This is a genomic window from Vibrio ouci (genome assembly GCF_004551525.1).
Taxonomy (GTDB): domain Bacteria; phylum Pseudomonadota; class Gammaproteobacteria; order Enterobacterales; family Vibrionaceae; genus Vibrio; species Vibrio ouci.
This window is the reverse complement of the sequence record NZ_SATR01000011.1, coordinates 1-57671: the sequence shown is the minus strand read 5'-3', so window position 1 is coordinate 57671 and position 57671 is coordinate 1. Positions and strand designations below refer to the sequence as shown.

Here is a 57671-nt window from a genome sequence, read left to right as displayed (position 1 = left end):
ATAAACACAGTTCGTAGCTTAGCTCAGACATGCGTCTTACATGGTTACCTGCTTCTTGTGAGCGCGATTCAACCACATCGCCTAATCGATATATTAGCTCTCCTTGGGTATCGATGATCTCTTGGCTCAAAGATAGATTTTCGAACGCTAAACTTACGCTGTAGGAAAAAATGGTCAGTAATTGGCTTTCTAGATCGGTGATTTTCCGCGCCCCTTTCAAGTAGAGCAAACTGACTGCACCTGAGCTGGTGGCGAAGTAGCCGACAAAGATATCACCGTCGATAATGCTCTCTTTTTTCTCAATGGCTTTATCTAAATAGTCGCGTACCACGGGGTCGATATTGCCTTCTTGGTTGTGACCGATTTGAGCCAATACTTGGTAGCCACTCTCTGGTTGCTGAATCGTGGTTAGCCCGCGAACGCTGACCAACATGCTTTGATCGTTCATGCGCAGTAGCGACAGTACTTGCTGCAAGATTCCGTTCGAGAAGGTGTTTAAGGTATGTTGTTGAAAGATCACCGCTGTTGACTGAATGACCCGCTCTAAGCCAAGACGATAGTTGGTTTCAAGCTGCTTAGCATGGTCGATTTGGATAATATCGCGGTAGGATCTCAGTGCAGAAAGCACTGCGGTAAACAGCTTTTGGCTGGTCAGTTCGGTTTTTTCTTTGTAGTCATTGATATCGTAATCAGCAACAACGCTTTGCTCAGGAGCTTGGCCAGGTTGGCCAGTACGTAAAATAATGCGAGTTTTATGATTACCAAGATCTTGTCGTATCCAGCGAGCCACTTCAAGGCCAGCATCATCTGACTCCATCACCACGTCTAAGAAGACTAGCGCGATGTCATCATGAGTAGAAAGCTTCTCTTTGGCTTCCACACCTGAATAGGCATGAATAAACTCTAATGGGCGATCATCAAGGGTAAAGCGACGCAGAACAAGCTTAGTGACTTGGTGGATATCGGCATCGTCATCAACGAGGAGTACTTTCCAAGGAGGGAGGCTTGGCGCATCCATTTCTCGTAATAATTTTAATGGCATAACTGCCTCCCATCGGTTGTCTCAATTCTGTCCGTATATTTTGTGTTCATAACTAGGGTATAGGCAAAGTTGTGATTATTTACAAGCTTCTCAATAGCTGGCTCTTTGCTACCACTTTTGGCATTTGAATCTGATATTCTAGGCCTTCTCCAGGCGCGGTTTTTATTTCAATCTTGCCTTGCAGTTTGCGGGTGACTAAATTGTGAATCAGGTGAGTACCTAACCCACTTCCACCTTGATTCCTCTTGGTGGTAAAGAAAGGATCAAATAGTCGTTTTGCTTCTTCCTCCTCAAGCCCTCTTCCATCATCTTTATAGTGAATCAAGAAGGATTCTTCTTGTTCTTCAATGCGTATTTTTATCTGACCTTTCTGCTCTGGCACAAAAGCATGTATCAAGCTATTCATGATTAAATTGGTGAAGATTTGCGAAAGGGTTCCGGCATATGAGAAGCATTGAATGCCTTCCGGACACTCGACCTCGACTTGGTGCGGCACTTTTTTAAGCTGCGGTCTTAATGAAAGCATGATCTCATCGATGTAATGTTTTAGTTCAAAATCACGTAACTCATCAGAAGATTGGTCTACGGCAATTTGCTTAAAACTACGAATCAGTTCAGAGGCTCTTTCATTGTTTTTGTGGATGATCAGTGCTGATTCGTCACACAGCTCTAAAAACTCTAGCAGGTGCTTCTCATCTAATTGCTCACTCGCATAAGCTTTCTTCAACAGGTTGACTTCTTCGCTCAGGTTGGACGAGGCGGTGACACAAATACCTATTGGGGTATTAATCTCATGCGCGACACCGGCGACCAGCATACCTAGCGACGCTTGTTTTTCTTTTTCTACTAACTGACTTTGCGTTTGTTTTAGCTGTGACATTGCCTCTTGCAGCTCGTTGGTGCGCTGCTCTACTTGGACTTCGAGCTGAGAGTTGTACTCTTCAACCAGTTTCTCTTTTTCTTTGGCGTAGTTGAGCTGTTGTCTTAATTGCATCGGGCTGATTTTTAATTGCGAGAGCAGGTGACTGTAGGTTTGCTCCAGCGCTTGCATTTCGTGTGGGGTAAATAGCCCTGAATCTTGAATAAGAATATGTGCCATTGCTGAACCAGTGGCACCACTGAGGTAACGCTCAGCCGATTTTTCCAAGTTGGCCAACTCCATTGTGGTGAGGTATTCACTATCACCTAAATTGGCCTCGTTGATACTTTGTTGCAGTTTCTGCTGCGCTTCTTCATCAGGAAAGTAATGCTGAAATAAGTGTTGGAGGATGGCCTTTTTAGGCCCGATGGCGATATCGCGTGGTAGCTCTAAGCCTGAGAGGTCATCTTCCGATTGAGTCTGGGTCATGTTGTCAATAAATTCAGCGTTGTAGCGGCTCTCAGCCTCGCTCTCTTTAAACATTAAGCTGCCTAACACCACGCCAGAAAAGTTTGCCAACATCGACCAAAAAGCGCCATGGCTCACTCGATTCATGGTTGAGCCGAACAGATGTTCGGGATGGAGCCATTCGATTCCCCAAGGGCCAGCCACAAGTAGGCTGTCATCTATCCAGCCACTTTTCATCAAAGAAGGGATAAACAGGCAATAGGCCCAGATGATAAAACCAGCAGATAAGCCGATGATGGCACCGCGTGTATTGACGTTACTCCAGTAAAGCCCGGTTAGCACAAGAGGGAGCAGTTGCAGGACGGCGCAAAACGAAATCATCCCCATGTTAACCAGCAGGTAGGACTCACTGAGGAACAGGTAGAAGCTTTGCCCAGCGATAAGGACTAAAACCACAGCGAACCAGCGTATTTGCAACAGAAATCGGCCGAACTTTCTACCTGGGAAAAACTTACGCAGTAGCGGTAGGGCGAGATGGTTACTAAACATGGTCGACAGAGTCATCCCAGAAATCATCAACATGGCCATCGCGGCAGAAAAGCCACCAATAAAGACCAGTAGGGTTAGTGCAAACTGCTGCTGAGACATTGGCAATGCCAACATATAAGTATCAGGAGGTGTAGAGCCTAACAGTAAGATACCAGCGGCAGAAATAGGCATGACAAACATGGTCATTAAGAACAAGTAAATGGGCACTTTCCACTGAGCTTGCTTGATGTACTGAATCTTGGGGTTTTCTATTACCATCACGTGAAACTGCCTAGGGAGGAGAAAGAAGGCAGAGCCCGCCAAAATTAAGTAGCTTACCCAGGTTATAAAGTTGGGTGTTTGAGCCATCTGTCTGGCAGCGTTTGGATGCTCACGCTGTAGTTGTTCGAAGATCTGGCTCGGTGAATCAAACAGGAAAAAGCAAACAAAAATACCCACCGCCAGCATGGCGACGAGCTTGACGACACCTTCTACCGCGAGAGCCATCATCATGCCTGGGTGACGTTCTGTCGGATCTATGTGCCGCACACCGAAAATAATCGTAAACAATACGACGCCAAGCCAAATAACCCAAGTAATAGCATTACCAGAAACACTCTGATCCATAATGACAGAGACGGTGTTATTGATGGATTTTAGCTGTAGGGCAAGATAGGGAATGATACCAACCATAGCCACAATCGAGGTTAACCCTGCAAGGTAGAGGCTGCGATTGAAACGGGCTGAAAGGAAATCGGCAATACTGTTGACGTGATAGGTCTGTTTGACCAATAAAATGCGGCGTATTAATGGCCAAAGGATCAGCATTAACAGTGTTGGTCCCAAGTAAATGGTATAGACAATAATCCCGCTGCGTGATGCTAAGCCTACGCTACCGTAAAACGTCCAACTGGTGCAATAAACGGCAATCGATAAGATGTAGACCATTGCACTCGAAGACCAGCGCTTGGCTCTTGGGCTCGATGACTCAGCCCAATTTGCAATCGCATAAAGAGTACCAATGTACCCAATGAGTACCGACACAAGCATGGTGGTACTTAGCATGACGAATTACCTAGCTAGCCCAAATAAAATTAGGATTAGAACCACCCAGATACAGAGGATGGAAATCGTAATGGAGGTGATGGTAAATGGCGAGGTGAGTATCACAGGCCATGTGATTAGCGTCAGTGCAAGAACCAATAGCAATAGTCGCAGTGCTAACTGGTTTTGAATGGGTTGCATTCGGGACCCCTTCTACGAGTACGTTAGTACAATCATAGAACATGGTAAAAAAGTTGATAAATGCAGTTGGGCAATTACTGCTTAAGCGTTAGGAGGTAGGGTAAAAGCGAGAGATAAAAAAACACCGCCATATAGGCGGTGCTAAAAAATTTGACAGACAGGTCAAAATAAATACAGGAAGTATATGTTTCGTTTCACGGAGAAACAAAACTGGTAGAAACCTACCGAACTCGAAATACGAGTTTGCAAACACAACATCGCAACAAGAAGTCAATTGATTCAAAAGGGAATCAAGCCGTTCTGACTCCTCGCTGCGGTGTGAAATATAGAATTTCTCTGGTCGTCAGGCAACGGACATTTTATAATGTTTCAGATAAAAAAAACTAATCTATTTACGGAAGGCTATTATGTCCAGAAGATTGCCTCCTTTGAACTCTTTAAAAGTGTTTGAAGCTGCCGCCCGACATTTGAGTTTTACGCGTGCTGCAGAGGAGCTGTTTGTTACCCAAGCAGCCGTCAGTCACCAGATCAAAGCACTAGAAGAATTCCTTGGCTTAAAACTATTTCGTCGTCGAAATCGCTCACTTCTGCTTACTGAAGAGGGGCAGAGTTATTTTCTCGATATCAAAGATATTTTTACTTCACTAGCAGAAGCGACTGATAAAGTCCTAGAACGCAGTGAAAAAGGTGCGTTAACAATCAGTTTGCCGCCAAGCTTTGCTATTCAATGGCTTGTACCTCGCTTAGCGGATTTTAACCAACAAGAACCGGATATCGATGTTCGTATTAAAGCGGTTGATATGGATGAAGGCTCATTAACTGATGATGTCGATGTCGCCATCTACTATGGCCGCGGTAATTGGCCCGGTTTACGTGCCGATAAGCTTTATCAAGAGTTCTTGATCCCGCTTTGTTCACCTTCATTACTTTTAGGTAACAAACCATTAGAAACTCTAAGTGATTTGAAACAGCATACGTTACTGCATGACACCTCTCGTAAAGACTGGAAACAGTTTGCCAAGTTGAATGGCATCGAAGGAGTGAACGTGAATCACGGTCCGATCTTCAGTCACTCGACCATGGTTCTGCAAGCGGCAGCGCATGGGCAAGGGGTTGCACTTGGAAATAACGTTCTGGCTCAACCTGAGCTCGAAGCGGGTCGACTGATCGCACCATTTGATGAAGTGCTGCTTTCGAAGAATGCGTTTTACGTGGTTTGCCATGATAAACAGGCCGATATGGGGCGTATTGCGACCTTCCGTGATTGGATGCTAGCCAAAGCGCAAAGTGAGCAAGAGGAGCTGCTGGATGAGTAATTACCTGATAGACGGTGAAAAGGGCAATCCTCTCTTTATTTTTGCGCATGGCGCAGGGGCGGGGATGGACCATGCCTTTATGGAGTCCGTGGCGAAAGGGTTGGCGAAGAGAGGCATTCAAGTGGTGCGCTTTAATTTCCCTTATATGGTCAAACGCGCTGAAGATGGTAAGAAGCGTCCGCCAGATAGAGCGCCTAAATTACTTGAAGCCTATCAAGCAGTGATCGCAGAGTTTGCTGATAATGGACCGATTGTTATTGGCGGTAAATCAATGGGTGGACGTATGTCGAGCTTACTTGCAGAAGAAGCGAACGTGGCGGGTGTTGCTTGTCTTGGTTTTCCATTCCATCCGCCGGGCAAACCAGAAAAGTTCAAAGGCGAGCACTTAGCGACATTGGAAAAGCCGACCCTTATCCTGCAAGGGGAGCGTGATACCTTCGGTAAAAAAGAAGAGTTTGCTGAATTCGAGCTTTCCTCCTCGGTTCAGGTGAGCTTTATTCCTGATGGTGATCATAGCTTTAAACCGCGTAAGAGCTCTGGACATACCGAGTTGGGCAATATTCAACTCGCGGTAAAACATCTGGCTGAGTTTATTTTTGAGGTGTACGGTGAAAAGTAAACATCTGCTGGCTGCCGGTGGGCTTCTCAGCGGAGTCGGGGTGGCCTTAGGTGCCTTTGCTGCGCATGGTTTGAAGAAGTCATTATCGCCTTACTTACTCGATGTATTCCAAACGGGCGTGCAGTACCAATTTATTCACGCGATAGCGATTTTGCTCTGCGCTGTCCTGCTACAGCTAAAATTGCCTACTAAGTCACAAAAATATTTCGCCCTAGCCGCAATTTGCTTTATCATCGGCATCTTTTGTTTTAGCGGCAGTCTTTACGCACTCGCATTAACGGGCATTAAATGGTTCGGACCGATTACCCCATTTGGTGGTATGACGTTTATGCTTGGCTGGGGCTTGTTCGTCTATGCAGCGCTACAGATTACAGAGGTGAAACAGTGAAACAATTAATGCTCTACTGCCGCAGTGGCTTTGAGAAAGAGTGTGCCGGTGAAATTCAAGATCGTGCGACTCAGCTAGAAGTGTTCGGTTTCCCTCGTGTGAAAAAGAACAGCGGTTACGTAATTTTTGAATGTTACCAAGATGGTGATGCGCAAAAGTTAGTGAAAGAGCTTGATTTCAAATCGCTTATTTTCGCTCGTCAAATTTTCGCTGTAGCGGCTGAAATTCAAGAACTGCCACGTGAAGACCGTATCTCGCCAATTCTTCATGACTTGAGCTTTGTAGAAACCATGCCTCGCTGTGGTGATATTCGTATCGAAACGCCAGATACCAATGAAGCCAAAGAGCTATTGAAGTTCTGCCGTAAGTTTACGGTTCCAATGCGCCAAGCACTGCGTGGTAAAGGCATCCTTTTCCCGAAAGATAGCCCGAAGAAACCAGTACTGCATGTTTGCTTTGTTGGTCCGACGCACTGTTTCATTGGTTACTCGCTGCCAGACAACAACTCGCAGTTCTTTATGGGTATCCCACGTCTTAAGTTCCCAGCAGATGCGCCAAGTCGTTCGACACTAAAACTTGAAGAAGCTTTCCATGTATTTATTCCACGTGATGAGTGGGATGAGCGTTTAGCTGCAGGTATGTGGGGCGTTGATTTAGGTGCGTGTCCAGGTGGTTGGACTTACCAACTTGTTAAGCGTTCGATGTTCGTTCACTCAGTGGATAACGGCATGATGGCAGATAGCTTGATGGATACAGGTCAGGTGAAACACCACCAAGAAGATGGCTTTAAGTTTGAGCCAGCACGTAAGAACGTGACTTGGTTAGTGTGTGACATGATTGAGAAGCCATCTCGCGTAGCGCAGTTAATGGGTGAGTGGATCATCAGTGGTTGGGCAAAAGAAGCAATTTTCAACCTTAAGCTGCCAATGAAAGGCCGCTATGATGAGGTTCTTGAAGATATTGAAAACTTGAAGCTGTTCCTGATTGAAAATAAGGTCAAGTTTAAGCTGCAAGCGAAACACCTATACCATGACCGTGAAGAGATCACGGTGCATGTTCAGTGTTTATCAAACATCTCACCGCACTAAGAAATAACTGAGCGGGTTTCGCCCTTCGAGCGGCGGACGCGGTATTGCTCAAATAGACTCCGTCATTCCCTAGACTGACGGAGGAGGGAGTAGGGAACCTCTAAAGGTTTTCGACTTGCTTTGAGAGATCCTCAACTCATTCGTTCCTCATTCTCGAGGATGACTTAAATAAAAAGAAAAGGGTTGGCATTAGTGCCAACCCTTTTGTTTATCTGATTACTCATTTGGCCCATTAAAGCGCAAATCTTGCAGATTAAACCCGAGCTCAATATCCGTTTTAAGCGCCGCGATCAGTTTGCACTTACGCGCTGATTCGATGTGTTCATCGAGTTTTTTGCGATACTTGGCTGGTAGCTCTTCACTGGCAAAGGCTTGTTCAATATCGGCAAATTGGGTCAGGATCTCTTTGGCCGCTTTTGGTCCGACTCCCGGTACTCCCGGCACTTGGCTTGAGCTAATCCCCGTTAACCCCCAGTAGTCCGAAAGCTGTTTTGGCTTAACCCCGAACTCTTTCTCGATGAAGGGTTCATCTAACCAGCGGTGCTGGAAGTAGTCTCGGATCTGCAGGGTAGGTGACAGCAACTGACAGTACCCTTTATCAGTCGAGATAATCGTGACCTTCTCATTATGGCTCGCCACTTTCATCGCCAGCGTTGCTACGAGATCGTCGGCTTCATCGCCGTCAGACAGCAGTGAGTCTATGCCCAGTTTCCACCAAGCATCTTGGATAGCTTCCAAGCCATTCATTAATGGTTCTGGCATTGGTTTACGATTCTGTTTGTACTCTGGCCAGATTTCCGCACGCCAACCACGCTCTTGAAGGTGGTGATCAAACACCGCAATGATATGGGTCGGTTGAGACTCAGATAAGATTCGATTCAGAGTACGAGAGGTGGTCGTAATGGTTCTTGCTATATCGGTGGGATCTGGCTGGGCAGAGTGAACTCGGCGAATAAGGTTTAACGCATCGATGATAACAAGATGAATAGACATACAAATCAAAAAAAATAAGGGCATGAAGCCCTTATTGTATCGGATGGTGTTGAGATTACCAGTCAGTCACTAGCTGATGGTCTTGATTTGGTAACAAGGCTCGTAAGCCGTGCCGCCTGGCAGCTTCATGCGATCTTGCTCAACAAAGTCTTTCAGTAGTTTGTCCATCTTCTTCATCAGATCAACGTCGCCATCGAGAATAAATGGACCGTGGCGTTCGATTTCACGAATACCCTCTGCTTTAACGTTACCAGCTACAATGCCAGAGAAGGCTTGGCGTAGCGCTGCTGCGAGGTTTTCAGGGCGTTGGTTTAGATGTAAGTCTAAGCTCGCCATGTTGTCATGGGTTGGGTCAAACGGCAGTTGGAACTCAGGTTCAATTTTCAGTGACCAGTTGAAGCTGTAGGCATCACCGGTGTCTTTACGGTGTTGGCGTACATCAGCCATGCTTTGCTTCATGATTTGCGCCACTTTAGCTGGGTCATCAACCACAATCTGATAATGCTTCTGAGCCGCTTCGCCTAAGGTGTCACCAATAAAACGGTCGATAGAGCGGAAGTATTGCTCGCTCTCTTTAGGACCGGTTAGCACGATTGGTAGAGGTTGATCGGCATTATCAGGGTGCATCATGATGCCAAGGATATAAAGCAGCTCTTCTGCGGTACCAGCACCACCTGGGAAGATAACAATACCATGGCCCATACGAACAAACGCTTCAAGACGTTTTTCGATATCTGGCATGATGACCAGCTCATTGACGATAGGGTTTGGTGGCTCAGCGGCAATGATTGAGGGCTCAGTCAGGCCAAGGTAACGCTGCTCGTAGTAACGCTGTTTAGCGTGACCAATCGCGGTGCCTTTCATTGGGCCTTCCATTGCGCCAGGACCACAGCCAGTACAGATGTTCATTTCACGTAGGCCAAGCTCGTTTCCGACTTCACGCGTGTATTGATACTCGATAGCGTTGATTGAGTGACCACCCCAACAGACCACAAGGTTAGGCTCGATACCCGGAGTAAGCGCGCCAGCATTACGCAAAATACCAAACACAAGGTTGGTGATATGCGAGGCGTTAGTGAGGTTGAGACGTTGGTTATCCGCAAGGTGCATGTTGACATAGACAATGTCGCGCAGCACAGAAAACAGGTGTTCCTGAATCCCTTTGATTATTTCACCATCAACAAATGCGTGTTCTGGGGCGTTGCTTAATTCAAGCTTAATCCCACGTTCGCGGCGTACTACGTTGACGTCGAAAGATTTGTATTTGTCCAACAGCTCTTTGGAGTTGTCGGTATGACTACCTGAATTGAGAACCGCGAGCGTACAGTTGCGGTATAGCTGGTATAGATCACTAGCAGCGGTCTTCTTAAGGCGCTCAACTTCAAGTTGAGAGAGTAGGTCCATACTACCTGCTGGACTAATATGCGTGATCATAGTGACCTCCTTGACTAGCAACTCACAAGTCGTGAGTAAAGTGTCGTTGTTATTATTGTCCTTATACGTCGCAGTTTTATCTGAGTTTTCGCGACGGGTTTCTTAAGCTTAGCAGGTTTTTGCTGATAGTGAAGCTAACTAACTGATATATAAAGATGAGTCACAAAATGAGGCGGAGGGAATTAGAGTTCTGGCCTGTGATGGTGAGTCAGTTTAGCGCCATACAAGTTGGTTTTTACCGAGAGATTTGGCTTCATTGAGGCATAAATTGAGGCGTTCGAGGATCTCTTCCGGCGTGTCTGAGTCTTTAAACGCGGTACTGGCTGCTGAAAGCGTAATCATCAAATTGCGGTCGCGGAACTTAAATGGCAGTTTCGACACTTGGCTCTGGATGGTCTGGATCAAGCTAAATGCGTCGCTATCGCTGACTTCTGGAAGTAGGAGAATAAACTCTTCGCCAGAGAAACGTGCAACAGTATCAGTATCTTGCAGTTCTTTTTTGATCGTGCGAGCAATGATTTTCAGTGCTTTATCACCCGCGCTGTAGCCGAAGCTATCATTGATCGCTTTAAAGCCATCAATATCAAGAATGACCACACGTAGCGTATGTTGCGCGCGAATCCAGCGGCGGTATTCCAGTTCAAGTCGATCGCCAAAAGCGGCGCGGTTGTACACTTTGGTCAATGGATCGAGAAGCATGCGCTGGGCTTGGTCTTCTAAACGGCGGCGGTAATCTTGGGTCACTTCAAACAGTGCTTCCAGTTGATTCTTGCCGTAATCCATTCTTTCTAATAGTGCTTGCTCGCGTTGCTCTGCATGTTTCAAACGCTCGGTCAGTGAATTGAGCTGTTCAAGCAGTGGATTGACTTGTGTCTTTAATCCTGCCAAGTCTTCTGCATTGGCGACTTTGGTTTGGGTGACGCTGATTAAATCTCCCAGCTCTGAACTCATCTCTTGGCGGGTATCAAAATAGCTGTGAGATTGCTGAACGTTTTGCGCAGAGCTCTTTAGTGAAGAGGCGAGGGATGCATTCACCTGCTCTAGGAATTGTTCTGACGTTTTGCGCTCGTAGTGGGTGCCTTCAATGACCAACTTTAATGTTTGCAGAGTGAGCTCAAGCAGCGTGTGGCTACTGACTCCCATTAGCAATTTAGCACGAATATCTGCCAGTAGGTCGCCTGATTCACCTTCAAAATCAAGTTCAGTAATCAGGTGCTGTAGTTCTTCTGATAGGCGCAACTGCAGTTCACGATCGGCGCTATTAGAAACTTGGTTGATGCTGTAATCAGGGTTAGAAGTTATGATCTTTACAGAGCGCTCATAAAGGCTTAGCAGTCGCAGTGCTTGCTCTGATTTAGGATGAGACAGTCCGTTGGAGTAGCTGAGTAAATCGCGCAGATCGCGTTTAATCTTAGCGGGTAGGCCCGTTAAGCGTAGCAGCGTTTCTCCGCTGTTTTTGATCTGCGTATCTAGGTGTTCACTCTGCGTGTCCATAGCCAAGCCTTGTTGTTTTAGCAAACGCTCTAATACCGCGAGTTTCGGGATAAGAGTACTGACGTCTTGCTGTTGTTCGATAGCTTGAGTGAGTTCCATTAGACCCGCTTGAAGGCGCGGGTTCTCACTTTTATAGGCGTTACTTAGCGACGCGATGATGCGCTGAAGTACCTTCTGTTCTCTTTTAAATTTGAACGAAGTGTCCCTTTGTGTCAATCGAACTTGTTCCAATTGAGATTTCAGGTTGTGCAGCTGTGACTGAAGATCTTGTTCGAGAACGCCCATGAAATATAAACTTAAAGATATAATCTACTTCTATTTATTAATCTGTAGATAATATCAAATAAATCACGGGCGTCACGAGTTACTACGTTTGTTTGATGAGCTTTTATTCATCTTTTAATAGTTTTTTGATGCTGTCCTCATTCTTGAACGAAGAGTGTACTTTTATTAACCCTTGGTTTATCGAATGCTTGCAGGCCTTGCGAATATTACCAGTTGCTAAACTTGCTGCTGGAGCGTTGTCGATCGCTTTTAAGTAGACCCACTGGCTGCAGTGTTCCTTCATACTCAGCGTACGCGCGGTACTGGTAGACATCAGTAGCACATCAATTAGTTCCTTATCATTAACAGCGGTGTAAGCCCTAGGTAGGAACGGATAATCAGCCATACCAATACGAATGATGCGATTTAAAATACGCTCTGGCTCGAACTCCATGATCCACTGCTGAATTTTTTCAAATAGCTGTTCTGGGTCGGTATTACGTTCGCTATTGGGCTCGATATAAAGCAAGTTGGCGTCTGAAAAGTGATAAATACGTGCAGGATGCTCAACGCGTTGTTGCAGGAATTCGCCAAAAGCTCGCTCCAATTTGAGACCTTCTTGGTAACCATGTTGCAGATACATATTACGTAGGAAAGGCACGTCAATCATTACAAAGCGCAGTCGGTCATTGAGCGGCTCATGGATTAACTCACCCACATGCCACTTTTCAAATTTATGGCTACTCTCTTCCAAAGAAGCAGGCAACTTAGCATTGAGCATACGCAGATTCTTCAGCCCAGAGCGAGAGTGGGTATAGAGATCTTCGTTTAGCGTATCAAGCTCGTCTTTTTGCACATTGATGACGTGACCACGGCGCAACAAGAACATGAACAGCAGTGCTGAAAGTACAAACAGCGTTAAGGTAATCTTTTGGAACTTACGATATTCCGCGTGGGTTTGTTCAAGCTCTTCTTTTTGACCGCTTAAGTGCAAGCTTTGCTCGACAAAGTCTTTCTGTTGGCGGAAAGCATCTTCACTGATCATGTCCAGCTCTTGCTGCTCGATGGTGGCTAACGAGTTGTAGAACAGGAGGTATTCAAGCGCCAGCTTATATTGGCCACTTTGTTCATAGCCCAAGTAAAGCAATTGATAGGCGGCTTTTTGAGTACTAATGTCCTGCTCTTTTTGCGCAATTTCTAGCGCTTTCTGTGCGTTTTCTAAGACTTTATCCGACTCACGCTTATGTCGAGCTAGCCCTGCCTCAAGTAAGTACGCATAGGCCTCTAAGCGAGGGATGCTAGCATATTCTAGTAGCTCTTCTGCTCGGTTTAGATATTGCTCGGCTAAGGTGTAGTCAACCAGTTGCAAGTAAGTAGCAGCCAAAGAGATACGGATTTCAATCACGCTCTCAATGTTGTTTTGCATGCGCTCATGATCCATGGCATTGAAGTAGTGGACCAGCGCGAGGTTGTATTTGTTTTGGTGGTAATAGATATCGCCCATGCGCTTTAAGATTGGCGCAAGCATAGGCGAGCTCTGGTAGTTGTCGTAAAAGTCTGCGGCTTGAGAAAAGTGGTTGTTGGCTTTATCTAATACGCGACGTTCGTAAAATAGCTGACCCAAAATGCGGTTTACTTGAGCCAACTGCAGGGCAGAGTCTGTTTCAATCGCTTTCCAGTAACTGATCAACAGCTCTGATAAGGCGCGGTTGTATTTTTTGTTCTGCAGTAAATGCTTACCGACCGTGGTGTGATACTCAATTAGAGTGTGGGTAGACTTCGCGTTATCAACGTAAGGTTTCGCTTCGAGATAGAGCTTATTTGCCACATCGACTTCACCTTCCGCAGAGGCAATATCCGCTTTTAACATGGTCATTTTGTATCTCAGACCACGGGCGACAAGCTGAGTATTATTAATTTGTGAGTAGCTCTGCTCAAGTTTTTCGATTTTCTTACGCGCCGCAATCGCATCTTTATCAATGCTCCAAGCTAGGCGAGTTTCCAGCAAGTCGATGTCGATTTGTAGGTATGGCAGTTTGTAGTTGGTGGCAATTTCTTTGGCTTCAGCTAAATGCCTTAACGCGCTTTCTTGACTACCAAGATTAAACTCAGCACGTGCTAGAATGCGCAAGGCATCAATGGTGCCACCTGGGGTGCGTGTTCGGCTATCGGTTTCATCGCGAGAGATAGCCGACGGGCTTTTTTCAGTTTTGTCAGAAAGCGTACGCTGAGCTAGGTAGTTTGCTGCTAGCTTCTTTGCTTGCTTTGGCACCACTTCTACTAAGCTATTCGCCTCGTTCAGTACTGCTGATGAGTAGATTGTACTGGCCAATAATGGTGATGACACAATCAGCAACAGTATGCCGATAATGCGTTCCCAGCGTACGTTTAACATCCTGAATTAATCCCTATTGACGCGTCATGCGTTGGTTGTGGTTTGGTTGAGTGTGAACGTTAGAGCGGTATGGGTTAATGTCTAAACCACCGCGACGAGTATAGCGTGCATAGACGGTTAATTCGCTCGGCTGACAAAATTCCATAATGTCAGTAAAGATGCGCTCAACACATTGCTCGTGGAACTCGTTGTGCTCACGGAAAGAGACAAGATAGCGAAGTAGCGCTTCTCGGTCGATCTGTTTACCCGTGTAGCTGATCTCAACGCTGCCCCAGTCTGGCTGGTTGGTGATCAGACAGTTTGATTTAAGCAAGTGACTGTGGAGACTTTCTTTAACGTCGTCACCTGTTGCTGCACCTTTTAACAAAGTACGGTCAAAGTCATAGCTAGTGATCTCGATATCTTGCTCATCAATGCACTCTCCGTCCATGGTGACAATCACAGAGTCTGTGTAATCAACCACAGAGCGAACCGTCACACTCACTTCTTCACCGGCGCAATGAGACAAATCTTTGATTAGCGTTTTTTCAACATCATCCCAATTAGAGAAACGCGTCTGATTAAAACTGTTGAGGTAGAGCTTGAATGACTTCGACTCGATAAGGTTTGCGCTGGTGGCAGGAATAGACACTTCACCGACCGCAACTTGAGGCAAACCTTTATCATTAAGCCATGACAGCTCGTACAGCGTCCAAATATCGCAACCTTGGAACGGTAGAGTATCGCCGAGATTAAGGTCATCACGGTTCAAACTACGAGGTACAGGTTGGAGTAGGCTTGGGTCATATTGGTTCGCGTATTCAGTCTTTTGACCCAAGGTTAGGCCAGCAAGCTCTTTCGCATCAGAATATTTGCTCATACTTTTGTTCATTTTCTATTAGAATGACGAGAATTTTACGCAATCCCGCTGTTAAAAGCGAATATTCATGTTGGAGAATCTAATGGCTGATAATGCCTTGCAAGCGTTGCTCTCATTCAGTGAAAAATACCGTCAGGCGCACCTTGATGCTTCGGGTCATTTACCAAAAAGCGAAGAGTTGGTTGACCTAGTGTCACCTTGTGTCGAAAGTAAAACTGAGCAGGCGGTCGAGTGGCAAGCTTGTCAGCGCGATGAACCAGCTGATTTTACCAATGTAGAAAATGGTATTGAGCTTACCCTGCATGACGACATTAAGACCTTCTATGGCTCTCAATACAGCGCCGATATGGAGGCAACGTGGCAGGGCAATGAGTTAACGCTACTGCAAGTGTGGAGCGATGAAGACTTTGTCCGCTTACAAGAAAATATTCTTGGCCATCTTGTTACTCAGCGCCGCTTAAAGCTTAAACCAACGGTCTTTATTGCTGCGACCGACGCAGAGTTAGATGTGATTTCTATCTGTAATATCACGGGTAACGTTATCTTGGAGCGTTTAGGTACCGACAAGCGGGATGTACTAGCGCAGGATATCGCGGAGTTCTTAGCAAACCTTGAAGCTGTGGTGCTGTAATCATGTATGTTGTAGAGCTTCAGTTTGAGTGTTTTGATAACACTACCGTATCGGCCGTTGATAAAGCGATTAATGGCTTGATGGATGCGCTTAGATACAACGGTCAAGTGCTTGGCCGTGAATTTCCAATCGTGATGGGCGATGGTGAGTTTTTTGTTCGTGTGGTTTGCCCGGAGCAAGATAGCTTACACCCTAAATACCATTCTGATTTCGTTAAAGTGTGTCTTAATCGCTTATCAGAGGCGAGTCTATTAGCGCCAAAGATGCGCATGTTAGGCCGAGATCTAAACTCTGAAGAAGCCGCTGAAGATGAGCCGCCAAGCTGGCAAGTGTTGTACACAACGTATGTCCATACGTGCTCTCCTTTGCGTTCCGGTGAAACCTTACTGCCAATCCCACTTTACCGAAATGGTGCCACGCTAAACGGCGATCATAAGGCTGTCGTCAAATGGCAGACCGAGTGGCAGGCTTGTGACGAGATCCAAATGGCGGGAGGCTGCCGCGCGGAACATGCGGCGCTGCATGAGATCTGTGATGCCGACAGTGTGCTATTCAAGCGCGGTTGGGACTTGCGTGGTCGTATTGAATACATCACTAAAATTCCGACCTACTACTACCAGTATCGTGTCGGTGGCAAGAGTCTTGAAGATGAAAAAGCACGCAAATGCCCGAAATGTGGCGGTGAGTGGTTGCTAGATGAGCCACTGCACGACATCTTCTACTTCAAGTGCGATGACTGCAGAATTGTATCGAATATGTCTTGGGATCATATTAAGTAGTGATGTCAGATGCGACGCAATAAAAAAAGACGCCCTATGGAGCGTCTTTTTTTGATTCTTCAGACTCGTCGTTATGGTCATCTGAGTCACTTTGCGGTTTTTTCTCGCCTTGGCCAAACTTCATATTGGCGGTGTACTTAAGCGCCGCAATATTACCGATCACAACGCTCAATACGATAACAATGATAACCCAGGGGTTAGTTAGTAAATCCATCTCGCTACCTATTGATGTATGTTGCTAATAAACTGATTGTAGATCGTTTCCAGTTGGCCTAACACCACTTGTTTACCCAAAATGGGAGCAGACGCGAGTTGCTCAGCAAGAAGGGTAGGTGTTAGCTGTTGTAAGCACTGCTCGGTAGTGGCTCTATGGCTAATATGCCAAGGCTCAGGAGCGACACCGCCTTTATCTTGTGCATAGGGAAAGAAGAAGCCATGTTGCTCAATATTTTCCTTCAGCCACACATAGAAAGTTTGCTGGTGGCCCGTCAGGTATTCCCAAGGCTCTAGCTGAAGCTGAGTATCTTTGGGCAGACTGTCACGATCGAAGATATCGAAATCGGTTCCCCAATGATGACGACTACCACCTGGCAGAGCCGACCAACGTAAAATCGCCATCACCTTCTGCTGCTCCGTTAAGCTGTCAGCGTTCAGTGGTTGGCTGTCACTATCTAAAATGGCCGTTTTGCCTGCCATTTTATTATTCCAAATCGTCATCTGACGCTCGAAGTCGCGAAAGCCGCTGGCGATATTGAGGTTAAATCCCGCCCGAGTCGCTGACTGTTTCAGTGCGAGTATATCTTGGCTCACTTTAGCGTGAACCAAGAAGGCTTTTTGTCCGACAACAGTTTCAACTAAGTGAGTTTGCGTCTGACCAGTCAGTTGTTCGGGCGTCATCATTAGGCTAACAAGTTCTCTAGTGTTTTCTGATACATGTCGGTTAGCTTCTCTAGATCGTCAACCTTCACGCATTCGTTCACTTTATGAATAGTGGCGTTAACAGGACCAAGCTCTACAACCTGACCACCCATACGGGCAATGAAGCGGCCATCCGATGTACCACCTGTTGTCAGCAATGCTGGCTTCGTCTGGTTCACCGCATCAACGGCATCGACGACAGCATCCAGCAGTGCGCCTGTATCGGTTAGGAACGGGTCGCCGTTGAATGTCCACTTCAAGTCGTAATCTAGGTCATGTTTATCTAGCGTTTCAGTCACACGCGAGACAATGGCATCGTTATTTAACTCAGTGCTAAAGCGCAGGTTGAATTGAACGTTGAATTCGCCAGGAATCACGTTCGATGCACCCGTACCAGCATGAACGTTTGGAATTTGGAAACTTGTTGGTGGGAAGTAAGCATTACCTTGGTCCCACTCCGTCGTCGCCAGTTCATGAATCGCCATTAAAGATTGGTGAACTGGGTTTCTTGCTAAATGCGGGTAGGCAACGTGCCCTTGAATCCCTTTAACGGTTAAATCACCGGTAATGGAGCCACGGCGGCCGTTTTTAACCACATCGCCAACAATCTCAGTACTTGAAGGTTCGCCGACAATACACATGTCGATGTTTTCACCGCGCGCCATTAGTGCTTCTACCACGCGAACTGTACCATTGATGAAAGGGCCTTCTTCATCTGATGTGATTAAGAAACCAATCGAGCCTTTATGATTTGGGTTGTCGGCAATGAACTGCTCAACGGCAACAATCATACTGGCTAGCGAGCCTTTCATATCCGCTGCGCCGCGACCGTGTAAGAAACCATCTTTAATCGTTGGCTCAAAAGGAGGGGTATCCCATAGCTCTAGTTTACCGGCTGGCACAACATCCGTATGACCAGCGAAAGCAAACAGTGGCGCTTCACTGCCACGGCGAGCCCAGAAGTTCGTCGTATCTTCAAACACCATTACTTCAATTTCAAAACCAAGCGCCTTTAAACGCTCAATCATTACATCTTGGCAGCCTGCATCTTCTGGTGTGACTGATTGGCGGCTAATTAAATCTTTTGCGAGAGCCAGAGTTGGGCTGTCTGTCATCCTTGAAATCCTTTCAAAAAAATTATGAGAATATTGCTGTGTACTGGTCAGCTTTAAAGCCTAAGTGGTAGCTATCACCAGTGACAAGAATAGGGCGCTTAATCATCGCAGGTTGCTCGACAAGAAGCTCAATTGCATTGGCTTCATTTAGCGAGTCTTTTTGCTCTTGGGTCAGCTGACGGTAAGTTGTACCGCGCTTGTTGAGGACATTTTCCCAGCCTAGTTGCTGACAAAAAGTTTCAATCATTGCTTTATCAACACCTTGCTTGCGGTAGTCGTGAAAGCTGTACTCGACACCTTCTGCTTCTAACCATTTCTTGGCTTTTTTTATTGTGTCGCAGTTAGGAATGCCATACATAGTGATTGTCATTGTTAAACCTTTGGAAGTGACTTTTTTGTTATTCAAGCATCCTATCAGGAAGTGAATAGAGAGACAAAAGTGTGATGGATATATTTCATTGGGCAAAAAAAATGTGTTTCAAACAATGACGATCGTAGAGTTTTTGATCAAACTCAACACATGGCTAAGCAAAACAGAAATAATGACCCTAGAAACTTATAGGAGGTATCAATGGAGTTGAGTCCTGTTTTTGCGAGGCGCTTGTATCTTGCATTATTGGTTGAAAACTTAGAGCGCCCAAATGTCCCGAAACTCATCGAGCAAACAGGCTGGCCACGTCGAACAATTCAAGACGTTATTAAAGCGCTACCTGGTATCGGCATAGAGCTGATGTTTGTACAAGATGGTCGACGTCACAACGATGGCTATTACCAACTATCAGATTGGGGACCATTTGATAGTCAATGGGTCACTGAGCGAGAATCTGATATAGCAGCAAGCTTAGGCTTTAAAGCCTGATAAATAAAAACCTAGTGTATTGCACTAGGTTTTTTTGGTTTTGTAGCGCGGCTAAGGGCAGGTATAGGCGTTACCCATGACGGTAAATGAGGTGGCAAAATCTTGCGGGTTGGTCATGTACACAGTGTTGCCACCAAGTTCGCTCGCTTGATTCTTCATATCGTTTAGTGCCCCACGGATTAGCACATCGTTAGGGAAAAAGAGGTAACTATACCAATGTCCCTCACTGCCTGTGACTTCACCAAGCCATTGGCAATCTTCGGCATTAAACTGAGAATCTAACCTTAGATGCACTGGCTGAGCGCTTGGCTCTAGGGTGTTCATTGGCGTAGTGCAACCGCTGACGAGTAGCAGCGCCGAACAAAGTAGACTAATTCTGGCTAACATAAACAATAAATCCTATCCAACTTATCGCTAATAGTGCCCAAGGTAATAAGGCACTTTTTTTGCCCGTTTCTTGTGCGTTAACTTCTTCCGTTATGGTGTCTTGATTTGATTGCAGAGACTGTTGCTTTGATTTCTGAGCTTTCTTTTTCGCTTTATCCGCTTGTCTAGAGCGTTCTTTTTGCTGCTTTTTGTATTGGGCGATACCTTTCTCAATACCTTGAGCAACCAATTTAGTTTGCTCTTTGGTTTGTCCTGGCTTTTGAGTCGCTTTAGCTATTTTCATCGCTTCTGTTTGCGTTTCTTGTGAGGGAACGACTTTGTTTTTCATAGTTATAGGTCTTGCGAGATCAAAGATAGTTTTATCCTATCACGATATAATTCCAACATACTGTACAAAATCATGAGTCTTTGAATGAAACGTATTTTGCTCGCCAGTTTTGCCTTGTCTGTTCCTTTGTACTTTTGGTTACAAGGGGAGCAACCTCAGCCGAAAGTGGACGATACGTTAGCTCAAACTCATTCTGAGTGGATGGACTCAATCCAGCAGCAACTAAAGCAAGATCCTAACCAAGCAGAGCTGTGGTTTCAGTTGGGCCATGGCTACTTAAACAATCAAGAATTCTCTTCAGCACTAACTTGTTTTGATTATGCGGCGCGTCTAAGTGATACGCCTTCTGCCAGTCAATTGGCTGCCAAAGCGACGGCGCTCTATTACGTCAAAAAGCAAAGAATGACCGATGAAGTGCGCGCTTTACTTGATCAATCCTTAGCCCTTGAGCCGAAAAACTTAACCGCATTAGCGCTCATTGCCAGTGATCATTTTATTAGTTTTCGCTATCAAGAAGCAGTCGATGCGTGGACGCGCATGCTGGACTCAAACAGCCCAGAGCTGGATAGAGAATCGGTGATTCGCTCTTTAAACCAAGCCAAACAGATGATGTCTAATAAGTCTTAGTAGGTGGCATTAAAGTGTGAGTGCGCGCGATAACTTATAGGCAAGCATAAAAAACCGGCGAAGTTCGCCGGTTTTTAGTTTTATGGGTTGGAATTAGTATTCAGCTTCGCGCTTTTCTGCTGCCTCATTCCAGTCTGGAACAACGGTCTTCAAGAAGTTTTGCTTGTCAGCGTTCATCTTATCCATATCCATACCTAGCGCTTTTTGAGCCGCTGCTTTGGTTGAAATGTCTGGCAGCTCTACTGGCTCGGTAATGCCTTTCTTAGCAAGTAGTCGAACAATCTTAGTTCGAGCATCCGCTGCGCGGTCAACCGCCGTGCCTAGTACTTCTAATGCCACTTCAGGAGCGTGCATATGCACACCGTGTGAGGCAATTGCGTAGTCCCAGCGCCATTGAGCATGACGAATATCTTGCAGGATATCTTTCATCTCAGCTTCTGTTGCACCTGCATCCCAAGCTGCCCCAGCTTCAAAGTGCGCCGCGACAATTTGTTTCTCAGCGGTTAGCTTCATATTCAGCACTTGCGCTTTACGAGTCGACACGATTTCGCGCATTTGCTCTTTAGACTGGGTGTGACAGTTAGCACAGGTGTCTTCGAAGCGGTCGAATGGGTTACCCACTTTGTGATCGGTATAAACCGTGCCGTCTTCTTTGGTCACTTTTGGCATATGACAATCAACACAAGCGACTTTGTTTTTGCCGTGAATACCATCGCGCCAAGTTTCGTAACCAGGGTGCTGAGCTTTTAGCATCGGCGCTTTGGATACTTTGTGTGTCCAGTCTTTAAAGCCAAGTGCATCGTAGTACTCTTCCATATCATCAACGGTTGTGCCTCTGTCCCAAGGGAACTTAACCGCGTTTTTCTCCGATTTAACGAAGTAGTATTCGACGTGACACTGGCCACATACCGAAGCTTGTTGATCGAGACGAGACTGCTGCTCAAAAGGTTTATCAATAGCTTCGAATGCGCGCTCAACATAAGGCTTAGCTAATGCAAGTGCTGGTTCGCCATTTTTGAATCCTTCACTACGGGTATCGTGACAGTCAGCACAACCGATAGGGTTAACCACTTGATCACCAAGACGCGCCCATTTACCTTCGAAATAGCCATCTTCACCACGTTCATCAATGATTCTACCTACGTCAGGGCTCTTACAGCTCCAACATGCCATCGGCATTGGACCTGAGGTTTCATCTTGTGGTGCGCCAGTACGTAGCGTTTGTCTTACATCATCGACCGCGTAAAAGTGGCCGCGTGCTTTGTTGTAGTCTTTTGCGAAGCCGTAACCCGCCCATAGAATCACCATGTTTGGATCTTCTGCTAGCGCATCTTCGATATGTTCACTTTCTGAGGTGGCTTTCCAAGAGTGGTATTGATCTGGGTGCTGCTGTTCGTACGCGTCGTTACGCGGATCAATTAAGCCTTTGTCTTCGGATGCAGCAAAGCTAGTGACACTCATTAATGAGCTGGCCACGATCGCTAATGCTGCAGCGGATTTTGGTATCCAATGCAATTTATTCACAGTGCTATCTCCGTATTCTGTTTTTATAAGCAGCGTTGTGAACTGGCTATATTCCAAACTAAGAACTGGAGAAACTGATACATATTGTAATAAAAGGAAATAAATTAAATAACTTGTTAATAAGTAATCATTGTTTGAGATCAATTTTACCTAGTGATCCAGTTCAAATTGGACTTCTTATACCCCTAAAGGGCTACTCCTGGTTTGCGCGAGGATTTAATGAAACTTATTATCATCAATGACTTAGTGATATTAACCGCTAATTTATTAAGGTGATAGAGATCGAATTTTGAGCAGTTATAACTACCCCTAAAGAGTAGTGAGAGTAATATATAGTTAAATAGCGTTGTGGCTTTTCCAAAATAAGAATTGATCTCATTTGATATGTTTTTTGATGTATCAAGGGGCTTTAATTTTTAACCGTATATCAACTTATTGATTATTCAATAAAAGGTACGGGAATAAGGAAAGGATAATATGGGCAATATAAAGTTGGCCATAGTCATAATGCTAAAGTCTATTCTAGCATTTTGCCTCTATGGTTATTCTCTTCATGCCGTTGCCGACACTTCAACTGTGCAGTCTGAAGAAAAGTCAGCCCGCCATGAGGTTACGCTTATCCGTGACAAGGATTACAAATGTATCCAATGTCATAAGGATTCAAAACAAACCCTCCAAGAGTCTCACGGTGAAGACGCGCACAAAATTCTTGGCCGCGAAGTTAACTGTACCGAGTGTCACAATAATATCGGCCCAGATCACCGTGAAGGTGCGCCAGTTGTGACCAAATACTCCAGTGCTCAGTCTCAGCCAGGGACCGAGAAAGTCTTTCTTGATCCGGAAGCTATCTTAAAGGCCAATAGTCAATGTACTGACTGTCACCAGCCTAAGTATCTGCGTGATGATAGCTGGACGCACGATGTGCATGCCAAGAACTTAACCTGTTCAAATTGTCATGACGTCCACGCAAGAAAATCCAAGGTGTTAGGTCTTGAGCGTAAAGAACGCATCAAGTTATGTGTCGATTGTCACTCTGATTTTAATCAGCTGAATAAGGAGAAGTAGTATGAGTTGTTCTAGACGAAACTTCTTAGCTGGCTCGGGCGCGCTTATCTTTGCCACTGGCGTTGCGGGTACTGCAGTGCTGAGCAGCCGAAAATCTTTGGCTAATGTAGAGCAAGGCGGCAATAAACTCTACGGCATGATCCACGATGAAACCGCTTGTATCGGTTGTACTGCGTGTACAGAGGCATGTCGTGAAGTGAACAAGGTGCCAGAGGGTGTCTCTCGCCTTGAGATTATTCGCAGTGAGCCACAAGGTGAGTTCCCAGATGTTGATTACCGTTTTACGCGCAAATCTTGTCAGCACTGTGAAAACCCACCTTGTGTTTACGTATGTCCAACCGGGGCGGCGTACAAAGATGAGAAAACCGGCATTATTGATGTGCACAAAGAAAAATGTGTTGGCTGCGGCTACTGTTTAGCGGCGTGTCCATATCAAGTGCGTTTCTTCAATCCAGAAGATCACTCAGCCGATAAGTGTAACTTCTGTCGCGACACCAATCTTGCGCAAGGCAAATTGCCTGCGTGTGTTGAATCTTGTCCAACTAAGGCACTGATCTTTGGCGATCTCAACGATCCGAGCAGTGAAATTAATCAGGTGCTTAATAGTGAAGCGGTCTACCGAGATAAAGTGCACTTAGGGACTAAGCCTAAGCTGTACAAAGTGCCTCATCAGAAAGGGGAGATATCATAATGAATGGTTTTGAAAGTGCATTCCACTTTGACTCTCTGGTGTGGGACTGGATTATCGCTATCTATCTGTTTTTAGCGGGTATGTCGGCAGGTGCGGTGATGATCTCGCTCTACCTGAAACGAAAAGTGATTGAAGGTGATCCAGCTAATAATGGCATCATGAAAGCGATGGCATGGCTGGCACCGTTTGGCATCATTTCGGGTTTAACAATTCTTATCTTCCACTTAACCAAACCGTTATCGTTTTGGAAGATTATGATTTTCTACAACCCGAGCTCAGTGATGTCGATGGGTGTTATCTTGTTCCAGGTCTACATGATTGTATTGTTTATCTGGATTGGGATTATATTCCGTCATCAAATCATCCGTTTCTGTGAAGGTAAACTGCCAACTAAGTTGCTCGATCTGGTTGATGGAATCTTGATTAAGTCCGGTAAGGCCACCAACGGCATTGAACTGTTTTTGGGTTTCCTTGCGATTGTTTTAGCTGCATACACGGGCTTCCTACTTTCAGCATTGAAAACTTACCCAATGCTGAATAATCCAGTGCTGCCGATTTTGTTCCTATTCTCTAGTCTTTCATCCGGTGCCGCAGCGTGTTTAATGTTCGGCATATTGGTGTTTAAAGAGTCAGCGACAAGTCCAAGTGTTTCTTGGGTACACGGCTTTGAGCGCCCAGTTGTGATGTTTGAATTGTTTGTCCTTGTGACCTTCTTTACCGGTTTGATTTTTAGTGGCGGACAGAACGAAGTTGCTGCTTGGAATGCGATTGGTGGCGGATTCTGGTCAAATTGGTTCTGGTTTGGTGTGGTACTGATCGGCATGTTACTGCCGTTGACGCTCAATGCTGTGACGCCTAAAGAGACGCGTCATAATGGCGGCTATATCTTCATTGTTACCACGTTAAGCTTGGTGGGTGTGCTGATGCTACGTACCTTTATCTTGTACGCTGGACAAATGACGGTAGTGTAATCATGGTAGGAGAGTTTGGTCATTTTGCGTTAATTTGGATTGCGGTATCGAGCTCACTAAGCTCGGCTTGGTTCGGGTGGCAAAAATGGCGCGGCGATGATTCAACACTCTCCCTATCATTAGTTGCTAGGCTCAACGGTGTAATGGCACTGTTGAGCCTTATTGTTCTTGGCTACTTATTTATAGCCGATCAATTTCAATTTCATTATGTCGCCTCTCACTCTAACTCTGCATTGCCGGTGTTCTACAAAATGGCAGCAGTATGGGGTGGTCATGAAGGCTCAATGTTGTTTTGGGTCTTTACTCTCGCGCTATGGTCAGCGTGCATTAGCTTTATTCCCAATACCAGTAAGCGTTACTTAAATGACGTGTTGTGGATCATGACACTGTTTGTTGCCGCGTTTAGTTGGTTTACCTTACTTGCCTCTAATCCTTTTGTTTATTCAGAATTTTGGCTAGAGCAAGGTCGAGATTTAAACCCAATGTTGCAAGACATCGGGCTAATCTTTCATCCGCCATTGCTATACCTTGGCTATATTGGCTTTTCGACGGTATTGGCATTTGCTTTGGCAGCTTTGATGCAACCTGAATACATGACTCAATGGGTCAAACTGGCCACGCCTTGGGTTATTTCCGCATGGGTATTTTTAACCTTAGGGATTTTGGTTGGCTCTTGGTGGGCCTATAACGAATTGGGCTGGGGTGGCTGGTGGTTCTGGGATCCTGTCGAGAACGCCTCTTTGCTACCTTGGTTAACCGGCACTGCGTTGCTGCATGCGATGCTAGCGGCCAAGAAACATCAGCAACAAAGTCGTAGTGCGCTAATCCTCGCTTTGGTCACGTTTAGCCTAAGTATTCTCGGCACATTCATTGTCCGCTCAGGGGTTCTGACATCAGTACATGCTTTTGCGGTTGACCCGAGTAAAGGCGTGGCGCTGCTATTGATCTTGGCCGTCACCTTAATTGCTTCGTTTAGTTTACTGTTCGAGCGTAGCGACGCCATTAACAGTCAGCCGATTCAAGCATTAAACGGGCGCAGTTACTTATCTTCAATGGCGGTTGGTCTGCTTGCTGTCGCCACCTTTACTGTCTTTTTAGGCACTTTCTACCCGATGGTTTATGAGCTGCTCGGGGTTGGTTCTATCTCGGTCGGCGCGCCTTATTTCAACACCTTGTTCTTACCATTGACTCTGTTGGCTCTGCTTGGAATGGGGCTAGTGCCACTGTTGAAATGGCACCGCGGCGCTTATTATTCCCCAGCTAAGATAGTGATACTGTTTTTGTTTGCGCTTTTGGTGGGCACTTTGCTGTATTGGCTACAAGTGGATCAGCTATCTATTGTGGTGACACTGGTGTGGGGACTTGCTGTTTGGGTACTGCTCAGCCATAGCTTGCTAGCCATCAAACAATCGAAACTCTCATTTATGATCCTTGCTCATGTCGGTCTTGCGATAAGCTGCGTTGGCGCAGTGATGAACAGTGAGCACTCGTTTGAAGTGAACCATAAAATGTCCGCAGGAAGCCGCGCTCAATTTGGTGACTGGCAGGTCGACTATCTGGATACCGAGTGGGCTATCGGTCCCAATTACACGGCGGAAAGGGCGTTGATTCGTTTTTCCCAACAGGGGCGAGAGTTTGTGTTGATGCCAGAGCGCCGTCATTACCCGGTTCGTGTGATGAATATGAGTGAGCCTGCTATTCGACCTTTTTGGCATGGCGATTACTACATAACGCTTGGCAGTAAAGTGGACGTCGATTCCTACGCGGTGAAAATTCAGTATAAAGCCTATATAGGGTGGATCTGGGGCGGAGCTCTAGTGGCAATGCTGGGCGGTGTGATACCTTTGCTTTCATCGCGGAGAAAAGGAGTCGTTCATGGCGTTATCAAGCACGCGTAAGATCAGTATATTCATCGTTGTTCTGCTTGGCTTTATCGGGTTTTTGGTTGCGGGGCTTAACTCTCAACAATTTGGTCCTCAATCAACGCCTGTTGTGCGCGCTTTTCCTGCGATGACTGTTGAATTGCTTGACGCAAACAGCGAGGTGCAAACTAGCCAGTTGTTCAAAAGTGACTACCAGCTCGTCAATGTTTGGGCGTCTTGGTGTGGGGTATGTAAACAAGAACATGCCTATCTGAATCAACTCGAACAATCAGGTATACCGATAGTGGGGTTAAATTATCGTGACCAACGTTCTGGCGCGCTTAATTACCTTGGCCATTTAGGTAACCCGTATCGTGATGTTATTTTTGATCCAAAAGGTCGCTTGGCGCTTGATTTGGGAGTGGTTGGCACACCAGAAACGTATCTAGTGAATAAACAAGGTGACATCATTTACAAGCATCTTGGCGTACTGAACGAGCGAGTATGGAACAAGTACTTTGCTCAATACTTTCAACTAGGAGAGAGCTAAGCTTATGGCTGTGAGTAAGCAAGCACTGTCAGTGATGCTGATGATTTTGGCGCTATTCTGCCAAGCGGCGTTTGCCTCGCAAGAACTGTTTGCCCCAGCGACGTCGGAACAAAACTCTCAGGTGGAACTGTTTGAGTTTGATTCTCCTCAGTTGCAAAAAACGGCAATCGAGTTAGCGAAATCCTTACGTTGCCCCCAGTGTCAAAATCAAAACTTGGTCGAGTCGAACTCGCCGATTGCCAAAGATTTACGCCTAATCGTGTTTGAGAAAATCAATCAAGGCCAGAGTGAACAACAAGTGATTGATTTTATGACTGCTCGCTATGGCGAATTCGTGTTGTACAAACCCTCCTTTAGCGCATCTAACGCCTTATTATGGCTAGCGCCTATCTTGTTACTCGTCGCATTTATTGGATTGTCGATTCGACGCATCAAAGGCTAACCCTTACTTCCTTTGCTCTAACAATTTACTGATAGAAAATTGTGCCAATTGGTATAGAGTAATAGTTAATTTCAAATCAGTAGTTACCGATCAGTGCGTTACGCAATAGAACAATATGATAAGCATGGCTTTTTGAAAGCCCCGAAGCTGCTTTGGTTTAGCTGGTTATTCTTAGCTAAAGCTTGGATAGTTTTTGTAGTTGCAGGAGCAAGCCGAGAGAGTGGCAGTAAGATTCTTTCGATTGTCTATCCAGACCATACCATGCTCTATTTAGGCCTTGCGATGGGGGTTCCTAGCATAGCTTTGATGTGGCTTGTTAACCTCCGCAGTCCAGAGCGCCACTGGGTGAACAGAATTGTTGCTTGGGGACGCAGTATTACACTCGTGACAGCTACCCTGCAGTTATCCCAGACCATGTATCATGTTTATTTGGTACACGGCGCATTCAGTTGGACGAATGGAGCGGTGATGCTACTGCTGCTATGGTTAATTATTTATGTCGCGAGAAGCCGCAGTGTCAGAGACAGTTTTCATAACCCTCCAATGCACTGATCGAAGCAAGCGATGATCGCTATCAATACTTTGAAATCAAATCGAAATACACTGAGCAAAAAAATTAAGTGAGGAACTCATAATGTCATACCCTCAAAGCGCAATTCTTCCTGAAGCAGGACCATTTGCACAATACACTTTGTTGAAAGTAAACCAAGATGCTCAAGGCGTGTTAGCTCAGCTGCAAGCACTACCTGCACTGGTTGAAGAACTTAATGCTCAACAGCCTGGTGCAGAGCTGACACTGTCAATTGCATTTACTAAAGCCTTTTGGAGCAAGTTTGATGTAGCTGTTCCTAGTGAGTTGATTGACTTCCCACAATTAGGTGAAGGTGAAACAGTTGCACCTAGCTCAGATGTCGATGTTTTGATTCACTGCCACTCTAATCGTCATGATTTGCACTTCTACTTGCTGCGCAAGTTCTTTGCTCAGGTGGCAGAAAATGTTTCAGTGGTTGATGAAACTTACGGTTACCGCTACCTAGATTCTCGTGATATGACCGATTTCGTTGACGGTACAGAGAACCCGAAAGATGCTCAACGTGAAGAAGTCGCGATTGTTCCACAAGGCGAGTTTGCTGGTGGTAGCTACGTCATGGTGCAGCGCTTTATTCACAATCTGCCATCATGGAATCGTTTGAATGTATCAGCGCAAGAGAAAGTAATTGGCCGTACTAAGCCTGACTCTATTGAACTAGACGATGTACCTGCAGCGTCACACGTTGGACGTGTTGATATTAAAGAAGAAGGCAAGGGCCTTAAGATTGTTCGCCATAGCTTGCCATACGGTAGTGTGTCAGGTGAGCATGGTCTGCTGTTCATCGCTTACTGTAATACACTGCATAACTTCAAAGCGATGCTAGAAAGTATGTACGGTGTAACAGATGGCAAAACTGACCAACTGCTGCGCTTTACGACCGCTGTGACAGGGGCTTACTTCTTTGCTCCTTCGGCACAGATGCTACAGAGCTTAAACGTTAAGTAGTACAACACTGAATTTTAAAATAAAAACCGAAGCCAAGTGCTTCGGTTTTTTTATGCAAATTCCCTTAAAGAATAATCCATTTGGCCGATACAAAGAGTAACTGAAAGAAGGATATCGCTTAATCATGGCCATCACTGTTAATACCAATGTCTCTGCAATGACGGCGCAGCGTCACCTGACGAATGCGGCGGACTTGCTCAACCAGTCGTTAGAAAGGCTGGCGTCGGGCAATCGTATTAATAGTGCTAAAGATGATGCTGCTGGTTTGCAAATATCCAATCGCCTTGAATCTCAAATGCGCGGGCTAGATGTCGCAATGCGTAATGCCAACGATGGTATTTCAATCATGCAAACCGCAGAAGGGGCGATGAATGAAACGACCAACTTACTTCAGCGTATGCGAGATCTGTCGTTGCAATCCGCTAATGGCTCAAATAGTCGTGCTGAGCGAGATGCGTTACAAGAAGAAATGGGCGCTTTAAATGATGAATTGAATAGAATCGCAGAAACCACCTCTTTTGGTGGTCGAAAATTGCTCAATGGTTCATTTTCATCGTCTTCTTTTCAGATTGGTGCAAGTTCAGGTGAAGCGGTACAAGTGTCACTGAAAAACATGCGTTCTGACAGTTTGGATATGGGCGGATTTAGCTATATTGCCGCAGGTAAAGCGGACAGTTCATGGCAGGTATCTCAGGGTAGCCAAGATCTCACCATGCAATACACCAATGCTCAAGGTCAGCAAGAAACCGTCAATATAAGCGCGAAATCTGGCGACGATATTGAAGAACTGGCGACCTATATCAATGGTCAAACTGACAAAGTCTCTGCTTCTGTGAATGAAGAAGGGCAACTGCAAATCTTTATGGCAGGTAAGGAAACGGCGGGAACGATTTCGTTTTCTGGTGGCTTAGCGAATGAGCTCAATATGAACCTAGCTGGTTATGAAGCGGTTGATAATATTGATATTTCTGAAGTCGGGGGCGCGCAAAGGGCTGTTTCAGTCCTCGATACAGCACTCAATTATGTCGATAGCCACCGAGCTGAACTCGGCGCAATGCAAAATCGCTTTAATCACGCCATCAATAATTTGAGCAATGTGAACGAAAACTTGTCAGCGTCTAACAGCCGGATTAAAGATACCGACTACGCGAAAGAAACCACCCAAATGGTTAAGCAGCAAATATTGCAGCAAGTGAGTACATCTATCTTGGCCCAGGCTAAGCAACAACCAAATTTAGCGATAACGCTGCTCGGTTAATTTAAGGCAAGAGAGCATTATCGACAACCGAAGCGAAAGCTTTAGCAAAAAAATGGCTTTATTAACGTTTAATCACGCTTTTCTCACCAATAGAACTTTTTTCGAAAAAAACTTAAAAAAAACCTCAAGGTTTTGGAAATAGCGCCGTTAATAAATGTAACTTTTGAGAGAACTACTTTGGTTTTCCGAGACGTCGGAAACCGGAAACATCGGAAAATCAAACGGAGAAATCACCATGGCAGTGAATGTAAACACCAACGTATCAGCAATGACAGCACAGCGTTACCTAAATAGCGCGAACAATGCTCAACAAACTTCAATGGAGCGTTTGTCATCTGGTTCTAAGATCAACAGCGCTAAAGACGATGCAGCGGGTCTTCAAATCTCTAACCGCTTAAACGTACAAAGCCGTGGTCTAGACGTGGCTGTACGTAACGCGAACGACGGTATCTCTATCGCGCAGACTGCTGAAGGTGCGATGAATGAGACAACAAACATCCTGCAACGTATGCGTGACCTATCGCTACAGTCTGCTAACGGTTCAAACTCTAAATCTGAGCGTGTTGCTATCCAAGAAGAAGTAACAGCACTTAATGACGAACTAAACCGTATCGCTGAAACAACATCTTTCGGTGGTAACAAGCTACTTAACGGTACGTTCGGCACTAAATCAATGCAGATCGGTGCAGACAACGGTGAAGCAGTAATGCTTTCACTAAACAACATGCGCTCTGATGACTCTAAGATGGGTGGCCAAAGCTTCCAAGCGGCGACTGCTAAAGATTCAAGCTGGACGGTTGCTGCAGGTGCAAATGACCTAACAGTTAACCTAACTGACACTGACGGTGTTGCTCAAACTATCACTATCAACGCTAAAGAAGGCGACGATATTGAAGAACTAGCGACATACATCAACGGTCAAACTGACATGGTTAAAGCGTCAGTAAACGAAGATGGTCAACTACAAGTATTCGCTGGTGCGGATAAAGTAGACGGCGCAGTATCATTCTCTGGTGGTCTTGCTGGTGAGCTTTCAATGGGCGCAGCAACAAACGTAACGGTTGATACAATTGACGTAACATCGGTTGGTGGCGCGCAAGAATCTGTTGGTATCATCGATGCTGCACTGAAAAACGTAGATAGCCACCGTGCTGAACTGGGTGCATTCCAGAACCGTTTCAACCACGCTATCAACAACTTAGATAACATCAACGAAAACGTTAATGCATCTAAGAGCCGTATCAAAGACACTGACTTCGCGAAAGAAACAACTGCACTAACTAAGTCGCAAATTCTTTCTCAAGCTTCAAGCTCTATCCTTGCTCAAGCGAAGCAGGCGCCAAACTCGGCACTAAGCCTACTAGGCTAATCAAGCCCAAATTATAAAAATCCAGCTTCGGCTGGATTTTTTTTGCCTCTCGCAAATAGATGATCTCCATCACATTTCATATGCTCGCCGATAAAAAAGCAAAAAAAAATTATTTTTTTCCTAAAGGTATTTTTTAGTTCGCCGTTAAAGGATTGAGAGAAATGAGATGTGCCAAAGTGAGGTGAGAGACACTGCGGCACATCGCCCTAATGCCGAAGGAGATCAAATATGGCAATTAATGTAAACACGAACGTGTCTGCAATGACCGCACAGCGTTACCTAAATGGTGCCGCTGACGGGATGCAGAAATCGATGGAGCGCTTATCTTCAGGTTATAAAATCAACAGTGCACGAGATGACGCTGCTGGTTTGCAAATTTCCAACCGCTTAAACTCACAAAGCCGTGGCTTAGACATGGCTGTAAAAAATGCCAATGATGGTATCTCAATTGCTCAAACCGCTGAAGGTGCGATGAATGAGACCACCAACATACTTCAACGTATGCGTGATTTGGCACTTCAATCTTCAAACGGCTCTAACTCTCGTGGCGAGCGTATCGCGATTCAAGAAGAAGTAACGGCGCTTAACGACGAGCTAAACCGTATCGCAGAAACTACCTCTTTTGGTGGTAATAAACTGCTAAACGGCACATTTGGCGACAAGTCTTTCCAAATTGGAGCAAGTTCTGGTGAAGCTGTACAGCTAGGCATCGGCAACATGCGTTCTGATACTATGGATATGGGTGGTAAAGCATATATTGCAACTGCTGCTAAAGACGCTGATTGGGCTGTTGCGGCAGGAGCGACCGACCTTACACTGGGCTATACTGATGTACATGGTGAAGCTAAAAACATCACCATAAATGCTAAAGTTGGCGACGATGTCGAGCAGCTTGCAACGTACATTAATGGTCAAAGTGAAGATGTGAAAGCATCTGTTGGTGAAGAGGGTAAACTACAGCTATTTGCAGCATCTAATAAAGTTGCTACAGACGTCACTATTGGTGGTGGACTAGGTGGTGAAATTGGTTTTGGTGCTGCAGAAGATCGTACTGTTGCTGATGTAGATGTAACGACAGTTGCAGGCTCTCAGCTAGCGGTATCTGTGATCGACGGCGCATTGAAAACTGTAGATAGCCAACGTGCTGAACTGGGTGCATTCCAAAACCGTTTTGGTCACGCGATCAGCAACTTAGACAACATCAACGAGAATGTGAATGCATCTCGTAGTCGAATTGTTGATACAGACTATGCGAAGGAAACCACTGCGATGACGAAATCTCAGATCCTTCAACAAGCGAGTACCTCTATTCTGGCTCAGGCGAAGCAGTCTCCGTCGGCAGCTCTTAGCTTACTTGGTTAACCGATGGGTTCGATAGGAGCTTATTGGCACAACATTATGTTGTGACCTGCTAAGGTGGAAGGGAGATCGTTATGGAAATACCATCCTACACATCGAACGTCCAGCCTTATGGCTCAGAAAGTGGCACTAAAATTGCCTCCAAGTATGATGGTGTACAGCAAGTTTCCTCGAAAAAGGAGCAAGTTTCTACCGCGGAGATAAGTGAAAAAGCGACTCAGAATGTTGAAAAGGCAATCGAAGCTTCAAAAGAGCGGGAAAAGCTGAATCGAGCAGAACGAGAGCGAATTGTGGAAGAGATGAATAATTTTATTTCCTCCATCAATAAAGGCTTATCATTTCGTGTGGATGAAGAATCCGGTAGAGATGTTGTAACGATATATGAAGCGGATACTGGTGATATTATTCGTCAGATTCCGGATGAGGAAATGTTGGAGATCTTACGTCGACTGAGAGAGCAGACGGCCCGTTATTCATCAGGGCTTTTCAACCAGGCGGTGTAATCATACTTGAGGTGAGTGAATGAGTTTTGGCCCAATAGGCATGAATTCTGGCATGGATATCAATTCTATGGTCAGCAAAATTGTAGATGCGGAGCGCGTACCTAAGCAGCAACGTATCAACAATGAGCAGACCAAGATTGATTCTAGTATCAGTGCCTATGGTCGACTCAGAGAGTCGCTGGATACGATGAAAAACTTGATGGCGAGCTTTCGTCAGGAGAAAGCTTTCGCCGCAAGAACAGTGGAATCGACTGATGAAGCTGTTGTATCCGCAACCGCAACCACTGAAGCTATCGCTGGTCGCTATGCGATTGATGTGTTGCAGCTTGCCCAAAGCCACAAAATTGCATCTGATGTACTTCCTGAAGATGCGAAATTTGGCCCGGGTAAGCTGCAGGTTTCATTGGGGGACAAAAAGTTCTCCATTGACGTGCAACAAAATTCCAACTTGATTGATATCGTCCGCGGTATCAATGGCAGTAAATCCAACCCCGGTGTTCGAGCCGCTGTAATTAATGATACGGCAGGGCCTCGTTTAATCGTCGCCGCGAATAAATCTGGTCAAGATAACGACATTTCGATGACGGTTGACGCTCAGCCAGGTGATGCCCTTAAACAGCTCGAATACAAAACACTAGAACAACGAGTAAAAGATTTAGAGCGTGCGCGTGCCGCAGCTCAAGATTTGCTTTCACCGCTCAATGCCGCTGAACAACTGATTGCCGACAAAATTGCGCAAAGAAACATCGATGCGGCAAAAATTGTAGACCAAGAAATTGCCGATGCCTCTAAACAAGCGGCAATAAGTGCCGATCCCAATGCGGCGAAAGAGGCAACTCCGGGCAATGAAATGTCCAGTGGTGCCACCTCGGCAGCCGCTCAAGCAGGCATTGAAGCGAATAAATACCTAAAACCTGAAGATCGTATTCCTGGCTGGTCGCCGACAGCGTCCGGTACCTTATTAGATTCATACTGGGAACCAGAACCTCAGCTTGACGCAAAAGCCAAAGAAAAAATGGGTGATGTTCCAGGCTGGTCAAACAGTGCTTCAGGTACACTTACCGATTCCTATGTCACACCTAAAGAGGCACAAGCCAAACTGGATTTTGAAAAAGCACGTATTGAACAAGGTTTTGTGGATCAAAGAGCTTCCTTGAAGCTACGTGTTGCATCCGGTGAGTTAACGCCTGAACAGGCGAAAGAGCTAGAACGAGCAAACCTACCAAAAGATGAGCGAGAATATCTAGATCGCATTGATAAAGCTCAAGCTGATTTAAATGCCGCGCAGCAATCCTTTGATACCTACCGAGGTATGACAGAAGTTCAGTCTGCGCAAGACGCAAAAGTGATGCTCGATGGTGTCGCTCAGCTATCCAGTGATAACAACATTATTGAAGATGCGATCGATGGCGTAGACTTAACCTTAAAAGGACGTACTGAGCGAGGCAAGCCTGCGTCAGAAATCGATATTGAATACGATCGACAAGGTGTGCGAGACGATATTGAACAATTCGTCGCAGCCTACAATCAGTTTTATCAAGTCTCTAAGGAGTTGGGTGGCGTTGACCCAACAACCGGTATGGCAGGTCCCTTATCAGGGGATAGCATAGTGCGGAGTGCTGACTCAAGGCTAAAGGCGGTATTCTCTTCTCGGGTTGAACCAGCACCTGAAGATCTTAAAACCTTGACCGAATTTGGTATTACTACCACTCGTCAGGGTAACCTTGAGATCAACTACGAGATGTTAGATCGCCAACTCAACAACAACTTTAATAAACTCGAAGACTTTTTTGGCGGTAATCAGGGCTTTGCCAAAAAAGTAGAAGATGCGATTCAAGGGCTAACGGGTGTCACAGGTTCGATTCGAAGTCGTGAACGCAGCTTAGTTGAGCGCAATTATCGTATGCAGGATGATCAAGCGGCACTGGATCGCCGTATGGAAAATTTAGAGAAGCGTACACACGCCAAGTTTTCGGCGATGCAAGACGCAACGAGTAAAATGCAGTCTCAATTAGCGGGTATGATGAATGCCCTTGGATAGTGACTTTGCTGCAAATATTGCCCTTTTGAGAGATCTGGATCACAAAATTCATGAAACTCTTGCAGTTGTGGAAATCAATGCTGAAGAAATCGTTCAGCTAGTCGATACAAGGGAACAGATTTTGCATAAGTTACTGGAAGCGATACAAGCTCGTCCAGAACTCAAGCACGAACAACAGTGGCAAGAGGCGGTGAAGACCACTCAAACTGTTGTAGAATTGATGCAGAGCAAGACCGACGAACTAGCTATGGCGTTAAAAAAATATCGTCACGGCAAGCGTTCTGTTCAGCAGTATCAAAAGTTTTTATAGATTAAGAGGGTTATCATGCGTGGTTCATTACAGGCTTACAAGAAGGTATCAGTTGATAGCCAACTAAGTGCAGCCTCCCCACATAAGATCGTCCAAATGCTGATGGCAGGTGCTATTGAGCGATTAATTCAGGGTAAAGCAGCGATGCAAGCTGGTAATATCCCGATGAAGGGTGAGCGCCTTGGTAAAGCGTTAGACATTATTATTAGTCTACGTAGCTGTCTTTCAATGGATGATGGTGGTGATATTGCTCAAAATCTAGACCAGTTATATGAGTTTATGATTACTCAGATTACTGAAGCGAATCACCAAAACAATCCGCAACCAATTGACGATGTTATCGACATTATTCGCGAAATTAAGTCAGCTTGGGATCAAATTCCAAACGAATATCACAACCTGACGGCGAATGATGTAGGTTTATAAAACCATCAACAAGCGTTTTGATTGTTTACGCCAAATGTAAGCTTTTTCGTAAAACTAACGAAAAGCTGATTTTGGCTTAACATCACACCAGTTAATTGCTTGGTTGCCTTTATTTTTTTTTAAAATAGAATAGAAAGCCACATATAGCCTAGTGGCTTTTTTTGTTGCTGAAATTTATATATTGTCTAGCGGTTTAACTGAACTATAGTTATTCGTAACGTTAGCAACTTTATCCAGCCACACCGTTTTAAAAAGAAAAGGCAAATAATCTCACCTATGCAGGGTTTAGCAAAGCTACTTGTGATTGAGGACGATGCTCAAGCGCGTATCAATCTTAGTAATATTTTAGAATTTGTTGGGGAACAATGTGAGGCGATCAGCTCTGATCAACTTGATGATCTCGATTGGTCACAAGTGTGGGCTGGCTGTATTTTGGGTTCTCTGAGCAGCGATAGGCTGCCGACCAAGCTGAGTGAAAAGTTATCCCAAGCTAATCATATTCCGCTTCTTATTGCCGGAAAGCATTCTTATCCAGTCGAAGAACTGACAAACTATGTCGGTGAGCTGGAGTACCCGTTAAATTACCCTCAGCTCAGTGAAGCGCTGCGTCACTGTAAAGACTTTCTGGGTCGCAAAGGGGTAAACGTTCCTTCTTCTTCTCGTAAAAACACCTTGTTCCGTAGTTTGGTTGGCCAAAGTATGGGCATTAAAGAGGTGCGCCACCTAATTGAACAGGTTTCAGGTACCGAAGCGAACGTATTAATTTTGGGTGAGTCTGGCACGGGTAAAGAAGTTGTTGCTCGTAATATCCACTACCATTCAGCCCGTCGCAATGGACCATTTGTTCCTATCAACTGTGGTGCTATTCCACCAGACTTGTTGGAAAGTGAACTGTTCGGTCACGAAAAAGGTGCGTTCACTGGCGCGATTACTGCCCGTAAAGGTCGATTTGAGCTGGCTGAAGGCGGCACACTGTTTCTTGATGAAATTGGCGATATGCCAATGCCGATGCAAGTTAAGCTGCTGCGTGTCCTTCAAGAGCGATGCTTTGAACGCGTCGGAGGCAATACCACAATACGTGTTAATGTTCGTGTCATTGCGGCGACTCACCGTAATCTAGAAAGCATGATCGATGATGAATCATTCCGTGAAGACTTGTACTACCGTCTGAATGTGTTCCCAATCGAGATGCCTGCGCTACGTGATCGTATCGAAGATATTCCGTTACTGCTGCAAGAGCTAATGACTCGAATGGAAGCGGAAGGTGCACAGCCAATCTGCTTTACGCCTCGTTCAATTAACTCGTTAACCGAGCATGATTGGCCAGGTAACGTACGCGAGTTGGCGAACTTGGTAGAACGCATGATCATTCTGTATCCAAACAGTTTGGTCGATGTAAATCATCTACCAACCAAGTACCGATACAGTGATATCCCTGAGTTTCAGCCAGAGTACAACAATGTTGAGTCGGTTGAAGAGCAGGAACGTGATGCGCTACAAGATATATTTTCTGAAGACTTCAGCCTTGAATCGACGGATTTGTTCCAAGACCACGACAATGCTCCACAAAGCTTACCGCCAGAAGGCGTTAACTTGAAAGAGATGCTGGCTGAGCTGGAAGTGAATATGATCAATCAAGCATTGGAAGCGCAAGGTGGTGTGGTTGCAAGAGCAGCAGACATGCTAGGGATGCGTCGTACTACCTTGGTTGAGAAAATGAGAAAGTACAACTTACAGCGCTAAACTGAATCAAATCTTGACTGTCAAATTTCCGACTTAATGCTAAGTTGTTGAAGATATTACAAAATAGCCTGGCGTGCTTATTGCATGTCAGGCTATTGTAGTTTTTAAGGTAGAAAAACGTCATGCATTCAACATCACAGGCTGATAACCCAATGCCGCTAGGTACTTTAGAACAACAAGTCGAACGTTATCAGCAAGTGCTCGATGTTATGCCCGCTGGTGTCATTCTGCTTGATACGCAAGGCGTGGTTCAAGAGGCAAACCCAGAAGCACAGCGCTTATTGGAAATCCCGTTAGTGGGCGAAAAGTGGTTTGAAGTGATTCAACAAGCCTTTGCGCCTCGTGAAGATGATGGTCACGAAATATCATTGAGAAATGGCCGTAAAGTCCGTTTAGCCATTTCAGCGTCAACCACGGGTCAGTTGATATTGATTACTGATTTGACGGAAACGCGTTTGCTGCAGTCACGCATCAGTGACTTACAGCGCCTTTCTTCATTAGGAAGAATGGTAGCATCGCTCGCGCACCAGGTTCGAACGCCTCTGTCGAGCGCCATGTTGTATGCATCGAATTTAGCGGCGCCTAATCTACCGCCGGCGACCAAAGATCGCTTCCAAAGCAAGCTGATGGATCGTCTGCATGATTTGGAGAAGCAAGTGAACGACATGCTGTTGTTCGCCAAAGGTGGTGATAACAAAGTCGTTAAGCCGTTCACGATCTCTGACTTGGTGGCTGAGTATTCACCGATGGTAGAAACCGGTCTCAAGAACAATAACATCGACTACTTTTTAGAAGTTGAAGAAGAGCAGACAATGCTACTCGGTAACGCCAATGCAATCGCTTCAGCGTTAAGCAATTTAGTAATGAATGCAATCCAAATTGCTGGCAAAGAATCACAAGTCGATGTGTTCTTTAGACCAGTAAATGGTGAGCTCAAAATTTCGGTTCAAGACAGTGGTCCAGGTGTGCCGAAAGAGCTGCAAAACAAGATTATGGAACCTTTCTTCACGACACGCTCTCAAGGAACTGGACTTGGCTTGGCTGTGGTGCAAATGGTCTGCCGAGCGCATGACGGAAGATTGGAACTTATTTCAGAAGAGGGTGATGGCGCATGCTTTACCATGTGTATTCCACTGGAACGCGCCCCTCATACTGACCAAGAAGCTATGACTGGAGAATGATGATGGCTCAAAGTAAGGTATTAATCGTAGAAGATGATGAAGGTCTACGCGAGGCATTGGTTGATACTCTCGCTCTAGCTGGTTATGAATGGCTTGAAGCGGACAGCGCGGAAGATGCCTTGGTCAAACTGAAATCAAATAACGTTGATATTGTGGTTTCTGACGTGCAGATGGCTGGAATGGGCGGTCTTGCGTTGCTAAGAAACATCAAACAGCATTGGCCAAACCTTCCTGTGCTGCTAATGACAGCCTATGCCAATATCGAAGACGCTGTGTCTGCGATGAAAGATGGTGCCATTGATTATATGGCTAAGCCGTTTGCTCCAGAAGTGTTATTGAACATGGTCAGCCGCTACGCCCCAGTTAAGTCAGACGACAATGGCGACGCGGTGGTAGCAGATGAGAAAAGTATTAAGCTTCTTGCTCTGGCAGATAAGGTAGCTAAAACCGATGCCAGCGTGATGGTGCTTGGGCCAAGTGGTTCAGGTAAAGAGGTGATGTCTCGTTACATCCATAATGCCTCTAATCGCAAAGATGGCCCATTTGTCGCGATTAACTGTGCGGCAATTCCTGACAATATGCTCGAAGCGACCCTATTCGGTTATGAAAAAGGGGCGTTTACTGGTGCGGTTCAAGCGTGTCCGGGCAAATTCGAGCAGGCGCAAGGCGGTACTATTTTGCTGGATGAAATCAGTGAAATGGATCTCAGCCTTCAAGCTAAATTACTGCGTGTGTTACAAGAGCGTGAAGTGGAGCGTTTGGGCAGCCGTAAAAGCATTAAGCTTGATGTTCGTGTGCTGGCGACCAGTAACCGCGACCTCAAGCAATACGTCCAAGAAGGCAACTTCCGCGAAGACTTGTACTACCGCCTGAATGTATTCCCAATTGCATGGCCTGCGCTGTGTGAACGTCAAGGCGATATCGCGCCACTGGCTAAGCACTTGGTTGAGCGAAACTGTCAAAAACTGGGTATGCCAGTTCCAAACGTATCAGAACAAGCGATTGCAAAACTGCTCGCTTACCCATGGCCAGGCAATGTGCGTGAATTGGATAACGTCGTACAACGCGCGTTGATCCTGAGTGAAAATGGCAACATTGGCTCAGAACACATTTTACTCGAAGGCCTAGATTGGCAAGATGCGTCAAGCTTACAAGTCGCAGTCGAAAATGGCGATGTGATTGTGCCTGACGTTAAGCCCGTTGCAGAGATGGGCAAAAATCTAACCTCTGGCGCTGGGCTAGGTGGTGAGTTACGTGACCAAGAATACGCCATCATTCTTGAAACACTTGAAGAGTGTAGTGGGCGTAGAAAGGAAATGGCTGAAAAATTAGGCATTAGTCCACGAACTTTGCGCTACAAGTTAGCAAAAATGCGCGATGCTGGGATTGATATTCCTAACTAACGTGTTATTTTTCCACACTCTTAATGACGTGGCATGAGGATTGCAGCGTCATTAATCTAGCACTTATTTAAGTCAAAGAGTTGACTACTGAGGTTTTGATGAGAATTGACGGATTTCAAAGCGAAATGCAAGCCATGATGTTTGAAGCGGGTGGGACTAAACCGGCTGCAACAGGTCAAACGGTTGGTGCTGATTTTGGTCAGTTACTCAATAACGCAATCAATAACGTCAACAGCCTTTCTAAAGCATCAAGCAATATGCAAATGCGTTTTGATCGTGGCGATGCTGACGTCTCTCTTTCCGACGTGATGATCGCTAGAAACAAATCTAGCGTCGCTTTTGAAGCAACAATTCAAGTACGTAATAAGCTAGTCGAGTCGTACAAAGAATTGATGAACATGCCAGTTTAAGTTTAGGTAAAGTCTGTGGCAGAACAAAATCAATCAACGGATCTGACAGTTTCTGATAGTGGCCCGGATAGCACTATGCTATCGACTACTGATTTGGATACAGATATACAAAATCCAGATCTGGATGAAAAAAGCAGTTCAAAGTTCGACATGGCTGTCGGAGATCTCGATCTATTACGCCAAGTCGTACTCGTCCTTTCTATTTCGATCTGTGTTGCCCTAATTGTCATGTTGTTCTTCTGGGTGAAAGAGCCTGAAATGCGCCCACTTGGCGTGTACGAAACAGAAGAGCTTATCCCTGTCCTTGATTACTTAGATCAGCAAAAATTGGATTACAAACTCGAAGGCAATACCATTTTGGTGCCGGCGAGTGATTTCAACACCCTCAAGCTCGATATGGTTCGTGCTGGCCTGAACAACGAAAAGCAGGCTGGTGATGACATTCTGCTGCAAGACATGGGCTTTGGCGTTTCTCAGCGCTTAGAGCAAGAGCGTCTTAAACTGAGCCGCGAGCGTCAGCTATCTAAAGCCATCGAAGAAATGAAGCAAGTGCGTAAAGCACGCGTTCTTCTGGCGCTACCGAAACAAAGTGTGTTTGTTCGTCATAACCAAGAGGCTTCTGCTTCGGTTTTCTTGACGCTAAAAACAGGCACCAACTTAAAGCAAGAAGAAGTCGATTCAGTGGTCGACATGGTGTCGAGTGCGGTTCCGGGAATGAAACCTAACCGTATTACCGTCACTGATCAGCATGGTCGTCTATTAAGCTCAGGTACGCAAGATGCGGCTTCTTCAGCTCGTCGTAAAGAACATGAACTTGAGCGCAAGCAAGAACAAGCGCTGCGTGAAAAAATTGACTCAGTCCTGATCCCAATTCTGGGCTTTGGTAACTACACCGCACAGGTGGATATCCAACTGGACTTTAGTGCGGTTGAGCAGACTCGTAAGAGTTTTGACCCGAATACTCCTTCGACACGAAGTGAATACACCCTTGAAGATTACAACAACGGCAGTGTGGTTGCCGGTGTACCGGGTGCGCTAAGTAACCAACCTCCAGCCGATGCGTCAATCCCACAAGATGTCGCGCAAATGAAGGATGGCTCGCTCCTTGGTCAAGGTTCTGTACACAAAGAAGCAACGCGTAACTTCGAGCTAGATACCACCATCAGTCATGAGCGCCGTCAAACTGGCGTAGTTAACCGCCAGACAGTGGCCGTTGCGGTTAAGAATCGCGCCAGTGTAAACCCTGATACCGGTGAAACGACTTACCAGCCACTTTCAGATGCTGAGCTAAACTCAATTAAGCAGCTATTGATTGGTACGGTTGGCTTTAGTGAAGCGCGTGGCGATTTACTCAACGTTCTAAGTATGCAGTTTGCGGTTCCTGAAACGGAAGTGATGGCTGATGTGCCTATTTGGGAGCATCCAAACTTCAATGATTGGATCCGTTGGTTTGCGAGTGCGTTAGTCATTATTGTTGTCGTGCTAGTTCTAGTTCGACCAGCAATGAAGAAACTACTCAACCCTGCTTCTGACGAAGATGATGACCAACTATACGGCCCAGATGGCCTACCAATTGGGGCGGATGGTGAAACCAGCTTAATTGGTGGCGATTTGGATGGCGGTGAGTTATTTGAGTTTGGATCAAGTATCGACTTACCTAACTTACATAAAGATGAAGATGTGCTGAAAGCGGTACGAGCTCTTGTAGCGAACGAACCAGAGCTAGCGGCGCAAGTAGTTAAGAATTGGATGCAGGATGCCTAACGAAATAGTTCCACAGGAAGGGGGCGGTGAGGAAGCAGAAAACACCGTGGATATAGCAAGTATTCCGGGCGAAGAGCGCGCGGCGATCCTTCTACTCAGTCTTAATGAGGAAGACGCAGCGGGCATTATTCGCCATCTAGAACCAAAACAAGTTCAACGAGTTGGTAGCGCCATGGCGCGTGCTGCTGATTTAAGCCAAGACAAAGTCGGTGCAGTTCACCGTGCTTTCTTGGAAGACATTCAGAAATACACCAACATTGGTATGGGCAGCGAAGACTTTATGCGTAACGCTCTGGTTGCCGCTCTGGGTGAAGATAAAGCCAACAACCTTGTTGACCAAATTCTACTGGGTACAGGTTCTAAAGGCCTAGACTCGTTGAAGTGGATGGACCCTCGTCAGGTGGCGAGCATCATTATCAACGAACACCCTCAGATTCAGACTATTGTTCTTTCCTATTTGGAGCCGGATCAATCTGCGGAAATCCTGTCTCAGTTTGCTGAGCGTGACCGCTTAGACTTGATGATGCGAATCGCTAACCTTGAAGAAGTTCAGCCATCTGCACTGGCAGAGCTGAATGAAATCATGGAGAAACAGTTCGCTGGTCAAGCAGGTGCACAAGCAGCCAAGATTGGCGGCCTGAAGGCAGCGGCAGAGATCATGAACTACATGGACAACAACGTCGAGGGCGTGCTGATGGAGCAAATCCGCGACCAAGACGAAGATATGGCGACGCAAATCCAAGATCTTATGTTCGTGTTCGAGAACCTTATCGAGGTCGACGACCAAGGTATTCAGAAATTGCTGCGTGACGTTCCTCAAGATGCACTACAACGTGCACTTAAAGGTGCGGATGACTCTCTACGTGAGAAGATCTTCAAGAACATGTCTAAACGTGCTGCTGAGATGATGCGCGACGATCTGGAAGCAATGCCTCCAATTAAAGTATCTGATGTGGAAGCGGCGCAGAAAGAAGTTCTGGCAATTGCACGACGTATGGCTGACTCCGGCGAGTTAATGCTAGGCGGCGGCGCTGACGAATTCTTATAACTGCAATAAAGTGAGATAAAGGTATCTATGTCTGGGGAACGAAAGCGTGGTTTTTTACGTTTAGATAGTGACGAAATGGTTGAAAAGCCAGAGCGTTGGGGTATGCCTGATTATACAGCGCAGACCCACAAAAAAGCGCGCGACACTGCGATGAACTATGACCCTAGCTGGATGCCAATTTCTGAGCCAGTCAAAGAAGAAGCACCGACGGAGCTGACCGAAGAAGAGATCGAACTGATTAAGCAGCAGGCTTATCAGGAAGGTTTACACCAAGGGCAAGAAGCGGGCTTTAAGCAAGGTTACGAAAAAGGTAAAGAGCAAGGACTTGAAGAAGGTCATCAAGAGGGCGTTGAGTCCGGAAAAATTGAAGGCGTTGCAGCTGGGCAAGAGTTTATCCAGCAACAAGTCCAAACCTTTATCGGTCTTGCTAACCAGTTTGCACAGCCTCTTGAGCTGATGAATGCTCAAGTGGAAAAGCAACTGGTGGATATGGTGCTTGCATTGGTGAAAGAAGTGGTTCACGTTGAAGTGCAAACCAACCCTCAAGTTATCTTAGATACGATTAAACAATCGGTTGAATCATTGCCGATTTCTGGTCACGCTATCACCCTAAAACTGCACCCTGATGATGTTGAAATCATTCGCTCATCATACGGACGAGAAGAGTTAGAGTTCAGAAACTGGACCTTACACTCAGAGCCAGCACTTAACCGCGGAGACGTACAAATTGAAGCGGGTGAGTCGAGTGTTAACTACCGTATGGAAGAGCGCATTCGCAGCGTTATTCAAAGCTTTTGTGGAGTGAATCGCCACCAAGGTGGTGACTGATGCTCGCGCTCGCTGATCGTCTTTCCCAATACAAATCTCAAGGGCTGACTTGTCGACCAGTTGCTTCTGGCAAATTGGTACGCGTGGTTGGCCTTACTCTCGAAGCGACAGGCTGTAGAGCGCCAATTGGTAGCTTGTGCAAAGTCGAAACTATGCAGGGCGAAATGGAAGCGGAAGTGGTCGGTTTTTCGGGAGAAAGCCTATTTCTTATGCCGAGTGAACAAATCACAGGCATCTTACCCGGCGCTAAAGTGACACCAATGACGGGTGAAGTTGGTTTACCTGTCGGAATGGAGCTGCTTGGTCGAGTGATTGATGGTGTCGGTAACCCGCTTGATGGCCTCGGCCCAATCTATACCGAAAAACGCGCCTCTTTTAACGCCGACCCAATTAACCCGTTAGCGAGAAAGCCAATTTCTGAACCACTTGATGTCGGCATCAAAGCGATCAATGGCTTGCTGACTGTTGGTAAAGGCCAGCGTATCGGTCTATTCGCCGGCTCTGGTGTTGGTAAATCGGTCACATTGGGCATGATGACCCGAGGTACCACAGCGCAAGTTGTCGTCGTTGGTCTGATAGGTGAGCGTGGCCGAGAAGTAAAAGAATTTATCGAAGAGATTCTAGGTGTCGATGGACGTCAGCGTTCTGTCGTTGTTGCCGCTCCTGCCGACTCTTCACCGTTGATGCGATTAAAAGGCTGTCAAACCGCTCTGACGATTGCTGAGTACTTTCGCGATCAAGGCTTAGACGTACTATTGCTGATGGACTCGCTGACGCGTTTTGCTCAAGCTCAACGTGAAATAGCCTTGTCTGTTGGTGAGCCGCCGGCAACCAAAGGTTATCCACCATCGGTATTTGCTAAGTTACCTGCTTTGGTTGAACGAGCAGGTAACGGTAGCCCTGATCAGGGCTCGATTACCGCCTTCTTCACGGTACTGACCGAAGGTGATGATCTTCAAGACCCGATAGCGGATGCGTCGCGTGCGATTCTTGATGGCCACGTGGTGCTCTCTCGTGAAATGGCCGACGCTGGTCATTATCCTGCGATTGATGTCGAAAAGTCGGTCAGTCGTGTAATGCCGCAGATCACCACAGAAGAACACGTGTTGATGTCGAAAGCGGTTCGCCAAGTGCTGTCGATTTGCCGTAAGAACCAAGATCTCGTGTCGATTGGTGCCTACAAACCCGGAACTGATCCGGCGATTGATGGCGCGTTTACTATCAAACCTAAACTTGATGCTTACTTGCAGCAGACGATGAAAGAAACGGTGCCGTATGACATGTGCGTCAACATGTTAAGCCGCCTATTGCACGGGGAGTAATCGCTGATGGAAAACGCATTAGAGTTTTTGTTAGAACAGGTTAAGGAACGTGAAAACCAAGCTGTGATGGCGCTAAATCAAGCTCGTGTTGAACTTGATGGTTACTACCAACAGCTCGAACAGATCGAGAAGTATCGCCTAGATTACTGTCAGCAGCTTGTTGATCGTGGTCAGCAGGGGTTAAGTGCGAGTCAGTATTCACACCTCAATCGCTTTTTAACGACGTTAGATGAGACGCTGGCGAAACAGAAACAAGCAGAAGCTCACTTCAAGAGTCAAGTTGAAGGCTGTGAGCAAAACTGGTTGGAAAGTCGCAAGCAGCGCCGTTCATATGAATGGTTGATTGAGAAAAAACAGACCGAGAAACAACGACTAGAGCAGCAGCGAGAGCAAAAGCAAATGGATGAGTTCTCGACACTTCAATTCTCACGACGTCTATCTAATTAACTCTGCCAGTGATTCTTAACCCGCATCTTAACTTGGCTCACTTTTTGCAGTGCAATAACTAGTTTGTATGCAATCAATATCGGCATTTTTGCTCTTGAGGTTATCCCCTTAAGCGACAGTGAGTGAGTCATTCTATGAATATCAATCTATCATCGGTATCAGAAAGCCCAAAAGCGGCCAAGAGTGTTGCCTCTGGAGAAGAGGGCGCGTCAGAAGCATCTGAATCAGGAGGCTTCTTTTCCAAACTCGCTGCTTTGATAAAAGGCGAAGGGAAAGCTGAAGGCGATACAGAAAGTGTAAAATCTGTACAAAATGAAGGTGATAGCGAAGTTTCAGCTGAAGGTGAAGTCAGTGAAACGAAAGTCGCCAAGACAGAATCACAAAGTACCGATGAGTTACTCGCTGCCGATGATGATTCTGCTCAGCAAGCTTCAACCAAGAGTGAAGGTGAGTCTGAGGTAACGGTAGCGACGCAGAAAACAGCCGAGCAAGAGCCGAAAGCAGCGCCTGCCGAATCTGCCAGTAAGATTGTCTCGGAAAATGATCAAGTATTGCAGCGACTCAATGAATCAAACAATGCCTTAAAGCCAAAAGACGGCAAAGAGTTGCCTCAAGAAAATCCACAAGCGACAGTTGAAGGCGCATCAGGTGAAAGTGCCAAGCCAGCCGCTAAAGTGGTTGCAGCGGAAGAGGTTGATGTAAAAGATCTGAAAACCGCAGAAAAAGTGCAAGTGGACACTGAGCGTCAGCCTGTTGTGGCCGAAAAAGCACAGAGTGCCACTCAAACAGTGGTTAATGCTGATGGTGAAGAAGTTGCAGTACCTGCTGCCGTTGCTCCTTTCATTCAGCAGCAAGCGCCGAAGGCCGAGCAGTTTAAAGAGTCTGAATCTCAAGCGCCGTTGCCTAGTTCAGCAGCGGCAGCAGTAGCGGTGAGCCAAGCGGATGCAGAAGTTGCAACTGAGGCAGGGCAAGTCAAAGTTAAAGCTGATGCAGAGCAGTCGGTGAAGAATATAGAGGCGGATACGCTGAAACCTGAAAATGCCGCAGTTACTCAGGTATCGGTATCACCTGAAGACGTCGCTGAACCAGTGGTTGCTGCTGGTGTGACGGCGGCGGTTGCGGCAAGTGCGACTCAAACAGCTAAAGCGCCAGTGCAAACAAAAGCGAGCCTTGATGACTCAACTAAGCTTAGTCAAACTCAATCGGCATCCATTTCTACAATCGATGGTGAAGTGGACCCAACTATGGCATCAGCTGCCCCAGTTGCCGCTGCAGCAGCGATTCCTTGGGCGACATCCTCTGACGTACCTGTGAGTGATGAAGTGACACTGAAACATGATGTTGCTCCTAAAGCTCAGCAAGCCGCCGTAGCGCAGTCAGTTCAGCAAGCTCTTAGTCAGCAGCAGGCACAAGCTGCACAGGTGGCATTGCAATCACAATCGGTACAACACGCTGCCGCAACAATGCCAGCTGACTTAGCCGCGATGCAAATGCAGCAGTTAGCGGCGGCACCAAACGTTGCCATCAGCCAAGATCAAGCACTACTTAAAGCGGCAATGGGGGCGAAAGCTGCCGGTACTATTGGCCAGTTAGCCAAAAACGGTGAAGGCCAGCAAGCTAGCCAAGAAAGTGGCTTCGCTCAGCAGTTATCTCAGGCTGCAGGTGCACAAGGCACGCAATCATTAGGTCAAGCTCGAGCGGAACAAATCGCAGCTCAAGCGCCGCTGCAGCTTAGTCGTGAGATGGCAAGCGAACAGGTTGCCGAGCGTGTTCAGATGATGATGTCGAAGAACCTTAAAAACATCGATATCCGTTTGGATCCACCAGAGTTAGGCCGAATGCAGATTCGCATGAATATGAATGGCGATGCGGCAACGGTCCACTTTACCGTCGCAAATCAGCAAGCTCGTGACGTAATTGAGCAGTCGATGCCAAGATTACGCGAAATGCTGGCGCAGCAAGGTGTACAATTGAATGATAGTTCTGTTCAGCAACAGGCAGGGCAGCAACAAAGAGGTTACGCTAACGCCGGACAGGGACAAAATGGTCAAGGTAACAGCAATCAGGGTGTTTCTGGTGAAGAAAACCTTGAAGCAGACATCAATCTTGATTTGAATGTCGCTGCAAAGCGTGATGGAATTAGCTATTACGCTTAAACTGTAAAAAACAAATAAATAGAGAACGTTAAGTTATGGCCGTCGAAGAAATCGAACCAGAAGCGCCGAAAGGGAAGAGCAAGTTACTGATCATCATTATTGCCGTTGTTGTCTTGTTAGTTGGCGGTGGTGGTGCTGCCTTTTTCTTGATGGGCTCTGATGACGCTGCCGAAACACAACAAGCAGCGCAGCAAGAAGTGGTTACTCCGACCGATCCGGTAGCCTATGTTAATATTGCTCAACCGTTTTTGTTTAATGTCACTGGCGATAAGAAAGATCGCTTGGTGCAGATCAAAGTACAGCTCATGGTTCGTGGTACGGAAAATGAAAACCTTGCCCGTTACCATTCTCCATTGATTGAAAGTTCGCTGCTTAGTACGTTCGCTTCAGCGACGGTTGATCAGCTAAGAACTGTCAATGGGCGCGTTGAATTGCGCGATAAAGCGACCGACGATATTAAAGCAAGCTTAAATCGTGCGGTAGGTCAGCCTGTTATTGAACGTGTACTGTTTACCGATTTTGTAATGCAATAGGTGCTAAGTGACCGATTTATTAAGCCAAGATGAAATTGATGCACTCTTACATGGTGTCGACGATGTCGATGAGGTGGAAGAGGATGTAACTCCCACCGACGCCAGTGCCGTCGAGTTTGATTTTTCATCGCAAGATCGAATTGTCCGTGGTCGAATGCCGACCTTGGAGCTTATTAACGAGCGCTTTGCCCGCCATATGCGGATCAGCCTATTTAATATGCTGCGTAAAACAGCAGAAGTGTCGATCAACGGCGTACAAATGATGAAGTTTGGTGAATACCAAAATACCTTGTACGTTCCAACTAGTTTGAACATGGTACGTTTTCGTCCTTTGAAAGGTACTGCGTTGATCACCATGGAAGCGCGACTGGTCTTCATTTTGGTAGAAAACTTCTTTGGTGGTGATGGTCGATTCCATGCGCGTATCGAAGGGCGTGAATTTACCCCGACTGAGCGCCGAATTGTTCAGCTACTACTGAAGATCGTTTTCGAAGACTACAAAGAAGCTTGGTCTCCGGTAATGGGGGTTGAGTTTGAGTATCTAGACTCTGAAGTTAACCCAAGCATGGCTAACATCGTCAGCCCTACCGAAGTGATTGTTGTCAGTTCATTCCACATTGAAGTGGACGGAGGCGGCGGTGACTTCCATGTGGTGATGCCATATTCAATGGTTGAACCGATTCGAGAACTGCTCGATGCCGGTGTTCAGTCAGATAAGATGGAAACCGACGTTCGTTGGAGTACGGCTCTTCGTGAAGAGATCATGGATGTACCGGTGAACTTCCGCGTACAGTTGCTAGAGCAAGATATCTCGCTGCGTGACTTAATGGAGCTGCAGCCAGGTGACATTATCCCAATCACCATGCCAGAGCACGCCACCATGTTTGTTGAAGAACTGCCAACGTTTAGAACCAAGATGGGGCGTTCTGGTGAGATGCTCGCGGTACAAGTTTCAGAAAAAATTAAACGCCCTGATGTGGTGAAAACCGATATCGCCTTCCTCGGTAAGGATGTTATTTCCGAGCTAGAAGAAGACGATAGCGAAATTGAAGATTAAAGAGAATAACAGGTAACAGGTATGGAACCGAGTGACGACCAAAAGCTGGCGGACGAATGGGCTGCCGCATTAGGTGAAGATCCAAGTGCACCAAGTATTGATGTCGATGAAGTGATGAATGCTCAGCTTGATGAGCTAGAAGATACCTCGTCTCCAATTTCAGAAGATGAGCGCCGTAAGCTCGATACCATTCTAGATATTCCGGTCACTATTTCGATGGAAGTCGGCCGTTCGCAAATCAGTATTCGTAACTTATTGCAACTGAACCAAGGTTCCGTCGTTGAGCTAGAGCGCTTAGCGGGTGAGTCTCTCGATGTATTGGTTAACGGTACCTTGATTGCACACGGGGAAGTGGTTGTCGTCAACGATAAGTTTGGTATTCGTCTCACAGACGTAATCAGTCAAACAGAGCGTATTAAAAAGCTTCGATAAAGTAAGGTACAGTATGACGTTTAAAGTTAAGGAGTACTTACTTTTTCCTCTAGCTTTGATATCACCTTCCGTAATGGCTGCCGCTCCAGGCACTCAATTAGACTGGGCGACCACTTTTGGGTCGCTCTTGTTCGTTATTGCCTTCATTTTATTTTTGGCTTGGCTGCTTAATAGAATGCGTGTGCCTGCAATGGTTAATCAAAAGGGATTAAGTGTTGTAAGGCAAATAGCATTGGGCAACCGTGAGCGAATCATGATTGTACAGGCCGGAGAAGAACAATTTTTGGTTGGAGTGACAGCTCAATCCATCCAATTGATCTCAAAACTGGATAAACCTTTATCTCAGGAGGAGATGGCTGCAAGTCCGTTTGCCAATCAATTGACTCAGCTATTAAGAAAGAATGATAAAAACCAATAAGATAGTGTCACTTTGCCTGACGCTTTTTATCCTGATGTTCTCCGCGTTCTCTTTTGCACAAGAAGAGCTAGCGACACCAGTACCTGACAATGCTGCGCCGGGTAGCTCTGTCACTGTGTCAGCAATGGAGCGTGAGCAAGGCGCGGCAAAAACCATCTCGACCAGTAGCTTAGTGGGTGGCGGAGGTGGCGGTGTACCTGCATTCACCATGACGACCAACCCAGATGGCAGTGAAGATTATTCAGTAAACCTGCAAATCTTGGCACTGATGACCATGCTGGGCTTCTTGCCTGCGATGGTTATCTTGATGACGTCCTTTACTCGTATTGTGGTGGTCATGTCGATTCTTCGTCAGGCGATGGGTCTACAGCAAACACCATCCAATCAGGTGATTATCGGTATCGCAATCTTCTTGACCTTCTTTATCATGTCTCCGGTGTTAAACAAGATTAATGATGATGCGATTCAGCCATACATTAATGAGCAGATTTCCGCGCGCCAAGCGTTTGACCTCGCGCAGATCCCAATGAAAGATTTCATGCTCAAGCAGACGCGAGTCAAAGATTTAGAAACCTTCGTCAATATTTCAGGCTCGACAGCGACAGCGCCTGAAGATGTATCCATGGCTGTGTTGATTCCTGCTTTCATCACTTCAGAACTCAAAACCGCCTTCCAGATTGGCTTTATGTTGTTCTTGCCTTTCTTAGTTATCGACTTGGTGGTGGCATCGGTATTGATGGCGATGGGTATGATGATGCTTTCACCAATGATTGTATCGCTACCGTTTAAACTGATGCTGTTTGTGCTGGTGGATGGCTGGAACTTGATACTGTCGACATTGGCCGGCAGTTTCGCCTTGTGACGGGAGAGAATCTATGACTCCTGAAATGTTTGTTGAGTTGTTTCGTGATGCACTATGGATGGTTCTCATCATGGTGTGCGCAATCATTATTCCCAGCTTACTTATCGGTTTAGTGGTGGCGATCTTCCAAGCGGCGACCTCAATCAACGAACAAACGTTGAGTTTCTTGCCACGTCTAATAGTGACATTACTTGCTCTGATGCTATTTGCTCACTGGATGACACAAATCTTGATGGAGTTTTTCTTTAGCATGATTGAGCGCCTGCCTCAGGTCCTTTACTAGGGTTCGTTATGGAATATCCGGCGACGCTAATACTAGACTGGATAGCCAATTATTTTTGGCCTTATACCCGTATTGCGGCAATGCTGATGGTGATGTCGGTAACAGGGGCTCGTTTTGTCTCTACTCGTGTTCGTCTCTATTTGGGCTTGGCGATCACCTTTGCTGTGATGCCCGCTATCCCAGCGGTCCCTGATACGATTGAATTGCTCTCTTTTGCTGGGTTTATGACCTTGCTTGAGCAAATTATTATCGGTGTCGCGATGGGCACTGTGACTCAATTTATGATCCAAACCTTTGTTATCTTGGGTCAAATTCTAGGTATGCAGTCGAGCTTAGGTTTCGCCTCAATGGTTGACCCGGCGAACGGGCAGAATACGCCCTTGCTTGGTCAGCTATTTATGTTCCTCTCAACGCTGTTCTTTTTGACGACCGATGGTCACTTGAAAATGATCATGCTGGTAGTAATGAGCTTTAAATCGCTGCCAATTGGTACAGGTTCACTCACGACGGTTGATTTTAGAGAGCTAGCGTTGTGGCTAGGCATCATGTTTAAAGTTGCGTTGAGTATGTCACTGTCAGGCATTATCGCGCTGCTGACTATCAACCTTTCCTTTGGTGTTATGACTCGTGCGGCGCCGCAGCTAAACATTTTCTCACTGGGTTTCGCGTTTGCCTTGATGGTTGGTCTATTGATCTGTTGGTACCTTGTCGCCGGTTTATACAATCACTATGAACTATTCTGGGTACAGGGCGAACAGCAAATTTGCCAATTTATTAGGCTAGATTGTTAGGAGGCTGAATGGCAGAGTCAGACGGTCAAGAACGCACAGAAGACGCCACGCCCAGACGCTTGCAACAGGCTCGAGAAAAAGGGCAGGTTGCAAGGTCAAAAGAGTTAGCGTCGGTTTCTGTACTGGTAGTAGGCTCAATCGCACTGATGTGGTTCGGTGAGAGTCTCGCGCGCGCGTTATTTACCGTAATGGGACGGCTATTCTCCCTATCTCGTGAAGAAATATTCGATCATGTGAAGCTGTTTGATATCGTCGTTGGCTCCATGGGCAGTTTGATCCTTCCTTTGTTGCTGATTCTTGTCACGCTGTTCGTTGCCGCAGTGGTAGGCGCAGCAGGGGTTGGTGGTGTCAGTTTTTCTGTAGAAGCGGCGATGCCGAAAGCCTCTAAGATGAACCCACTCAGTGGCCTAAAACGTATGGTAGGGATGCAGAGTTGGGTTGAGCTAATCAAATCAATTTTGAAAGTGGCTCTGGTCTCTGGCATGGCCTTTTATCTGATAAGTGCGGCGCGAGAAGATTTGTTTCAACTCAGTATGGATGTCTATCCGCAGAACATCTTCCATGCGCTGGATATTTTGCTCAACTTCATTCTGTTGATCAGCTGTACGCTGTTGATTGTGGCTGCGATTGATATCCCTTTCCAAATTTGGCAACACGCAGACCAATTAAAAATGACCAAACAAGAGGTCAAAGACGAATACAAAGAAACGGAAGGTAAGCCGGAAGTGAAAGGCCGTATTCGTATGCTTCAGCGTGAAGCTGCTCAGCGCCGAATGATGGCAGAAGTGCCGCAAGCCGATGTTATCGTTACCAACCCGGAGCACTTCTCTGTCGCACTGCGCTATAAGCAAGATACTGATAAAGCGCCGATTGTGGTGGCCAAAGGTACTGACCATATGGCGCTGAAAATTAGGGAAGTTGCTCGCGAACATGATATTTACGTCATCCCCGCGCCACCTTTGGCTCGTGCTTTGTATCACTCAACCGAGCTTGAGCAAGAGATCCCCGATGGCCTATTTACTGCTGTGGCGCAAATTCTGGCGTATGTGTTCCAGCTTAAGCAATACCGTAAGAAAGGCGGTCAGCGTCCGAACTTGAAGACGTCTGAGTTGCCAATTCCTCCTGATCTAAGGAAGTAGGAATACTTCTAGTATTCCATAGAACGCCAAAGGAGTGAGTTGGGAATCTATAAAGGTTTTTGACTTGTTGTAAGAGATCCCCAATTCGTTCGTACCTCACTCTTGAGGATGACGAGGCTTTGATAGTTGTCATTCCATAGAACGACGAAGGAGCGGGCTGGGATTCTTTAAGGTTTTTGACTTACTGTAAGAGATCCCCAACTCGTTCGTACCTCACTCTTGAGGATGACGAGGCTTTTGATAGCTGTCATTCCATAGAACGACGAAGGAGTGAGTAGGGAATCTCTTGACGATGATCCGGTTACTTTTCTGGAATTGAGAGCAACACCAATAAGGCACCATCACCACCAAACTCAAGCGGCGCTTGGTGGAAAGCCATCACATCAGGGTGCTGAGCCAACCAAAGCGGGGCCTTCTGCTTAAGGATGTGTTTACCAATCCCGTGCTGAACACAAGCACAAGAAATTTCATTCTTAATACAGTAAGCGATCATCGAGCCTAATTCTCGTTTAGCCTCTTGCTGGGTCATGCCGTGCATATCTAAGAACACATCCGGAACATAGACGCCACGACGCAGGCGCTTCACCTCATAAGTTGAGACATCATCACGCGCATAACGAGTCGGACCTTCCTCATTGAGAAGAGGTACGAACTCATCAGAGAAATAAAACTCCGTATCGCTTGCTTCACGGGCAGTACGGGTAATTTCTTTTTGCTTACTGTTTTTTTTTGGTTGCTGGACTATGGTATCCTGTGACAACTTTTTTACGCCTTGTACTGCATCCCTAAAAAGGGCGAAGTCATCATCCATATCGGTGTCTTTTTTGCTCATGGGACTAAATTTAATATGTATAAATGCAATTAGCAGTATTGTAGCGCTTTTCGGAGGCAATTTTGGATAAGATTTTTGTAGAAGAAGCAGTATCAGAACTTCACTCGCTTCAAGATATGATTCGTTGGACGGTAAGCCGTTTCAATGCCGCGAACCTTTTTTATGGTCACGGTACTGATAATGCTTGGGATGAAGCGGTTCAGCTGATCCTGCCGACACTATACCTACCAATCGATGTGCCTCCACATGTACTGAATTCACGCCTAACTACGAGCGAGCGTATGCGTATCGTTGAGCGTGTTGTGAAGCGTATTAATGAGCGCACTCCAACAGCATACCTAACCAACAAAGCTTGGTTCTGTGGCCTTGAGTTCTTTGTTGATGAACGTGTTCTTGTGCCTCGCTCGCCAATTGGTGAATTGATTCAAGCAGAATTCCAACCTTGGTTAGTGGAAGAGCCAACACGCATCATGGACCTATGTACGGGCAGTGGCTGTATTGCGATTGCTTGTGCGCACGCTTTCCCTGACGCTGAAGTTGACGCGATTGATATTTCAACCGACGCACTGCAAGTCGCTGAGCAAAACGTTCAAGACCATGGCATGGAACAACAAGTTTTCCCTATCCGTTCTGACCTGTTCCGTGATCTGCCAAAAGAGAAGTACAACATCATCGTGTCTAACCCGCCATACGTGGACGAAGAAGACATGAACAGCCTACCAGACGAGTTCACGCACGAACCTGAGCTAGGTTTAGCGGCAGGTACAGATGGCCTGAAACTGGTTCGCCGTATTCTGGCAAATGCACCCGATTACTTAACTGACAGCGGTATCCTTATCTGTGAAGTGGGTAACTCTATGGTTCACATGATGGAACAATACCCGCACATTCCATTCACTTGGATTGAGTTCGAAAACGGTGGTCACGGCGTATTTATGCTGACTCGTGAGCAAATGCTGGAACACGCGGCAGAGTTTTCTATCTACAAAGACTAATTACGAAGCTCTCGTAGAGTAAATAAAACGCCAAGCCTTGATTTAGCGATAAATCGGCTTGGCGTTTTTTATGCGGGTCAAAAAGCAAAATAGTTGGTGATTAGGGGTTTACATCAAACCGCAATAAGGCGACTATGAATTTACGAACAATTAAAGTGTAAAGCGAAATGTACACATGAAATGGTGTGCTTAAGCGATAAAAGTTTGAGGAAGTAATGGCAGGAAACAGTATCGGACAACATTTCCGAGTGACGACATTCGGGGAAAGTCATGGTATCGCACTAGGATGTATTATCGACGGATGTCCTCCGGGTCTTGAAATCACAGAAGCGGATATTCAAATTGACCTAGATCGCCGTCGCCCAGGCACCTCTCGTTATACCACCGCTCGCCGTGAACCAGATGAAGTGAAAATTCTTTCTGGTATTTTTGAAGGTAAAACCACAGGTACTTCAATCGGCCTATTGATCGAAAACACCGATCAACGTTCAAAAGATTATTCTGAAATCAAAGATAAATTCCGTCCGGGTCATGCTGATTACACTTATCACCAGAAATATGGTGTGCGTGATTATCGCGGCGGCGGTCGTTCTTCAGCGCGTGAAACGGCAATGCGTGTTGCGGCAGGCTCTGTGGCTAAGAAATACCTTAAGCAAGAGTTTGGTGTTGAGATTCGTGCCTACTTATCTCAAATGGGTGATGTTGCGATTGATAAAGTGGATTGGGATGAGATCGAAAACAACCCATTCTTCTGCCCTGATGTCGATAAAGTCGATGCGTTGGACCAATTGATTCGTGACCTTAAAAAGCAAGGCGACTCAATCGGTGCGAAGCTGCAAGTGGTTGCGACTAACGTACCTGTTGGTTTAGGTGAGCCTGTATTTGATCGTCTTGACGCTGATATCGCCCATGCACTAATGAGCATCAATGCGGTGAAAGGAGTTGAGATTGGCGATGGTTTTGATGTGGTGAGCCAAAAAGGCAGCCAACATCGTGACGAGCTAACGCCAGATGGTTTTGCAAGTAACCACGCTGGTGGCATCTTAGGCGGTATTTCTACTGGCCAAGATATCGTAGCGAACATTGCCCTTAAGCCAACGTCGAGTATTACGGTTCCGGGTGAAACGATTACCCGTGACGGTGAGTCGACTCAGCTGATTACTAAAGGTCGTCACGACCCATGTGTAGGCATTCGAGCGGTGCCAATCGCAGAAGCAATGCTGGCGATTGTTGTACTTGACCATTTGCTACGTCATCGTGGTCAAAACCATGGTGTGACGACTGAAACGCCAAAGATTTAATCGAATCCACAATGAAAAGCCCCGACCATGTGTCGTAATGCCATTCGGATAAGCGCTAACGCTTATACCTAAACGGATATTTGGCCGGAACAAAGAGGACTGAACGTGGAAACGTTCGGTCCTTTCTTTTGTCTGGTAAAATGAAATGGCTGACGCTTTCTCGCATTTGCTTGAGCTTGATT

The 57671-nt window shown here is 46.1% G+C and carries 58 protein-coding genes (1 of these 58 running past the window's edge); 43 read left to right on the top strand and 15 right to left on the bottom strand.

What is annotated here, in order from left to right; genetic code table 11:
- Together ELS82_RS09230 and ELS82_RS09225 are read right to left on the bottom strand one after the other, a co-directional pair.
- Positions 1–1042, bottom strand: partial view of an HD domain-containing phosphohydrolase gene (locus ELS82_RS09230; RefSeq protein WP_134835231.1) — the 5' portion only. The gene continues 482 nt to the left of window position 1, outside the view; 1042 of the gene's 1524 nt are visible here — the first part of the coding sequence; its start codon is at positions 1040–1042; its stop codon lies off the left edge, out of view.
- 79 nt (positions 1043–1121) lie between these two features.
- Positions 1122–3962 carry a sensor histidine kinase gene (locus tag ELS82_RS09225; protein ID WP_134835230.1) on the bottom strand — a complete coding sequence of 947 codons (2841 nt, stop codon included), beginning with the start codon at positions 3960–3962 and terminating at the stop codon, positions 1122–1124.
- A gap of 587 nt (positions 3963–4549) precedes the next feature.
- Between ELS82_RS09225 and ELS82_RS09220 the strand changes: the two genes are divergently transcribed.
- The 4 genes from ELS82_RS09220 to rlmM are packed head-to-tail and all read left to right on the top strand — an operon-like array spanning position 4550 to position 7553.
- Positions 4550–5458 (top strand): transcriptional regulator GcvA, encoded by a 909-nt coding sequence (locus tag ELS82_RS09220; RefSeq protein ID WP_004418613.1) that lies wholly within the window; start codon positions 4550–4552, stop codon positions 5456–5458.
- On the top strand, positions 5451–6077 hold the full coding sequence (locus tag ELS82_RS09215; RefSeq protein ID WP_134835229.1) for an alpha/beta family hydrolase: 627 nt from the start codon (positions 5451–5453) through the stop codon (positions 6075–6077). Before ELS82_RS09220 ends, ELS82_RS09215 begins: the two co-directional genes overlap by 8 nt.
- Positions 6067–6465 carry a DUF423 domain-containing protein gene (locus ELS82_RS09210; RefSeq protein WP_134835228.1) on the top strand — a complete coding sequence of 133 codons (399 nt, stop codon included), beginning with the start codon at positions 6067–6069 and terminating at the stop codon, positions 6463–6465. Before ELS82_RS09215 ends, ELS82_RS09210 begins: the two co-directional genes overlap by 11 nt.
- The gene (gene rlmM / locus ELS82_RS09205) at positions 6462–7553 is read left to right on the top strand and encodes a 23S rRNA (cytidine(2498)-2'-O)-methyltransferase RlmM (protein ID WP_053440511.1); all 1092 of its coding nucleotides are present in this window, start codon (positions 6462–6464) and stop codon (positions 7551–7553) included. The genes ELS82_RS09210 and rlmM overlap by 4 nt, the downstream gene beginning before the upstream one ends.
- 216 nt (positions 7554–7769) lie before the next feature.
- Here rlmM and xni read toward each other — a convergent pair whose 3' ends face one another.
- The 5 genes from xni to queF form a co-directional block, all read right to left on the bottom strand.
- Complete coding sequence (gene xni, locus ELS82_RS09200) at positions 7770–8546, bottom strand: flap endonuclease Xni (protein WP_053440510.1); 777 nt, start codon at positions 8544–8546, stop codon at positions 7770–7772.
- A 69-nt stretch (positions 8547–8615) separates the two neighbouring features.
- Complete coding sequence (gene ppnN / locus ELS82_RS09195; RefSeq protein WP_134835227.1) at positions 8616–9980, bottom strand: nucleotide 5'-monophosphate nucleosidase PpnN; 1365 nt, start codon at positions 9978–9980, stop codon at positions 8616–8618.
- A gap of 213 nt (positions 9981–10193) precedes the next feature.
- The gene (locus tag ELS82_RS09190; protein ID WP_134835226.1) at positions 10194–11759 is read right to left on the bottom strand and encodes a GGDEF domain-containing protein; all 1566 of its coding nucleotides are present in this window, start codon (positions 11757–11759) and stop codon (positions 10194–10196) included.
- Between the two features lie 103 nt (positions 11760–11862).
- The gene (locus ELS82_RS09185) at positions 11863–14133 is read right to left on the bottom strand and encodes a tetratricopeptide repeat protein (RefSeq protein WP_134835225.1); all 2271 of its coding nucleotides are present in this window, start codon (positions 14131–14133) and stop codon (positions 11863–11865) included.
- A gap of 13 nt (positions 14134–14146) precedes the next feature.
- Entirely contained in the window at positions 14147–14992 is an 846-nt protein-coding gene (gene queF, locus ELS82_RS09180; RefSeq protein ID WP_134835224.1) for an NADPH-dependent 7-cyano-7-deazaguanine reductase QueF, read from the bottom strand.
- Positions 14993–15074: 82 nt separating this feature from the next.
- Between queF and syd the strand changes: the two genes are divergently transcribed.
- Entirely contained in the window at positions 15075–15623 is a 549-nt protein-coding gene (syd, locus tag ELS82_RS09175; RefSeq protein ID WP_134835223.1) for a SecY-interacting protein, read from the top strand.
- Positions 15624–15625: 2 nt separating this feature from the next.
- Positions 15626–16402, top strand: a complete 777-nt coding sequence (locus tag ELS82_RS09170; protein ID WP_134835222.1) for a Zn-ribbon-containing protein — start codon at positions 15626–15628, stop codon at positions 16400–16402.
- Between the two features lie 34 nt (positions 16403–16436).
- Here ELS82_RS09170 and ELS82_RS09165 read toward each other — a convergent pair whose 3' ends face one another.
- Genes ELS82_RS09165 through ELS82_RS09150 form a run of 4 tightly spaced genes read right to left on the bottom strand, consistent with a single transcriptional unit; the run spans position 16437 to position 18805 of the window.
- Positions 16437–16616: a DUF2897 family protein gene (locus tag ELS82_RS09165; protein WP_134835221.1), complete on the bottom strand. Its 180-nt coding sequence runs from the start codon at positions 16614–16616 to the stop codon at positions 16437–16439.
- Between the two features lie 8 nt (positions 16617–16624).
- Positions 16625–17302, bottom strand: a complete 678-nt coding sequence (locus ELS82_RS09160; protein WP_134835220.1) for a M15 family metallopeptidase — start codon at positions 17300–17302, stop codon at positions 16625–16627.
- The gene (gene dapE / locus ELS82_RS09155; RefSeq protein ID WP_134835219.1) at positions 17302–18435 is read right to left on the bottom strand and encodes a succinyl-diaminopimelate desuccinylase; all 1134 of its coding nucleotides are present in this window, start codon (positions 18433–18435) and stop codon (positions 17302–17304) included. The genes ELS82_RS09160 and dapE overlap by 1 nt, the downstream gene beginning before the upstream one ends.
- Positions 18436–18457: 22 nt before the next feature.
- A complete protein-coding gene (locus ELS82_RS09150; RefSeq protein WP_134835218.1) occupies positions 18458–18805 on the bottom strand; it encodes an ArsC family reductase in 348 nt (115 codons plus the stop codon).
- Between the two features lie 201 nt (positions 18806–19006).
- Here ELS82_RS09150 and ELS82_RS09145 point away from each other — a divergent pair, with 201 nt between their 5' ends.
- On the top strand, positions 19007–19294 hold the full coding sequence (locus ELS82_RS09145) for a winged helix-turn-helix domain-containing protein (protein ID WP_004413228.1): 288 nt from the start codon (positions 19007–19009) through the stop codon (positions 19292–19294).
- 51 nt (positions 19295–19345) lie between these two features.
- Here ELS82_RS09145 and ELS82_RS09140 read toward each other — a convergent pair whose 3' ends face one another.
- Together ELS82_RS09140 and ELS82_RS09135 are read right to left on the bottom strand one after the other, a co-directional pair.
- On the bottom strand, positions 19346–19681 hold the full coding sequence (locus ELS82_RS09140; protein ID WP_134835217.1) for a DUF4156 domain-containing protein: 336 nt from the start codon (positions 19679–19681) through the stop codon (positions 19346–19348).
- Positions 19665–20009: a DUF2956 domain-containing protein gene (locus tag ELS82_RS09135; RefSeq protein WP_134835216.1), complete on the bottom strand. Its 345-nt coding sequence runs from the start codon at positions 20007–20009 to the stop codon at positions 19665–19667. Before ELS82_RS09135 ends, ELS82_RS09140 begins: the two co-directional genes overlap by 17 nt.
- Before the next feature lie 84 nt (positions 20010–20093).
- Between ELS82_RS09135 and ELS82_RS09130 the strand changes: the two genes are divergently transcribed.
- Complete coding sequence (locus ELS82_RS09130) at positions 20094–20636, top strand: TPR domain-containing protein (protein ID WP_134835215.1); 543 nt, start codon at positions 20094–20096, stop codon at positions 20634–20636.
- 93 nt (positions 20637–20729) lie between these two features.
- Here the strand turns inward: ELS82_RS09130 and nrfA are convergent, their stop codons facing one another.
- Positions 20730–22097, bottom strand: a complete 1368-nt coding sequence (nrfA, locus tag ELS82_RS09125) for an ammonia-forming nitrite reductase cytochrome c552 subunit (protein WP_208733154.1) — start codon at positions 22095–22097, stop codon at positions 20730–20732.
- Between the two features lie 540 nt (positions 22098–22637).
- Between nrfA and nrfB the strand changes: the two genes are divergently transcribed.
- From nrfB to flhB, 33 genes are all read left to right on the top strand, one after another.
- The gene (nrfB, locus tag ELS82_RS09120; RefSeq protein ID WP_134835213.1) at positions 22638–23225 is read left to right on the top strand and encodes a cytochrome c nitrite reductase pentaheme subunit; all 588 of its coding nucleotides are present in this window, start codon (positions 22638–22640) and stop codon (positions 23223–23225) included.
- A gap of 1 nt (position 23226) precedes the next feature.
- Complete coding sequence (nrfC, locus tag ELS82_RS09115; RefSeq protein ID WP_134835212.1) at positions 23227–23916, top strand: cytochrome c nitrite reductase Fe-S protein; 690 nt, start codon at positions 23227–23229, stop codon at positions 23914–23916.
- The gene (nrfD, locus tag ELS82_RS09110; protein ID WP_134835211.1) at positions 23916–24887 is read left to right on the top strand and encodes a cytochrome c nitrite reductase subunit NrfD; all 972 of its coding nucleotides are present in this window, start codon (positions 23916–23918) and stop codon (positions 24885–24887) included. Before nrfC ends, nrfD begins: the two co-directional genes overlap by 1 nt.
- 2 nt (positions 24888–24889) lie before the next feature.
- Positions 24890–26785, top strand: coding sequence for a heme lyase CcmF/NrfE family subunit (locus ELS82_RS09105; RefSeq protein WP_134835210.1), 1896 nt, complete (start codon positions 24890–24892; stop codon positions 26783–26785).
- On the top strand, positions 26763–27299 hold the full coding sequence (locus ELS82_RS09100; protein ID WP_134835209.1) for a DsbE family thiol:disulfide interchange protein: 537 nt from the start codon (positions 26763–26765) through the stop codon (positions 27297–27299). The genes ELS82_RS09105 and ELS82_RS09100 overlap by 23 nt, the downstream gene beginning before the upstream one ends.
- Positions 27300–27303: 4 nt before the next feature.
- A complete protein-coding gene (gene nrfF / locus ELS82_RS09095) occupies positions 27304–27741 on the top strand; it encodes a heme lyase NrfEFG subunit NrfF (RefSeq protein ID WP_134835208.1) in 438 nt (145 codons plus the stop codon).
- Positions 27742–27834: 93 nt separating this feature from the next.
- The gene (locus tag ELS82_RS09090; protein ID WP_134835207.1) at positions 27835–28293 is read left to right on the top strand and encodes a DUF2919 domain-containing protein; all 459 of its coding nucleotides are present in this window, start codon (positions 27835–27837) and stop codon (positions 28291–28293) included.
- Between the two features lie 82 nt (positions 28294–28375).
- Positions 28376–29278, top strand: a complete 903-nt coding sequence (locus ELS82_RS09085; RefSeq protein WP_134835206.1) for a Dyp-type peroxidase — start codon at positions 28376–28378, stop codon at positions 29276–29278.
- Between the two features lie 124 nt (positions 29279–29402).
- Positions 29403–30536 carry a flagellin gene (locus ELS82_RS09080; protein WP_134835205.1) on the top strand — a complete coding sequence of 378 codons (1134 nt, stop codon included), beginning with the start codon at positions 29403–29405 and terminating at the stop codon, positions 30534–30536.
- A 235-nt stretch (positions 30537–30771) separates the two neighbouring features.
- Entirely contained in the window at positions 30772–31905 is a 1134-nt protein-coding gene (locus ELS82_RS09075; RefSeq protein ID WP_004413242.1) for a flagellin, read from the top strand.
- Between the two features lie 228 nt (positions 31906–32133).
- Positions 32134–33267 (top strand): flagellin, encoded by a 1134-nt coding sequence (locus ELS82_RS09070; protein ID WP_134835204.1) that lies wholly within the window; start codon positions 32134–32136, stop codon positions 33265–33267.
- Positions 33268–33338: 71 nt separating this feature from the next.
- The gene (gene flaG, locus ELS82_RS09065; protein ID WP_134835203.1) at positions 33339–33767 is read left to right on the top strand and encodes a flagellar protein FlaG; all 429 of its coding nucleotides are present in this window, start codon (positions 33339–33341) and stop codon (positions 33765–33767) included.
- 19 nt (positions 33768–33786) lie between these two features.
- Positions 33787–35808 carry a flagellar filament capping protein FliD gene (gene fliD, locus ELS82_RS09060; protein ID WP_134835202.1) on the top strand — a complete coding sequence of 674 codons (2022 nt, stop codon included), beginning with the start codon at positions 33787–33789 and terminating at the stop codon, positions 35806–35808.
- The gene (gene fliT, locus ELS82_RS09055; RefSeq protein WP_134835201.1) at positions 35795–36118 is read left to right on the top strand and encodes a flagellar protein FliT; all 324 of its coding nucleotides are present in this window, start codon (positions 35795–35797) and stop codon (positions 36116–36118) included. The genes fliD and fliT overlap by 14 nt, the downstream gene beginning before the upstream one ends.
- 15 nt (positions 36119–36133) lie before the next feature.
- Positions 36134–36544 (top strand): flagellar export chaperone FliS, encoded by a 411-nt coding sequence (gene fliS / locus ELS82_RS09050; RefSeq protein ID WP_053440478.1) that lies wholly within the window; start codon positions 36134–36136, stop codon positions 36542–36544.
- A gap of 276 nt (positions 36545–36820) precedes the next feature.
- A complete protein-coding gene (locus ELS82_RS09045) occupies positions 36821–38287 on the top strand; it encodes a sigma-54 dependent transcriptional regulator (protein ID WP_053440477.1) in 1467 nt (488 codons plus the stop codon).
- Positions 38288–38409: 122 nt separating this feature from the next.
- On the top strand, positions 38410–39468 hold the full coding sequence (locus ELS82_RS09040; RefSeq protein WP_134835200.1) for a sensor histidine kinase: 1059 nt from the start codon (positions 38410–38412) through the stop codon (positions 39466–39468).
- A gap of 2 nt (positions 39469–39470) precedes the next feature.
- Positions 39471–40871 (top strand): sigma-54-dependent transcriptional regulator, encoded by a 1401-nt coding sequence (locus tag ELS82_RS09035; protein ID WP_134835199.1) that lies wholly within the window; start codon positions 39471–39473, stop codon positions 40869–40871.
- Between the two features lie 98 nt (positions 40872–40969).
- Entirely contained in the window at positions 40970–41281 is a 312-nt protein-coding gene (gene fliE, locus ELS82_RS09030; protein ID WP_004418601.1) for a flagellar hook-basal body complex protein FliE, read from the top strand.
- A gap of 15 nt (positions 41282–41296) precedes the next feature.
- Positions 41297–43045, top strand: coding sequence for a flagellar basal-body MS-ring/collar protein FliF (fliF, locus tag ELS82_RS09025; protein WP_134835198.1), 1749 nt, complete (start codon positions 41297–41299; stop codon positions 43043–43045).
- Positions 43038–44093, top strand: coding sequence for a flagellar motor switch protein FliG (gene fliG / locus ELS82_RS09020; protein WP_134835197.1), 1056 nt, complete (start codon positions 43038–43040; stop codon positions 44091–44093). Before fliF ends, fliG begins: the two co-directional genes overlap by 8 nt.
- 27 nt (positions 44094–44120) lie before the next feature.
- Positions 44121–44921 (top strand): flagellar assembly protein FliH, encoded by an 801-nt coding sequence (fliH, locus tag ELS82_RS09015; RefSeq protein WP_134835196.1) that lies wholly within the window; start codon positions 44121–44123, stop codon positions 44919–44921.
- Entirely contained in the window at positions 44921–46243 is a 1323-nt protein-coding gene (fliI, locus tag ELS82_RS09010; protein WP_134835195.1) for a flagellar protein export ATPase FliI, read from the top strand. Before fliH ends, fliI begins: the two co-directional genes overlap by 1 nt.
- Before the next feature lie 6 nt (positions 46244–46249).
- Positions 46250–46690, top strand: coding sequence for a flagellar export protein FliJ (fliJ, locus tag ELS82_RS09005; protein WP_134835194.1), 441 nt, complete (start codon positions 46250–46252; stop codon positions 46688–46690).
- A gap of 134 nt (positions 46691–46824) precedes the next feature.
- A complete protein-coding gene (locus ELS82_RS09000; protein ID WP_134835193.1) occupies positions 46825–48846 on the top strand; it encodes a flagellar hook-length control protein FliK in 2022 nt (673 codons plus the stop codon).
- A 35-nt stretch (positions 48847–48881) separates the two neighbouring features.
- The gene (fliL, locus tag ELS82_RS08995; RefSeq protein ID WP_134835192.1) at positions 48882–49379 is read left to right on the top strand and encodes a flagellar basal body-associated protein FliL; all 498 of its coding nucleotides are present in this window, start codon (positions 48882–48884) and stop codon (positions 49377–49379) included.
- Between the two features lie 7 nt (positions 49380–49386).
- Complete coding sequence (fliM, locus tag ELS82_RS08990; protein WP_134835191.1) at positions 49387–50436, top strand: flagellar motor switch protein FliM; 1050 nt, start codon at positions 49387–49389, stop codon at positions 50434–50436.
- A 21-nt stretch (positions 50437–50457) separates the two neighbouring features.
- Complete coding sequence (fliN, locus tag ELS82_RS08985; protein ID WP_004413260.1) at positions 50458–50868, top strand: flagellar motor switch protein FliN; 411 nt, start codon at positions 50458–50460, stop codon at positions 50866–50868.
- A gap of 13 nt (positions 50869–50881) precedes the next feature.
- Positions 50882–51286 (top strand): flagellar biosynthetic protein FliO, encoded by a 405-nt coding sequence (gene fliO / locus ELS82_RS08980; RefSeq protein WP_134835190.1) that lies wholly within the window; start codon positions 50882–50884, stop codon positions 51284–51286.
- Positions 51270–52148: a flagellar type III secretion system pore protein FliP gene (fliP, locus tag ELS82_RS08975; RefSeq protein ID WP_134835189.1), complete on the top strand. Its 879-nt coding sequence runs from the start codon at positions 51270–51272 to the stop codon at positions 52146–52148. The genes fliO and fliP overlap by 17 nt, the downstream gene beginning before the upstream one ends.
- 13 nt (positions 52149–52161) lie before the next feature.
- Positions 52162–52431 (top strand): flagellar biosynthesis protein FliQ, encoded by a 270-nt coding sequence (gene fliQ / locus ELS82_RS08970; protein ID WP_004413263.1) that lies wholly within the window; start codon positions 52162–52164, stop codon positions 52429–52431.
- 8 nt (positions 52432–52439) lie between these two features.
- On the top strand, positions 52440–53222 hold the full coding sequence (fliR, locus tag ELS82_RS08965; RefSeq protein WP_134835188.1) for a flagellar biosynthetic protein FliR: 783 nt from the start codon (positions 52440–52442) through the stop codon (positions 53220–53222).
- An 8-nt stretch (positions 53223–53230) separates the two neighbouring features.
- Positions 53231–54361, top strand: coding sequence for a flagellar biosynthesis protein FlhB (flhB, locus tag ELS82_RS08960; protein WP_134835187.1), 1131 nt, complete (start codon positions 53231–53233; stop codon positions 54359–54361).
- 301 nt (positions 54362–54662) lie between these two features.
- Here the strand turns inward: flhB and smrB are convergent, their stop codons facing one another.
- Positions 54663–55193, bottom strand: a complete 531-nt coding sequence (smrB, locus tag ELS82_RS08955) for an endonuclease SmrB (protein ID WP_053440462.1) — start codon at positions 55191–55193, stop codon at positions 54663–54665.
- Between the two features lie 62 nt (positions 55194–55255).
- Between smrB and prmB the strand changes: the two genes are divergently transcribed.
- The gene (gene prmB, locus ELS82_RS08950) at positions 55256–56188 is read left to right on the top strand and encodes a 50S ribosomal protein L3 N(5)-glutamine methyltransferase (protein ID WP_134835186.1); all 933 of its coding nucleotides are present in this window, start codon (positions 55256–55258) and stop codon (positions 56186–56188) included.
- A 215-nt stretch (positions 56189–56403) separates the two neighbouring features.
- Positions 56404–57489: a chorismate synthase gene (gene aroC, locus ELS82_RS08945; RefSeq protein ID WP_134835185.1), complete on the top strand. Its 1086-nt coding sequence runs from the start codon at positions 56404–56406 to the stop codon at positions 57487–57489.
- Positions 57490–57671 lie beyond the last annotated feature (182 nt).

What these genes read in the sequence shown, in the direction of transcription:
- ELS82_RS09225 (WP_134835230.1), bottom strand. Translation starts at nt 3,962, where the DNA reads ATGCTAAGTACCACCATGCTTGTGTCGGTACTCATTGGGTACATTGGT.
- ELS82_RS09220 (WP_004418613.1), top strand. Translation starts at nt 4,550, where the DNA reads ATGTCCAGAAGATTGCCTCCTTTGAACTCTTTAAAAGTGTTTGAAGCT.
- ELS82_RS09215 (WP_134835229.1), top strand. Translation starts at nt 5,451, where the DNA reads ATGAGTAATTACCTGATAGACGGTGAAAAGGGCAATCCTCTCTTTATT.
- xni (WP_053440510.1), bottom strand. Translation starts at nt 8,546, where the DNA reads ATGTCTATTCATCTTGTTATCATCGATGCGTTAAACCTTATTCGCCGA.
- ppnN (WP_134835227.1), bottom strand. Translation starts at nt 9,980, where the DNA reads ATGATCACGCATATTAGTCCAGCAGGTAGTATGGACCTACTCTCTCAA.
- ELS82_RS09190 (WP_134835226.1), bottom strand. Translation starts at nt 11,759, where the DNA reads ATGGGCGTTCTCGAACAAGATCTTCAGTCACAGCTGCACAACCTGAAA.
- ELS82_RS09185 (WP_134835225.1), bottom strand. Translation starts at nt 14,133, where the DNA reads ATGTTAAACGTACGCTGGGAACGCATTATCGGCATACTGTTGCTGATT.
- queF (WP_134835224.1), bottom strand. Translation starts at nt 14,992, where the DNA reads ATGAGCAAATATTCTGATGCGAAAGAGCTTGCTGGCCTAACCTTGGGT.
- syd (WP_134835223.1), top strand. Translation starts at nt 15,075, where the DNA reads ATGGCTGATAATGCCTTGCAAGCGTTGCTCTCATTCAGTGAAAAATAC.
- ELS82_RS09170 (WP_134835222.1), top strand. Translation starts at nt 15,626, where the DNA reads ATGTATGTTGTAGAGCTTCAGTTTGAGTGTTTTGATAACACTACCGTA.
- ELS82_RS09165 (WP_134835221.1), bottom strand. Translation starts at nt 16,616, where the DNA reads ATGGATTTACTAACTAACCCCTGGGTTATCATTGTTATCGTATTGAGC.
- ELS82_RS09160 (WP_134835220.1), bottom strand. Translation starts at nt 17,302, where the DNA reads ATGATGACGCCCGAACAACTGACTGGTCAGACGCAAACTCACTTAGTT.
- dapE (WP_134835219.1), bottom strand. Translation starts at nt 18,435, where the DNA reads ATGACAGACAGCCCAACTCTGGCTCTCGCAAAAGATTTAATTAGCCGC.
- ELS82_RS09150 (WP_134835218.1), bottom strand. Translation starts at nt 18,805, where the DNA reads ATGACAATCACTATGTATGGCATTCCTAACTGCGACACAATAAAAAAA.
- ELS82_RS09145 (WP_004413228.1), top strand. Translation starts at nt 19,007, where the DNA reads ATGGAGTTGAGTCCTGTTTTTGCGAGGCGCTTGTATCTTGCATTATTG.
- ELS82_RS09140 (WP_134835217.1), bottom strand. Translation starts at nt 19,681, where the DNA reads ATGTTAGCCAGAATTAGTCTACTTTGTTCGGCGCTGCTACTCGTCAGC.
- ELS82_RS09135 (WP_134835216.1), bottom strand. Translation starts at nt 20,009, where the DNA reads ATGAAAAACAAAGTCGTTCCCTCACAAGAAACGCAAACAGAAGCGATG.
- ELS82_RS09130 (WP_134835215.1), top strand. Translation starts at nt 20,094, where the DNA reads ATGAAACGTATTTTGCTCGCCAGTTTTGCCTTGTCTGTTCCTTTGTAC.
- nrfA (WP_208733154.1), bottom strand. Translation starts at nt 22,097, where the DNA reads ATGAGTGTCACTAGCTTTGCTGCATCCGAAGACAAAGGCTTAATTGAT.
- nrfB (WP_134835213.1), top strand. Translation starts at nt 22,638, where the DNA reads ATGGGCAATATAAAGTTGGCCATAGTCATAATGCTAAAGTCTATTCTA.
- nrfC (WP_134835212.1), top strand. Translation starts at nt 23,227, where the DNA reads ATGAGTTGTTCTAGACGAAACTTCTTAGCTGGCTCGGGCGCGCTTATC.
- nrfD (WP_134835211.1), top strand. Translation starts at nt 23,916, where the DNA reads ATGAATGGTTTTGAAAGTGCATTCCACTTTGACTCTCTGGTGTGGGAC.
- ELS82_RS09105 (WP_134835210.1), top strand. Translation starts at nt 24,890, where the DNA reads ATGGTAGGAGAGTTTGGTCATTTTGCGTTAATTTGGATTGCGGTATCG.
- ELS82_RS09100 (WP_134835209.1), top strand. Translation starts at nt 26,763, where the DNA reads ATGGCGTTATCAAGCACGCGTAAGATCAGTATATTCATCGTTGTTCTG.
- nrfF (WP_134835208.1), top strand. Translation starts at nt 27,304, where the DNA reads ATGGCTGTGAGTAAGCAAGCACTGTCAGTGATGCTGATGATTTTGGCG.
- ELS82_RS09085 (WP_134835206.1), top strand. Translation starts at nt 28,376, where the DNA reads ATGTCATACCCTCAAAGCGCAATTCTTCCTGAAGCAGGACCATTTGCA.
- ELS82_RS09080 (WP_134835205.1), top strand. Translation starts at nt 29,403, where the DNA reads ATGGCCATCACTGTTAATACCAATGTCTCTGCAATGACGGCGCAGCGT.
- ELS82_RS09075 (WP_004413242.1), top strand. Translation starts at nt 30,772, where the DNA reads ATGGCAGTGAATGTAAACACCAACGTATCAGCAATGACAGCACAGCGT.
- ELS82_RS09070 (WP_134835204.1), top strand. Translation starts at nt 32,134, where the DNA reads ATGGCAATTAATGTAAACACGAACGTGTCTGCAATGACCGCACAGCGT.
- flaG (WP_134835203.1), top strand. Translation starts at nt 33,339, where the DNA reads ATGGAAATACCATCCTACACATCGAACGTCCAGCCTTATGGCTCAGAA.
- fliD (WP_134835202.1), top strand. Translation starts at nt 33,787, where the DNA reads ATGAGTTTTGGCCCAATAGGCATGAATTCTGGCATGGATATCAATTCT.
- fliT (WP_134835201.1), top strand. Translation starts at nt 35,795, where the DNA reads ATGCCCTTGGATAGTGACTTTGCTGCAAATATTGCCCTTTTGAGAGAT.
- fliS (WP_053440478.1), top strand. Translation starts at nt 36,134, where the DNA reads ATGCGTGGTTCATTACAGGCTTACAAGAAGGTATCAGTTGATAGCCAA.
- ELS82_RS09045 (WP_053440477.1), top strand. Translation starts at nt 36,821, where the DNA reads ATGCAGGGTTTAGCAAAGCTACTTGTGATTGAGGACGATGCTCAAGCG.
- ELS82_RS09040 (WP_134835200.1), top strand. Translation starts at nt 38,410, where the DNA reads ATGCATTCAACATCACAGGCTGATAACCCAATGCCGCTAGGTACTTTA.
- ELS82_RS09035 (WP_134835199.1), top strand. Translation starts at nt 39,471, where the DNA reads ATGGCTCAAAGTAAGGTATTAATCGTAGAAGATGATGAAGGTCTACGC.
- fliE (WP_004418601.1), top strand. Translation starts at nt 40,970, where the DNA reads ATGAGAATTGACGGATTTCAAAGCGAAATGCAAGCCATGATGTTTGAA.
- fliG (WP_134835197.1), top strand. Translation starts at nt 43,038, where the DNA reads ATGCCTAACGAAATAGTTCCACAGGAAGGGGGCGGTGAGGAAGCAGAA.
- fliH (WP_134835196.1), top strand. Translation starts at nt 44,121, where the DNA reads ATGTCTGGGGAACGAAAGCGTGGTTTTTTACGTTTAGATAGTGACGAA.
- fliI (WP_134835195.1), top strand. Translation starts at nt 44,921, where the DNA reads ATGCTCGCGCTCGCTGATCGTCTTTCCCAATACAAATCTCAAGGGCTG.
- fliJ (WP_134835194.1), top strand. Translation starts at nt 46,250, where the DNA reads ATGGAAAACGCATTAGAGTTTTTGTTAGAACAGGTTAAGGAACGTGAA.
- ELS82_RS09000 (WP_134835193.1), top strand. Translation starts at nt 46,825, where the DNA reads ATGAATATCAATCTATCATCGGTATCAGAAAGCCCAAAAGCGGCCAAG.
- fliL (WP_134835192.1), top strand. Translation starts at nt 48,882, where the DNA reads ATGGCCGTCGAAGAAATCGAACCAGAAGCGCCGAAAGGGAAGAGCAAG.
- fliN (WP_004413260.1), top strand. Translation starts at nt 50,458, where the DNA reads ATGGAACCGAGTGACGACCAAAAGCTGGCGGACGAATGGGCTGCCGCA.
- fliO (WP_134835190.1), top strand. Translation starts at nt 50,882, where the DNA reads ATGACGTTTAAAGTTAAGGAGTACTTACTTTTTCCTCTAGCTTTGATA.
- fliP (WP_134835189.1), top strand. Translation starts at nt 51,270, where the DNA reads ATGATAAAAACCAATAAGATAGTGTCACTTTGCCTGACGCTTTTTATC.
- fliQ (WP_004413263.1), top strand. Translation starts at nt 52,162, where the DNA reads ATGACTCCTGAAATGTTTGTTGAGTTGTTTCGTGATGCACTATGGATG.
- fliR (WP_134835188.1), top strand. Translation starts at nt 52,440, where the DNA reads ATGGAATATCCGGCGACGCTAATACTAGACTGGATAGCCAATTATTTT.
- flhB (WP_134835187.1), top strand. Translation starts at nt 53,231, where the DNA reads ATGGCAGAGTCAGACGGTCAAGAACGCACAGAAGACGCCACGCCCAGA.
- smrB (WP_053440462.1), bottom strand. Translation starts at nt 55,193, where the DNA reads ATGAGCAAAAAAGACACCGATATGGATGATGACTTCGCCCTTTTTAGG.
- aroC (WP_134835185.1), top strand. Translation starts at nt 56,404, where the DNA reads ATGGCAGGAAACAGTATCGGACAACATTTCCGAGTGACGACATTCGGG.